The organism is Paenirhodobacter populi, assembly GCF_004022215.1.
Lineage (GTDB): Bacteria > Pseudomonadota > Alphaproteobacteria > Rhodobacterales > Rhodobacteraceae > Rhodobacter > Rhodobacter populi.
This window is the reverse complement of record NZ_SAUZ01000008.1, coordinates 55729-111581: the sequence shown is the minus strand read 5'-3', so window position 1 is coordinate 111581 and position 55853 is coordinate 55729. Positions and strand designations below refer to the sequence as shown.

Annotated in this window: 56 protein-coding genes (1 of these 56 running past the window's edge); 43 read left to right on the top strand and 13 right to left on the bottom strand. The window is 66.4% G+C overall.

Annotated elements, in window-relative coordinates:
* The first annotated feature begins 128 nt into the window (after positions 1-128).
* From D2T30_RS08420 to D2T30_RS08395, 6 genes are all read left to right on the top strand, one after another.
* Entirely contained in the window at positions 129-1430 is a 1302-nt protein-coding gene (locus tag D2T30_RS08420; protein WP_128208498.1) for a hypothetical protein, read from the top strand.
* Between the two features lie 96 nt (positions 1431-1526).
* Entirely contained in the window at positions 1527-2645 is a 1119-nt protein-coding gene (locus D2T30_RS08415) for a polysaccharide biosynthesis/export family protein (RefSeq protein ID WP_128208497.1), read from the top strand.
* A 23-nt stretch (positions 2646-2668) separates the two neighbouring features.
* Positions 2669-4078 carry a hypothetical protein gene (locus tag D2T30_RS23040; RefSeq protein ID WP_164884255.1) on the top strand — a complete coding sequence of 470 codons (1410 nt, stop codon included), beginning with the start codon at positions 2669-2671 and terminating at the stop codon, positions 4076-4078.
* Between the two features lie 23 nt (positions 4079-4101).
* Positions 4102-4761, top strand: coding sequence for an ABC transporter ATP-binding protein (locus D2T30_RS08405; protein ID WP_128208496.1), 660 nt, complete (start codon positions 4102-4104; stop codon positions 4759-4761).
* Entirely contained in the window at positions 4761-5798 is a 1038-nt protein-coding gene (locus D2T30_RS08400) for a glycosyltransferase family protein (protein WP_128208495.1), read from the top strand. Before D2T30_RS08405 ends, D2T30_RS08400 begins: the two co-directional genes overlap by 1 nt.
* 80 nt (positions 5799-5878) lie before the next feature.
* Positions 5879-6604 (top strand): ABC transporter permease, encoded by a 726-nt coding sequence (locus D2T30_RS08395; protein WP_277749553.1) that lies wholly within the window; start codon positions 5879-5881, stop codon positions 6602-6604.
* On the opposite strand, the gene D2T30_RS08390 is transcribed toward D2T30_RS08395, so the two are convergent.
* Positions 6577-7812: a capsule biosynthesis protein gene (locus D2T30_RS08390; protein ID WP_164884253.1), complete on the bottom strand. Its 1236-nt coding sequence runs from the start codon at positions 7810-7812 to the stop codon at positions 6577-6579. The two genes, D2T30_RS08395 and D2T30_RS08390, sit on opposite strands and share 28 nt — an antisense overlap.
* 357 nt (positions 7813-8169) lie before the next feature.
* Between D2T30_RS08390 and D2T30_RS08385 the strand changes: the two genes are divergently transcribed.
* The 10 genes from D2T30_RS08385 to murD all read left to right on the top strand — a co-directional run bounded on the left by D2T30_RS08385 (position 8170) and on the right by murD (position 20330).
* The gene (locus tag D2T30_RS08385) at positions 8170-9156 is read left to right on the top strand and encodes a capsular polysaccharide export protein, LipB/KpsS family (protein ID WP_164884252.1); all 987 of its coding nucleotides are present in this window, start codon (positions 8170-8172) and stop codon (positions 9154-9156) included.
* A 15-nt stretch (positions 9157-9171) separates the two neighbouring features.
* Positions 9172-10014 carry an SDR family NAD(P)-dependent oxidoreductase gene (locus tag D2T30_RS08380; RefSeq protein WP_128208492.1) on the top strand — a complete coding sequence of 281 codons (843 nt, stop codon included), beginning with the start codon at positions 9172-9174 and terminating at the stop codon, positions 10012-10014.
* 923 nt (positions 10015-10937) lie between these two features.
* Positions 10938-11408 (top strand): division/cell wall cluster transcriptional repressor MraZ, encoded by a 471-nt coding sequence (locus D2T30_RS08375; RefSeq protein ID WP_338325325.1) that lies wholly within the window; start codon positions 10938-10940, stop codon positions 11406-11408.
* Complete coding sequence (gene rsmH, locus D2T30_RS08370) at positions 11405-12403, top strand: 16S rRNA (cytosine(1402)-N(4))-methyltransferase RsmH (protein WP_128208491.1); 999 nt, start codon at positions 11405-11407, stop codon at positions 12401-12403. Before D2T30_RS08375 ends, rsmH begins: the two co-directional genes overlap by 4 nt.
* On the top strand, positions 12400-12792 hold the full coding sequence (gene ftsL, locus D2T30_RS08365) for a cell division protein FtsL (RefSeq protein ID WP_128181505.1): 393 nt from the start codon (positions 12400-12402) through the stop codon (positions 12790-12792). Before rsmH ends, ftsL begins: the two co-directional genes overlap by 4 nt.
* On the top strand, positions 12789-14582 hold the full coding sequence (locus D2T30_RS08360) for a peptidoglycan D,D-transpeptidase FtsI family protein (RefSeq protein ID WP_128181503.1): 1794 nt from the start codon (positions 12789-12791) through the stop codon (positions 14580-14582). The genes ftsL and D2T30_RS08360 overlap by 4 nt, the downstream gene beginning before the upstream one ends.
* A 98-nt stretch (positions 14583-14680) precedes the next feature.
* Entirely contained in the window at positions 14681-16183 is a 1503-nt protein-coding gene (locus D2T30_RS08355) for a UDP-N-acetylmuramoyl-L-alanyl-D-glutamate--2,6-diaminopimelate ligase (RefSeq protein ID WP_128208490.1), read from the top strand.
* Between the two features lie 10 nt (positions 16184-16193).
* Positions 16194-17636 carry a UDP-N-acetylmuramoyl-tripeptide--D-alanyl-D-alanine ligase gene (locus D2T30_RS08350; RefSeq protein WP_128208489.1) on the top strand — a complete coding sequence of 481 codons (1443 nt, stop codon included), beginning with the start codon at positions 16194-16196 and terminating at the stop codon, positions 17634-17636.
* A gap of 5 nt (positions 17637-17641) precedes the next feature.
* Positions 17642-18724 carry a phospho-N-acetylmuramoyl-pentapeptide-transferase gene (gene mraY / locus D2T30_RS08345; RefSeq protein WP_128181497.1) on the top strand — a complete coding sequence of 361 codons (1083 nt, stop codon included), beginning with the start codon at positions 17642-17644 and terminating at the stop codon, positions 18722-18724.
* Between the two features lie 205 nt (positions 18725-18929).
* Complete coding sequence (gene murD, locus D2T30_RS08340) at positions 18930-20330, top strand: UDP-N-acetylmuramoyl-L-alanine--D-glutamate ligase (RefSeq protein ID WP_128208519.1); 1401 nt, start codon at positions 18930-18932, stop codon at positions 20328-20330.
* A 1-nt stretch (position 20331) separates the two neighbouring features.
* On the opposite strand, the gene D2T30_RS08335 is transcribed toward murD, so the two are convergent.
* A complete protein-coding gene (locus tag D2T30_RS08335; protein ID WP_128208488.1) occupies positions 20332-21261 on the bottom strand; it encodes an L-lactate dehydrogenase in 930 nt (309 codons plus the stop codon).
* A 239-nt stretch (positions 21262-21500) separates the two neighbouring features.
* Here D2T30_RS08335 and D2T30_RS08330 point away from each other — a divergent pair, with 239 nt between their 5' ends.
* The 5 genes from D2T30_RS08330 (at position 21501) to D2T30_RS08310 (ending at position 26985) form a co-directional block, all read left to right on the top strand.
* Positions 21501-22670: a peptidoglycan glycosyltransferase FtsW gene (locus D2T30_RS08330; RefSeq protein WP_128181493.1), complete on the top strand. Its 1170-nt coding sequence runs from the start codon at positions 21501-21503 to the stop codon at positions 22668-22670.
* 15 nt (positions 22671-22685) lie between these two features.
* Entirely contained in the window at positions 22686-23789 is a 1104-nt protein-coding gene (locus D2T30_RS08325) for a UDP-N-acetylglucosamine--N-acetylmuramyl-(pentapeptide) pyrophosphoryl-undecaprenol N-acetylglucosamine transferase (RefSeq protein ID WP_128208487.1), read from the top strand.
* On the top strand, positions 23786-25210 hold the full coding sequence (murC, locus tag D2T30_RS08320) for a UDP-N-acetylmuramate--L-alanine ligase (protein ID WP_128208486.1): 1425 nt from the start codon (positions 23786-23788) through the stop codon (positions 25208-25210). The genes D2T30_RS08325 and murC overlap by 4 nt, the downstream gene beginning before the upstream one ends.
* A 60-nt stretch (positions 25211-25270) precedes the next feature.
* Positions 25271-25510 carry a DUF2484 family protein gene (locus tag D2T30_RS08315; protein WP_128181487.1) on the top strand — a complete coding sequence of 80 codons (240 nt, stop codon included), beginning with the start codon at positions 25271-25273 and terminating at the stop codon, positions 25508-25510.
* A 443-nt stretch (positions 25511-25953) separates the two neighbouring features.
* The gene (locus D2T30_RS08310) at positions 25954-26985 is read left to right on the top strand and encodes a LacI family DNA-binding transcriptional regulator (RefSeq protein WP_128208485.1); all 1032 of its coding nucleotides are present in this window, start codon (positions 25954-25956) and stop codon (positions 26983-26985) included.
* A 4-nt stretch (positions 26986-26989) separates the two neighbouring features.
* Here D2T30_RS08310 and D2T30_RS08305 read toward each other — a convergent pair whose 3' ends face one another.
* On the bottom strand, positions 26990-27811 hold the full coding sequence (locus D2T30_RS08305) for an ABC transporter permease (RefSeq protein ID WP_128208484.1): 822 nt from the start codon (positions 27809-27811) through the stop codon (positions 26990-26992).
* 117 nt (positions 27812-27928) lie between these two features.
* Between D2T30_RS08305 and cysQ the strand changes: the two genes are divergently transcribed.
* From cysQ to D2T30_RS08265, 8 genes are all read left to right on the top strand, one after another.
* The gene (gene cysQ, locus D2T30_RS08300) at positions 27929-28726 is read left to right on the top strand and encodes a 3'(2'),5'-bisphosphate nucleotidase CysQ (protein WP_128208483.1); all 798 of its coding nucleotides are present in this window, start codon (positions 27929-27931) and stop codon (positions 28724-28726) included.
* Positions 28726-29526, top strand: a complete 801-nt coding sequence (locus tag D2T30_RS08295) for a 3-deoxy-manno-octulosonate cytidylyltransferase (protein WP_128208482.1) — start codon at positions 28726-28728, stop codon at positions 29524-29526. Before cysQ ends, D2T30_RS08295 begins: the two co-directional genes overlap by 1 nt.
* 160 nt (positions 29527-29686) lie before the next feature.
* Entirely contained in the window at positions 29687-30580 is an 894-nt protein-coding gene (gene galU, locus D2T30_RS08290; RefSeq protein WP_128181477.1) for a UTP--glucose-1-phosphate uridylyltransferase GalU, read from the top strand.
* A 5-nt stretch (positions 30581-30585) separates the two neighbouring features.
* On the top strand, positions 30586-31572 hold the full coding sequence (gene galE / locus D2T30_RS08285; RefSeq protein WP_128208481.1) for a UDP-glucose 4-epimerase GalE: 987 nt from the start codon (positions 30586-30588) through the stop codon (positions 31570-31572).
* A 17-nt stretch (positions 31573-31589) separates the two neighbouring features.
* Entirely contained in the window at positions 31590-32651 is a 1062-nt protein-coding gene (locus D2T30_RS08280) for a glycosyltransferase family 2 protein (protein ID WP_128208480.1), read from the top strand.
* 152 nt (positions 32652-32803) lie between these two features.
* Positions 32804-33784, top strand: a complete 981-nt coding sequence (locus D2T30_RS08275; protein WP_128208518.1) for a glycosyltransferase family 2 protein — start codon at positions 32804-32806, stop codon at positions 33782-33784.
* Complete coding sequence (locus D2T30_RS08270) at positions 33781-35472, top strand: DUF5927 domain-containing protein (protein ID WP_128208479.1); 1692 nt, start codon at positions 33781-33783, stop codon at positions 35470-35472. Before D2T30_RS08275 ends, D2T30_RS08270 begins: the two co-directional genes overlap by 4 nt.
* 14 nt (positions 35473-35486) lie before the next feature.
* On the top strand, positions 35487-36893 hold the full coding sequence (locus tag D2T30_RS08265) for a nodulation protein NodH (RefSeq protein ID WP_128208478.1): 1407 nt from the start codon (positions 35487-35489) through the stop codon (positions 36891-36893).
* A gap of 184 nt (positions 36894-37077) precedes the next feature.
* Here D2T30_RS08265 and D2T30_RS08260 read toward each other — a convergent pair whose 3' ends face one another.
* The 7 genes from D2T30_RS08260 to D2T30_RS08230 all read right to left on the bottom strand — a co-directional run bounded on the left by D2T30_RS08260 (position 37078) and on the right by D2T30_RS08230 (position 41959).
* The gene (locus tag D2T30_RS08260) at positions 37078-37545 is read right to left on the bottom strand and encodes a PTS sugar transporter subunit IIA (protein ID WP_128181467.1); all 468 of its coding nucleotides are present in this window, start codon (positions 37543-37545) and stop codon (positions 37078-37080) included.
* Positions 37546-37579: 34 nt separating this feature from the next.
* Positions 37580-38155 (bottom strand): ribosome hibernation-promoting factor, HPF/YfiA family, encoded by a 576-nt coding sequence (hpf, locus tag D2T30_RS08255; RefSeq protein ID WP_128181465.1) that lies wholly within the window; start codon positions 38153-38155, stop codon positions 37580-37582.
* 303 nt (positions 38156-38458) lie between these two features.
* Positions 38459-39238: an LPS export ABC transporter ATP-binding protein gene (gene lptB / locus D2T30_RS08250; RefSeq protein WP_128181463.1), complete on the bottom strand. Its 780-nt coding sequence runs from the start codon at positions 39236-39238 to the stop codon at positions 38459-38461.
* Complete coding sequence (lptA, locus tag D2T30_RS08245) at positions 39235-39780, bottom strand: lipopolysaccharide transport periplasmic protein LptA (RefSeq protein WP_128208477.1); 546 nt, start codon at positions 39778-39780, stop codon at positions 39235-39237. Before lptA ends, lptB begins: the two co-directional genes overlap by 4 nt.
* Before the next feature lie 7 nt (positions 39781-39787).
* The gene (locus D2T30_RS08240; protein ID WP_128208476.1) at positions 39788-40390 is read right to left on the bottom strand and encodes a hypothetical protein; all 603 of its coding nucleotides are present in this window, start codon (positions 40388-40390) and stop codon (positions 39788-39790) included.
* Positions 40390-41349 carry a KpsF/GutQ family sugar-phosphate isomerase gene (locus tag D2T30_RS08235; protein WP_128181457.1) on the bottom strand — a complete coding sequence of 320 codons (960 nt, stop codon included), beginning with the start codon at positions 41347-41349 and terminating at the stop codon, positions 40390-40392. The genes D2T30_RS08240 and D2T30_RS08235 overlap by 1 nt, the downstream gene beginning before the upstream one ends.
* Positions 41330-41959 carry a ribonuclease D gene (locus tag D2T30_RS08230; RefSeq protein ID WP_128208475.1) on the bottom strand — a complete coding sequence of 210 codons (630 nt, stop codon included), beginning with the start codon at positions 41957-41959 and terminating at the stop codon, positions 41330-41332. Before D2T30_RS08230 ends, D2T30_RS08235 begins: the two co-directional genes overlap by 20 nt.
* Positions 41960-42277: 318 nt before the next feature.
* On the opposite strand from D2T30_RS08230, the gene msrB reads away from it, so the two are divergent.
* The 8 genes from msrB to trpB all read left to right on the top strand — a co-directional run bounded on the left by msrB (position 42278) and on the right by trpB (position 48911).
* Positions 42278-42730: a peptide-methionine (R)-S-oxide reductase MsrB gene (gene msrB, locus D2T30_RS08225; RefSeq protein ID WP_128181453.1), complete on the top strand. Its 453-nt coding sequence runs from the start codon at positions 42278-42280 to the stop codon at positions 42728-42730.
* A complete protein-coding gene (msrA, locus tag D2T30_RS08220) occupies positions 42727-43227 on the top strand; it encodes a peptide-methionine (S)-S-oxide reductase MsrA (RefSeq protein ID WP_128181451.1) in 501 nt (166 codons plus the stop codon). Before msrB ends, msrA begins: the two co-directional genes overlap by 4 nt.
* Before the next feature lie 4 nt (positions 43228-43231).
* Positions 43232-43966 (top strand): hypothetical protein, encoded by a 735-nt coding sequence (locus tag D2T30_RS08215; protein ID WP_128208474.1) that lies wholly within the window; start codon positions 43232-43234, stop codon positions 43964-43966.
* Positions 43967-44139: 173 nt separating this feature from the next.
* Positions 44140-45819: a 30S ribosomal protein S1 gene (gene rpsA / locus D2T30_RS08210; protein WP_128181447.1), complete on the top strand. Its 1680-nt coding sequence runs from the start codon at positions 44140-44142 to the stop codon at positions 45817-45819.
* Positions 45820-46138: 319 nt separating this feature from the next.
* Positions 46139-46426, top strand: coding sequence for an integration host factor subunit beta (gene ihfB / locus D2T30_RS08205; RefSeq protein ID WP_128181445.1), 288 nt, complete (start codon positions 46139-46141; stop codon positions 46424-46426).
* Between the two features lie 3 nt (positions 46427-46429).
* Complete coding sequence (locus tag D2T30_RS08200; protein WP_338325322.1) at positions 46430-46795, top strand: lipopolysaccharide assembly protein LapA domain-containing protein; 366 nt, start codon at positions 46430-46432, stop codon at positions 46793-46795.
* 9 nt (positions 46796-46804) lie between these two features.
* Entirely contained in the window at positions 46805-47491 is a 687-nt protein-coding gene (locus tag D2T30_RS08195; RefSeq protein ID WP_128208473.1) for a phosphoribosylanthranilate isomerase, read from the top strand.
* 187 nt (positions 47492-47678) lie between these two features.
* Positions 47679-48911 carry a tryptophan synthase subunit beta gene (gene trpB / locus D2T30_RS08190; RefSeq protein WP_128208472.1) on the top strand — a complete coding sequence of 411 codons (1233 nt, stop codon included), beginning with the start codon at positions 47679-47681 and terminating at the stop codon, positions 48909-48911.
* A gap of 36 nt (positions 48912-48947) precedes the next feature.
* On the opposite strand, the gene D2T30_RS08185 is transcribed toward trpB, so the two are convergent.
* Positions 48948-49901 carry a zinc ABC transporter substrate-binding protein gene (locus D2T30_RS08185; RefSeq protein ID WP_128208471.1) on the bottom strand — a complete coding sequence of 318 codons (954 nt, stop codon included), beginning with the start codon at positions 49899-49901 and terminating at the stop codon, positions 48948-48950.
* 87 nt (positions 49902-49988) lie between these two features.
* Here D2T30_RS08185 and D2T30_RS08180 point away from each other — a divergent pair, with 87 nt between their 5' ends.
* The 6 genes from D2T30_RS08180 (at position 49989) to D2T30_RS08155 (ending at position 55189) form a co-directional block, all read left to right on the top strand.
* The gene (locus D2T30_RS08180) at positions 49989-50480 is read left to right on the top strand and encodes a Fur family transcriptional regulator (protein WP_128208470.1); all 492 of its coding nucleotides are present in this window, start codon (positions 49989-49991) and stop codon (positions 50478-50480) included.
* A complete protein-coding gene (locus tag D2T30_RS08175; protein WP_128208469.1) occupies positions 50477-51265 on the top strand; it encodes an ATP-binding cassette domain-containing protein in 789 nt (262 codons plus the stop codon). Before D2T30_RS08180 ends, D2T30_RS08175 begins: the two co-directional genes overlap by 4 nt.
* A complete protein-coding gene (locus tag D2T30_RS08170) occupies positions 51258-52043 on the top strand; it encodes a metal ABC transporter permease (protein WP_128208468.1) in 786 nt (261 codons plus the stop codon). The genes D2T30_RS08175 and D2T30_RS08170 overlap by 8 nt, the downstream gene beginning before the upstream one ends.
* 167 nt (positions 52044-52210) lie before the next feature.
* On the top strand, positions 52211-52396 hold the full coding sequence (locus tag D2T30_RS08165) for a hypothetical protein (protein ID WP_206612707.1): 186 nt from the start codon (positions 52211-52213) through the stop codon (positions 52394-52396).
* 142 nt (positions 52397-52538) lie between these two features.
* Entirely contained in the window at positions 52539-54719 is a 2181-nt protein-coding gene (gene uvrB / locus D2T30_RS08160) for an excinuclease ABC subunit UvrB (protein ID WP_128181431.1), read from the top strand.
* An 11-nt stretch (positions 54720-54730) separates the two neighbouring features.
* Complete coding sequence (locus tag D2T30_RS08155) at positions 54731-55189, top strand: GNAT family N-acetyltransferase (protein WP_128208467.1); 459 nt, start codon at positions 54731-54733, stop codon at positions 55187-55189.
* Here the strand turns inward: D2T30_RS08155 and D2T30_RS08150 are convergent, their stop codons facing one another.
* Together D2T30_RS08150 and D2T30_RS08145 are read right to left on the bottom strand one after the other, a co-directional pair.
* A complete protein-coding gene (locus D2T30_RS08150; protein WP_128181427.1) occupies positions 55190-55381 on the bottom strand; it encodes a YqaE/Pmp3 family membrane protein in 192 nt (63 codons plus the stop codon).
* Positions 55382-55607: 226 nt separating this feature from the next.
* A protein-coding gene (locus tag D2T30_RS08145; RefSeq protein WP_128208466.1) for a M20/M25/M40 family metallo-hydrolase crosses the window boundary here: on the bottom strand, positions 55608-55853 show its end. 1131 nt of this gene lie beyond the right edge of the window; 246 of the gene's 1377 nt are visible here — the last part of the coding sequence; the start codon falls outside the window, past its right edge; the stop codon is at positions 55608-55610.

The following is a 55853-nucleotide window of genomic DNA, read 5'->3' as shown; positions in this document are numbered from 1 at the left end:
AGACATGGGCATCTACCCGCAAGCAAGTGCATCAGATGACTGGCCAGCCTGACCAAAAAGACCCCACCCGCCCATCGACACATCCGGCCACGGGGGGATCGTTGCAGGCTGCCGGGGCGAGCTTTCCGATGAGCGGGTCCAAGGACCTCGCGGGCCACCGGATCCACTGGTCCATGCGCGTCGGCTGGCGGTCGCAGGCGGATGGGACGCGGCAGTTCGACCTCAACCTGTGGATGCTCGACCCGGAAACCGGCGAGGTGCCCGATGCGCTCGTGCTGACGATGGCGGAGGGACAGGTGATCCGGTTGGTTCCCTCGGTCCCGCGGGTCGATGCGCTGCGCGCCCGCAAGCTGCCCGAGGCGCTGTGGCCCAAGGCGCGGCTTTGCGGCTTCAAGGGGATCGTGGAAACCGGGGCCGCGGCCTTTGCCGTTCAGATCGAGATCGCGGGCACGGCGCATGACCTCGGCACGATCAAGGTGGGGTCGGTGACGGTTCTGGAGGGGCGCAACGGCTGGCTCTTTCTGGCGGGGGACACGAACGACAGCCCCGCGCAATACAGCCGGAATTACCACCCCGAGGCGGATTGGCTGGCCGGCTGGCGCAGTTATTTCGACGGGATGGAGACGCTGGCCAAGACGCAGCCGGGGATCAGGTCGCTGGCCTTTCTGGTGGCGCCGTCGAAGGAAACGGTGCTCGGGGATGTCTATCCGCTGACCCCGGCGAAATATCCGCTGATCGACGTGTTCGTGTCCGAATTCGGCAACCGGCCGGGATTTTTCTGGCCGGCGCCGGTTCTGGCGCCGCATCGCGACTATGCCTTCGACAAGGCCGAGACGCATTGGACGGATTTCGGTGCGCGCCTGACCTGCGAGGCGCTGCTGAAACGATGGACCCTGACCCCGGCGCAGCCCCCGGCGCGGTATCGGCTGGAAGAGGGGCGCGGCGATCTGGGGGACAAGATGCTGCCCGCCATCCGCGCCCTGCGCCCCTCCGCCGACTGGCCCAATCCGGCAAAGCTCGTCTTCGACAATTTCGCCCTGCATCACGGCAACATAAAGATCTGGCAGAACCCGACCCCCGCGATCGACGAAACGCTGATGATCTTTGGCGGATCCTCGGCGGATTACATGGTCCGCTACCTGTCGGCGATCTTCGCCCGCGTCGTCTCGGTCTATACCGCCGGGGTGCCGGATCCGGCGCTGGTCGCGCTGGAGCGTCCGGCGCGCGTCATCCTGCAGACCAGTCAGCGATTCCTGACCCAGCCGGCCGCGCGCCAGACCGATGTCTTCGCCACCGCCAGATCGAAGATCGAGAAAAACCTGCTGACCATCCGCGGCAGTCACGCCAAGGAAATGGAGCGCTGGCATCCGGCCGCCGGGCCCGCCCCCGGAATCGAGACATATTTGCAGAAAACACCAGTTGTCGCATAATCCATCTACCGCTAGGACAAGTCCAAAGCACTGCCCACCTTTCCGAGGCCCGGGGCGTGAAGGCATATCCGTTCGCAGAGCAGCAGAGGCGGGAACTTGAGTATCAGGATTTTCATCGCTCTGGTCGGAGTCGGTGCCATGTCAATGTCGGGCTGTTCCCTGCCGCAAGGCGCCGCGCGCTCCTCTCAGGTGCTGAGCGGCGCGGCCACCACGCCCGAAGAGGCGCGCGAACTGGGAATCGCGGTGGTGCAGGTGTCGCGGAACAACGTCACGCCGATCAACAAATGGGCCTCGTCCGACCCCGATGAGCTGCGCCGGCCCTGGCCCGGCTCGGTCGGGTCGGCGGGGGCGATCACGCTTGCCCCCGGCGATCAGCTTGGCATCCGGGTCTGGGACAACGATCCGAATGCGCTGATGAACGGGGCGAACCAGCGTTCCACGGAACTGAACGGGCTGAAGGTCGCGGCCGACGGAAGCGTGACGCTGCCCTATGCCGGGAAGGTGCGCATCTCGGGGATGAGCACGGATGCCGCCCTGGATCGCATCCGCGAGGAAATCCGCAAGAGCCAGCCCACCGCCGAGGTGCAGCTTGCCGCGCAGCCGGGACGGATGAATTCCGTCTCCGCCGTCAGCGGCCTGCTGAACCCCGGCAGCTATCCGCTGCCGGAAGGGGGGCTGCCGATCCTGTCGATGATCGCGCTCGCCGGTGGCATTCAGCCGTCGCTGCAAAATCCGGTCGTGCGGCTGATGCGCGGCGGGACGATCTACGAAGCCCGCGCGACCGATCTGTTGCAGGGCCGGTCCCCCGATGTGATGCTGCGTGGCGGCGACCGGATCGCGGTGGTCGAGGATCAGCGTCGTTTCACCATTCTGGGGGCGACGGGATCGGAACAGCTCATGGCCTTCGACCGCGACCGGATCACCGCGTTGCAGGCGCTGGCGAAATCCGGCGGTCTGGCCAGCAACCGTGCCGATCTGAAGGGCGTTCTGGTGCTGCGCGATTATGCGCCGGATCATGTCCAGAGCGGTGGGCCCGCGGCGCCTTCGGTGATCTACGCGCTTGATCTGACCACGGCGGACGGGCTGTTCGCCGCGCGGAATTTCGACATTCACCCGGGGGATACTATTCTTGCGACCGAATCGCCGGTTGTCTCGGCGCGGACGGTGCTCGGCCTGATCGGCTCGACCTTCGGCGTCAGCAACCAGTTGCAATAGGGCAAGATGAACAGGGGGACGCCATGACGATCAGCCAGCCGCCCGCAGCGCCCGTGCAAAAGGTCGGAACCGGGGCCGAAGCCAAGGCGGCTCCGGCTGCGGCCGAGACCAAGGCGGCTCCGGCCGTTGCCAAGACGACACCGGCCGAGGCCAAGGCGCCAGCAGCCGCTGCCAAGGCGGCACCAACCCCGGCCGAGGCCAAGGCTCCCCCGGCGGTCGCCAAGGCCACGCCGTCCCCCGCCGTTGCCAAGGCGCCTCCGGCCCCTGCGCCGACCACCGCCAAGGCCGCGCCGGCGGCTTCCGCTGCGCCGCTGACGCCGCTCGAACCGCCCAAACTGCGGCTGCGGCACCGGCTGATGCTGCTGAGCTTCGTGCTGGTCGTGCTGCTGCCCGGCATCGTCGGGATGTCCTATCTGTTCCTGCGCGCGGCGGATCAGTATCATTCGCGCGCGGCCTTTTCGGTCCGGTCGGAAAGCTTTTCCGGCGCGCTGACGACGCTGGCCGCCTTCACTCAGATCGGTCAGACCTCGGCCCCCGAAAGCGCGGTGCTGTATGACTACATCCGCTCGCAGGAGCTGATGCAACAGGTGGACGCCCGGCTCGACCTGCGCCACATCTTCAACCTGCACCCGCGCGATGTGGTCTTTTCCCTCGGCGACGACGCGACGACCGAGGACATGCTGGACTACTGGCAACGCATGGTGCGGGTGACGCTCGACAGCAATACCAACATCCTGAACCTTGAGGTCCACGCCTTCCGGCCCGAGGATGCGGTGGCGATTTCGCAGGCGGTGATCGACAATTCCGCCGATCTCGTCAATCAGCTCAGCGCCATCGCCCGCGACGACACGATGCGCGCCGCGAGCGAGGATCTGACCGAGGCGCAGGACAGGATGCGCGACCTCAGCAGCCAGATCCGCGCGTTCCGCGATCAGAACAGCATCATCGATCCCGCGCAGGGCGTGCAGGGGCAGATGGGGGTGCTGGGCGCATTGCAGGGCCAGCTTGCCAGCGCGCTGATCGAAAAGGAAACCCTGCTGCCGCAGGCCTCGGGGCAAAACGATCCGCGCCTGACGGTGGTCGACCGCAAGATCGCCGCGATCCGCAACCAGATCGCCGAGGAACGCGCCCGCGTGCGCGAACCCGATGGCGACGAACAGTCGATGTCCACCGTGATCGGGCAATACGAAGGCCTGCTGGTCGATCTGGAATTCGCGCGCACCGCCTATACCGCGGCGATGGCGGCGATGGAGCAGGCCCGGGCCGAGGCGCGCCGCCAAAGCCGCTATGTCGCCGTCCACATCAATCCGACGCTGGCGCAGGAAAGCCTTTACCCGCGGCGCTGGATCCTGTCGGGTCTGCTGTTCCTTGGCCTGTTCGCCGGCTGGGCGGTCATGGCGCTGGCCTATTACAACATGCGCGACCGGGGCTGAGGCCGCGCCTTTGGAGCCGGAGCGTGATCGACTTTCATAACGTCTCGAAGTCCTACCGGCTGCGCAACGGTCAGGTGCGCCAGATCATGCGCGGGCTGACGCTTTCGCTGCCGCGGGACCGCAACGTGGCGCTGGTCGGGCGCAACGGCGCGGGCAAGTCGACGACGCTGAAGCTGATCTCCGGCAATCTCATGCCCGATCGCGGCACCATCATCCGGCACGGGCGGGTGAGCTGGCCGATGGGCTTTTCGGGCGGCATGCATCCGGCGCTGACGGGGCGGCAGAACGCCCGGTTCATCGCCCGCATCTATGGCGCCGATACCGACGAGATGGCGGATTTCGTCGCGGATTTCTCCGAACTGGGCGCGTTTCTGGACATGCCGGTGCAGACCTATTCCTCGGGGATGCGGGCGCGTCTGGCCTTTGGCATCAGCCTCGCGGCGGAATTCGACACCTATCTGATCGATGAGATCACCGAGGTGGGCGACGCCGCCTTTCGCAAGAAATGCCGCGATGCGTTCCGCGCCCGGATGCAGACGGCGCAGGTGATCGTCGCCGCCCATTCCGAGGCGACGCTGCGCTCCATGTGCGATTCCGTGCTGTTGCTGGACAATGGTGTGGTGCGCTGGTTCGACGATCTGGAAGAGGGGCTGCGCGAATACCGCAAGCTGATCGGCGTCTGATGCTGCGGGCCGATCCGTTGCCGTTCATCGCGCGGCGGCTGGGGCGCAAGCCTTCGGCCACCGCGGATCTTTACCTTGGCTTCTGCTGCGCCGATCTGATCGCGGACGGGCGGATCGAGCAATTCGCCCCCACCGTCTTTCGCGCCGGGCGCACGTTGATCGTGCTGCGCCACGATGCGGGGCTGGTGCCGCTGCCCGCGCATGAGCGGCTGATCTGGCTGATCGACGACGATGTGCCTGCGGGGATCGGCGATGCCGAACTGCCGCTGTGGTATCGGCTGCGGCTGGCCGTGCTGGAAGCCCGTGCGGCAAGGCGTCTCGCGCGCGCGGCGGACAGGATCGTAGTGCCCGGGCCGTCGCTGGCGGCGGTGCTGGCGGCGCGGGGGATCGCGCGGGACCGGATGACGATTTTGCCGCCCGCATGGCCCGCCTCGGCCGCACCCTTGCCCGATCCGGTGCAACCGCCGCGCCGGATCGCATGGCTCGGCGCGGCAAGCCATGCGCGCGACACGCAACGGGCGGCGGCGATCCTGCGCCTTGTCCTGCAGGATTTTCCGGAAACCGCGGTGATCTGGTCGGCGAACAATCCCGCCCCGCCGGATCTGGCGCACCATCCGGGGTTCGAGCGGGTGCCCCCGCTCGACTGGCACAGCTACCGCAAGTGGTTGGGCGCGGCGCGGTTCGACATCGGCCTCTATCCGATCGGGGGGCAGGGGTTCAATCGCGGGCGTTCGGCCAATAAGCTTGGCGAATACGATCAGGCCGGGGCGGCGGTTCTGGCCTCGACGGCATGGCGCGACGCCGAAGCGGCGGCCGCGGCCGGTGCCTGCCTGCTGCTGCCGCCCGAGCCCGCCGCGTGGCGCGACGCGATCCGGGCACTGCATTCCGATCCCGCGCGCCTGCATGCGCTTGCGGCCGCCAACCGTCTCTGGCAGGCTGAGCACGGCTTTGGCCATCAGCGCCGCATCTGGTCCGATCTGCTGCCGGGGACAGATTTCTCCGCTTCCCGATCCGCTTCTGCAAGGTCCGTCCCGTGAACACCCCCGCCCCCCAGACACCCCCCGTTAAAAAGGCCCATCGCGTGCGGTTTCGCACGCCCCGGGTGCTGCTGGCCCTGATGATTCGGGAAATGATCACCCGCTACGGCCGCTCGTGGGGGGGATATGTCTGGGCGGTGCTGGAGCCGGCTGGCATCGTGACGGTGCTGGCCTTCGCGCTTGGCTCGTTTCTGGCCAAGCCGCCGCTTGGCGACAGCTTCGCGCTGTTCTACGCGACGGGCTACCTCGTCTTCTATTTCTTCAATCAGGTCGCGGGGCAGAGCGGCACGGCCATCGCGGTGAACCGCGAACTGATGCAATTGCCGATGGTGCGCCCGCTGGATGCGGTCGTCGCCCGCTTCGCGCTGACCTTCCTGACGCTGATCTGCGTCTGCCTGCTGATCTTCGGCACGCTGGTGGCACTCAACGACGTGCGGGTCGATATCGTCCGCGCGTTGCGGGCACTGGCCACGGTTTCCGTGCTCGGGCTCGGGGTGGGGACGGTGAATGCGGTCGCCTTCACCTTCGTGCCGGTCTGGCGGCAGATCTGGACGATGCTGAGCGCGCCGCTGATGATCATCTCGGGCACGTTCTTCCTGTTCACCAGCATGCCCGCCTGGATTCAGGACATCCTGATCTGGAACCCGCTGATCCATGTCACCGGCGAAATGCGTGCGGCCTTCTATCCGGGGTATCGGGACGATTACGTGTCGCTGACCTATGCCGGGGGCATCGGGATCGCGCTGGTGGTGGTGGGCATGGCGCTGGTCCTGCGCAATCACACCGCGCTGATCGAAACACGCTGAGGCGGCACATCCGCCCAGTCGGGCAGATCCGCCTCGCCGCTGTCGAGCCGCCTGCAGATTTCCGCGATGGCGACGCGCCGTCCCTCGGGGTTGAAGAAGGATCCCTTCACCTGAATGCGCGACAGGGCCCGGCGGAAGGTCTTGAACCAGTCGGGATCGACCGGCTCGGGCGCGGTCCAGAAGCTGTCGAGCCCCGCCATATGCGTCAGCCCCGGCAGCCGGTAGACGGCATCGCCCGTGGCGCAGACCGGGCAGCCGTTGCGCAGCCCGTGCAGCCCGACCGTCGAATTGACCACGACCAGCCCCTTGGTGTGCTGCAGCATCACCGTCAGATCGCCGCCGCGTATCACATGCACGCGGTCCGAAATGCCCAGCCGGCGCGCATAGCGGGCGACGCGCTGGAACCACATATGCAGCCCGTTGTCGAGCGGATGGATCTTCACCACGATATGGCGATCCTTCGGCGCATGCCGGGCGAAAGAGCTCAGCGTTTCCGAAAGGAATTCCTTCAGATCGTTATAGGGTGAATTGTCGCGGATCTGGTAATCCGTATTGATCTGCAAGGCGATCAGGTTGAAGGGAACCTTCTTGTCGATCAGCCATGTCTCGATCTCTTTCGCCTGCCGCAGGCGGCGCTTTTCGGTCGCAAGGACGGGCAGCCAGCTCAGATATTCGATGGCGGGCCAATAGGGCCTGTCTGCGTTGTAGCGCAGATACAGCGGCCGCCCGAGCGACAGCAGCAGATTGTAGCTGACCTCGAAAACCGCCTCGGTCGAGAAGATATGGGTATAGCGCGGCACCATCGCCGGTTCGGGCGTGATGTCGGCCAGACGCCGGATGACGTCGGGATCCTTCGGGAAGTGGGAAAACCGGCCCATGCCGTTGCGCTCGAACGTCAGCCAGTCCGGGCGCAGATAGCCGAATTCCAGCGCCCGGCAGGAAATGCCCAGCAGCCGCCCCACATTCTGCGCGCCGACGTGATAGGGCATCCGGTCGGCGAAATAGAGGATTTCGGAAACATTCTCGCGCACACAATAGGCGCGCAGCCAGCTTTCCCAGTCGCGGAACCGGCCGCGATAGGTGATGGCCTCGCGCCGCCCCCACATCAGGCGATCCGCCAGACAGAAATGAACCTTCAGCACACGCCAGCCCCGGCGGCCCAGTTCATCGGCCAGTTCCCCCCAGAACCAGGAGGGGTGACCTTGCAAAAGCAATATCGTGCGTTTTACGCCAGCCGCCTGATCCGTTTCACCGGACAGGCGAAGCGATCGCTGGACAGATCCGTCCGCAAGCATCAAATGGGTCTCTGAAACAAGGTAATGCGCATGACCCTAACTGACCGGAAGGTGATTTTTCTGCAAGGACCCTCGTCACTTTTTTTCGCACATGTGGCGCGGAGTTGCAGAAAGCGTGGGGCGGAAACATTAAGGATCGGTTTCGCGCCGGGGGATCACCTGTATTGGCCGCGGTCCGCCGGGCGGTATCTGGCGTGGCGGGGAACGCCCGCGGACTATCCCGCGGACCTGCGCAGGCTGCTGGAGCGGGAGCGGCCGACCGATCTGGTCATGCTGGGCGATGGCCGCCCGTATCACCGGATGACGCTGGACCTGTTGCGGGGGCTGGGGACGCAGGCCCCGACACCCTGGATCGTCGAGCATGGCTATCTGCGCCCCGGTCTGATCCTTGTCGAGACATGGGGCATGGGCGGCATGTCGCAGATCCCGGCGGCGTTCCGGGCCAGTGGCGCGCCTGCGGCGGGGCAGGGGGCGCCGGGCGCGGCTTTTCCGGGCTCTTTCGCGCGCTACGCGGCGCTCGACGTCGGTTATCATCTGGCCAATCTCTGCGCGGGGCGGCTGCTCTATCCGCATTACCGCCCTTATGCCGAGGATGGCCCGATCCGCGAATATGCCGGGTGGATCGGCAAGGGGCTGGCCCTGCCGCGCCGCCGTGCCGCCGCCGCGCGCGCGGCCGCGCGGATCGCGGCGCATCGCGGGCCGGTTTTCCTGTTTCCGCTGCAGCTTGCCGGGGATTACCAGATCCGGAATTACGGCACCGGCGAGCCTCTGTCGGTGATCCTGCGCCGGGTGATGGACAGTTTCGCCGCCCATGCGCCCTCCGATGCCCTGCTGGTGGTGCGGCAGCATCCGCTCGACAACGGCCTCGCCCATTGGGGGCGGCAGGTGGAACAGGCGGGCCTCGGCGACAGGGTGGTCTTTCAGGATGGCGGCAGTTCCGCGCCGGTGATGGCGCGGGCGGCGGGTGTCGTCACCGTCAACAGCACGATGGGGCTGGAGGCGATCCTGAAGGGCCTGCCGTGCCACGTGCTGGGCCGGGCGATCTATGCGCTGCCCGGGCTGGTTTCGGAAGGGGCGCTGGAAGCCTTCTGGTCCGCGCCCCGCGCTCCGGATTCGGACCGCGTCAAGGCGTTCGAGGCCTTCCTGCGCCGCGACTACCATGTGCCGGGCAGCTTCGACGGGCCGGGCGCGTTGGTGGGCGCCGAGAATCTGGCCGACCGTCTTGCGCTGCCGCCGCCCCCCCGTTTTCCCGCATGATGAGATGGAACGAGAATGCCTGCCTTCCTGACCCTGCGCCGCCCCGCGCCGCCGCGCGCGATGATCCTGACCGGGGCGACCGGCGGGCTGGGGCTTGCGCTGACCGGGGCCTTCGCCGCACCCGGGCTGCACATGCTGCTGGCGGGGCGCGATCCCGACCGGCTGGCCGAGGCGGAGCGCATCGCCCGCGCGGGCGGCGCCATCCCCGAGCTTCTGACCGTGCCGCTGACCGATCCACGCGCCTTCGCCGCCGCGATCGCGGATTACGACCGCCGCCATCCGGTCGACCTGCTGCTGCTGAACGCCGGGGTGAAGACCGGGAACGATCAGGGCGAGGAACCGCTTGACCAGACCGAGCGCGTGATCGCCGTCAACCTGACCTCGGCCTTTCATGCGGTGCAGGCGGTGCTGCCGGGGATGCGGCAGCGGGGCCGGGGGCAGATCGCGCTGACAAGCTCGATGGCCGCGCTGTCGCCGCATGCCGATCTGCTCAGCTACACGGCGACCAAGGCGGCGCTACGCGGCTATGGCGCGGCGCTGCGGCGGAACCTGCGGGGCAGTGGGGTGCGGGTTTCTGTCATCACGCCGGGCTTCATCGACACGCCGATGACCGATCGCCAGATCGGCCCTGCGCCGATGATGATCCCGCCCGACCGCGCGGCGCGGATCATCCGCAACGGGCTGGCGCGGGGCAGGGCGAACATCACCTTTCCGCTGCTGCTGTGCCTGCTGATCCGGCTGGAAAACCTGCTGCCGAAGCCCCTAGCCGATCTGATCGACCGCCACTATCGCGGCACGATCATCCCCGATCCGGATGAGAAGAAGGCGAGGGCCGGGGGCGAGCCCTTCGCCAGATAGCCTTCGGCCAGACCTGTCGCGCATGATCCCGCCCGCGCGCCGGGGGCGTTTCGGCATGGATTAGGCCGAATCGCGCGGATCTGCCTGGACGCCGGGCCCGCACCACCTTGCCGCGATCCGGGCAGGGGGGGTCCGAAATCAGCAGGCCGGGCGGCGCATCCGCGGCGATTCCCGGACGGGCAGAGCCAAGGCATCGGTCCTTTGATCGTGCGTCGCGGTGGGCGGCCTTTCGGGTCCGGGCGCCTGAAGGGAGTCAATCGCGGCTTCGACGCGCCGCATCGGCATGGGAATTCATGGAATCCGGCGCGCCGATTCCCCGATTCCCGGCGGTTCCCTCGAATCACGCCTTGGTGAGCGGCCGTGATTCGAGGGAATCCGTGCTTGCCCTGTGGATTCCTTGCCACGCATCCGCAGGAAAATGGGAATGGATGGGAAAACCCGGCCGGTTTCCGCGGCGCAACATATGGTGGTCCGTTGCGCCTCTCTGCCCTATTTCTACCTCTTATCCCCAAGGTTATCCACAATACCTTGAGATATTAACGTTTGTGACACCAAATGTGCGGTGCCGTTTTCCATCTTGTCCCTCTTTTTCCCTTGATTTCCCATGTGCGCCCGTGGCATCAATTCCCCATCGAGAAGACGGGAACGGGGCAGCAAGACCCCACGGCGAGAAGAGCAGTTTCATACAGGCACCCGCTTCACGAAAACGAGATCCGGCGCGCGAGCGAGCAGCATCCCCAAGGTGGCGCGCGCAGCTGGACACCCAGTGATGGGACGAGGGCGGCGGATCGGGCAGTGGCAGCAGCCCGATCCGCCGTTTTCCTTAAAGGGCCCCGGCACCCCAAGACGCCGGATCACCAGGGGAACGGGACAGGGGAGCGCCAGGCTTGGCACGGCGGTTCAGAGGGTCGGAAACATTCAAGGTGGACGCGAAAGGTCGCGTTTCCATCCCGGCCTCCTTCCGCCGCGTGATCGAGGCGGGCGACCCCGACTGGCAGACCGGCAGCCGTCCCAACATCCTCATCGTCTATGGCGGACCCGAGCGGAAATACCTCGAGGTTTTCACCATGGAAGCGGTCTATGAAATCGACGATCAGATCGACGCGATGCAGCGCGGCACCGCCGAGCGCGCCGAGATCGAGGAACTGATGTATGCGCAGTCGCACCAGACCGACATCGACGGCGACGGGCGTCTGGTCCTGCCGCAGAAGCTGCGCGAGAAGATCGGCCTGAAGGGCGAGGCCTATTTCGCCTCGGCCGGGACCTCGTTCAAGATCTGGGATCCGGAAACCTACGCCGACGAACAGGCGGCCATCGCCGCCGCGCGCGCCGAAACCCGGCCCGAGGGATATGACCCGCTGATCCACCTGCCGCCGAAGGGGGCGGGGGCATGAGCGGGGCGCCGCACATTCCGGTTTTGCTGCGGCCGCTCCTCAAGGCGGTCGCACCTGTCTCGGGGGTCTGGCTGGACGGGACCTTCGGCGCGGGCGGCTATGCGCGCGGCCTGCTGGCGGCGGGGGCGGAAAAGGTCATCGGTGTCGACCGCGATCCGCTGGTCTTCGACATGGCCGCGGGCTGGCGGGGCGACTACGGCGACCGGCTGGAACTGGTCGAGGGGACGTTTTCGGAACTTGACGATTATGCGCGCGAGATCGCGCCCGACGGGCTTGACGGCGTCGTGCTGGACCTTGGCGTATCGTCGATGCAGCTCGATCAGGCGGAGCGCGGCTTTTCCTTCATGAAGGACGGGCCGCTCGACATGCGCATGTCGCAAGACGGGCCGTCGGCCGCCGACATCGTCAACCATGCGTCCGAGGGCGAGATCGCCGACATCCTCTATCATTACGGCGAGGAACGCGCCTCCCGCCGGATCGCGCGTGCCATCGTCGCGGCCCGCGCCATCGCGCCGTTTGAAACGACGCGCCAGCTGGTGCAGGTGGTCGAACGTTGCCTGCCGCGCCCGAAACCGGGGCAGAGCCATCCGGCGACGCGCAGCTTTCAGGCGTTGCGGATCGCGGTGAACGACGAATTCGGCCAGCTCATCGCCGGGCTGGAGGCCGCCGAGCGCGCGCTGAAGCCGGGCGGCAAGCTGGCGGTCGTGACCTTCCATTCGCTCGAAGACCGGGTGGTGAAGAGGTTCTTTCAGGAACGCTCGGGCCGCGCCGCTTCCGGGTCGCGCTATGCGCCCGAACAGGCGCATGTCGCCCCGGCCTTCGATCTGCTGACCCGCAAGCCGACCGGCCCCGACGATGACGAACTGGCGGAAAACCCCCGCGCGCGGTCCGCGCTGCTGCGGGTGGCGATCCGCACCGACGCCCCCGCGGGCCGCGCCGACCGCGCGACGCTCGGCCTGCCTGCCCTTGTTAGTGACACCGGACGAAGCCGATGAAAACGATCCTGTATCTTGCAACCGCCTTGTGCGTGATGGGGCTGGCCTTCTGGGCCTATCACGTGAACTACGCCACGCAGGACCGGCAATCGGAAATGCGCCGGATGAAGAACGAGATCGCCTCGCTTCAGGAGGGCCTTGGCGTGCTGCGCGCCGAATGGGCCTATCTGAACCGGCCCGACCGGCTGCGCGAGCTGGTGAACCTGAATTTCGCCTCGCTCGGCCTGCTGCCGCTGGCGCCCGAGCAGTTCGGATCCGCCGCGCAGGTGGCCTATCCCGCGCCGCCGATGCCGGATGAACCGCTGGTCGGCGGGCTTGACGTGCCCGTCCATACCGGCCGCGCCAAGACGATTGCCGTATCCCATGAAGTGGTGGAGGACCTGCCATGATCCGCACCCCGCTGCGCCCGCTGGCGCGTATCCTTTCGGCCCGCGAGAAGGGCGAGAACCCCGACGCGATCGAGCGCGAGAACATCCGCCTGCGCGGCGAGGCGATGCGCGAAACCGCGCGCTCGACCGCCGAGGGGCGGCTGTTCCTGATGGGGCTGGTGTTCCTTGCCGCCTTCGTCACCGTCTGCCTGCGGATGGGGACGCTCGCCGCCACCCCGGCGCAGGAACCGCAGGGCAACGGGCTTGGCCCGGCGATCCTCGCGCAGCGCGCCGATATCGTGGACCGCGAAGACCGGGTGCTGGCCACCAACCTCGTCACCCATGCGCTTTACGCGCAGCCGCCGATGATGATCGACCCGAAGGGCGTGGCCGACAAGCTGGTGAAGATCTTTCCCGATCTGAACCACGAGCGGCTCATCAAGGATTTCACCGGCGGGCGCAAATTCGTCTGGATCAAGAAGAAGATCAGCCCCGAGCAGATGCAGATGGTGCATGACATCGGTGATCCGGGCCTGCTGTTCGGCCCGCGCGAGATGCGGCTTTATCCGAACGGGGCGATCGCCTCGCATGTGCTGGGCGGCGCGCGCTTCGGGCAGGAGGGCGTGAATTCGGCCGAGGTGATCGGCACCGCGGGGGTGGAAAAGGCCTTCGACGGCTGGCTGCGCGATCCGGCCAACAACGGCGCGCCGCTGAAGCTGTCGATCGACCTGACCATCCAGTCGGCGGTCGAGGAGATCCTGTCCGGCGGCATGAGCCTGATGAACGCCAAGGGCGCCACGGCGATCATCATGGATGTGCATACGGGCGAGATCATCGCCATGGCCTCGCTGCCCGATTTCGATCCGAACGACCGGCCGCAGCCGCTGACCAAGGGCGATCCCTCGGACAGCCCGCTGTTCAACCGCGCGGTGCAGGGGGTGTATGAGCTTGGCTCGACCTTCAAGATCTTCGCGGTGGCCGAGGCGCTGGAACTTGGCCTCGTCTCGCCCACGACGATGATCCCGACGCAATCGCCGATGACCTGGGGCCGCTTCAAGATCCGCGATTTCCACAATTACGGCGCGCAGCTGTCGGTGACGGACATCATCGTGCAATCCTCGAACATCGGCACGGCGCGGATCGTGCAGATGATCGGGCCGCAGCGGCAGAAGGAATTCCTGGGCAAGATGGGCTTCCTCGCGCCGACTGCGGTCGAACTGGCCGAGGCGCCGACGGGCCGCCCGATCCTGCCGGCGAAATGGTCCGAGATCTCGTCCATGACCATCGGCTACGGGCACGGGCTGTCGGCCTCGCCGCTGCATCTGGCGGCGGCCTATGCGACGATCGCCAATGGCGGGCGCAAGGTCACGCCGACGCTGGTGCATGATCCGAAGCACGAGCCGGGCGAACAGGTGCTGTCGCCCGCGGTGGCAAAACGCGCGCTGGCGATGATGCGGGCGGTGGTGTCGCGGGGCACGGCCTCCTTCGCCGATGTGAAGGGCTATCAGGTCGCGGGCAAGACGGGTTCCGCCGACAAGGTGAAGCCGACCGGCGGCTACTACAAGGACAAGGTGATGGCGACCTTCGCCGGCACCTTCCCGGTCACCGATCCGAAATACGTGCTGGTCCTCAGCCTTGACGAAGGGTCCACCTTCGTCGCCGGTGAGGATCGCCGCACCGCCGGCTGGACCGCCGTGCCCGTCGCCGCCGAGGTGATCCGCCGCGTCGCGCCGCTTCTGGGGCTGCGGCCGGATCCGACGAAGCTGGAATCGCTCGACGGGATCCAGCTTGTCGCGGCGAAAAAGAACTAGGGGCGCGGCAGGGCGCCGATCGCCGGGGGCGGGCCAGACTTGCGTTGACCTGCCCTCCGACATTCCCGTAAATGCGGGCGGAATTCAGGGGGCACGAGATGGGCGACACGGGGACGAAAACGCTCGGCGAGCTGGGGCTGACCGCGCAATACGGGGCCGATGTGCCGCTGACGGGCCTTGCGGTCGACTCGCGCCGGGTCGCGCAGGGCTACCTGTTCGCCGCATTGCCGGGGGTCAAGGCGCATGGCGCGGAATTCGTCGGCGCGGCGCTGGAACAAGGGGCGGCGGCGATCCTGACCGACCGCGCGGGGGCCGAGATCGCGCAGCCCCTGCTGGCCTCGGCCACCGGCCCGGCCGGACGCGCCGTTCTGGTGGTGACGGAAGATCCGCGCCAGACGCTGGCCTATACCGCGGCGCTGTGGTTCGGCATGCAGCCGAAGACGATGGTGGCGGTGACCGGCACCAACGGCAAGACCTCGGTCGCGACCTTCACCCGGCAGATCTGGCAGCTTCTGGGCTATGAGGCGGCGAATATCGGCACCACGGGGGTCGAGGGCAGCTTCACCGCGCCCTCCGCCCATACCACGCCCGAACCGATCACCCTGCACCGCCTGCTGGCCGAGATGGCGAAGGCCGGGGTCGACCATGCGGCGATGGAGGCGTCCTCCCACGGGCTGGCGCAGCGGCGTCTGGACGGGGTGCAGCTTGCGGCGGCGGCCTTCACCAATTTCACGCAGGACCACCTCGATTACCACGCGACCTTCGAGGAATATTTCGCCGCCAAGGCGGGGCTGTTCACCCGCGTCCTGCCCGACGACGGCACGGCGGTCATCAATGTCGATGATCCCAAGGGGCAGGAACTGGTCAAATACGTCGAGGCGCGCGGCCAGCGGGCGATCCGCATCGGCCATGATCCGGATACCGAAATGCGCCTTCAGGGGCAGCGGTTCGACGCCTCGGGGCAGGATGTGCGGTTCCTGTGGCGCGGGCAGGCCCATATGGTGCGGCTGCCGCTGATCGGCGGCTTTCAGGCGATGAACGTGCTGACGGCGGCGGCGCTGGTGATCGCCTGCGGGGCCGAGGCGGAGCAGGTCTTTCGCGTTCTGCACCGGCTGACGACGGTGCGCGGCCGGATGCAGCTGGCCGCGACGCGCGAAAACGGCGCGACGGTGTTCGTCGATTACGCCCATACGCCGGATGCCGTGAAAACCGCGCTGACCGCGCTGCGCCCGCATGTTCTGGGCCGGATCGTCGCCATCGTCGGCGCAGGCGGCGACCGCGACCGCAGCAAGCGCCCGCTGATGGGGCGCGCGGCGGCGGAGCACGCCGATCTGGTCATCGTCACCGACGACAACCCCCGCACCGAGGACCCCGCCGCGATCCGCGCCGCCGTTCTGGAAGGCGCCGGCCCCGAGGCGCAGGAGGTCGGCGACCGCGCCGAGGCGATCCTGCGCGGTGTCGATGCGCTGGCGCCCGGCGACGCGCTGCTGATCATGGGCAAGGGACATGAAAAGGGGCAGGTCATCGGCACCGACGTCTTCCCTTTCGACGATGCCGAACAGGCGTCGATCGCGGTGGCCGCGCTCGACGGCAAGATCTGAGGGAAACACCATGACGCTCTGGACCTCCGACGACGCGGCCCTTGCCACTTCGGGCCGCGTGACCCGCCCGTTCCGGGTGGAGGGGATCTCGATCGACACGCGCTCGATCCGTCCGGGCGATCTGTTCGTGGCGCTGAAGGATGTGCGCGACGGCCATGATTTCGTGGCCGAGGCGCTGCGCAAGGGCGCCGCCGCGGCGCTGGTCAGCCGCATCCCCGAGGGCTGTTCCGAGGATGACCCGCTGCTGATCGTGCCCGACGTGCTGGCGGCGCTGACGGATCTGGGCCGGGCCGGGCGGGCGCGGACCAAGGCGCGGGTGATCGCGGTGACGGGATCGGTCGGCAAGACCTCGACCAAGGAAATGCTGCGCGCCGTCCTGTCGCATCAGGGCAGGGTCCATGCGGCTGAGGCGAGCTTCAACAACCACTGGGGCGTGCCGATCACGCTGGCGCGGATGCCGGTCGATACCGATTTCGCGGTGATCGAGATCGGCATGAACCACCCCGGAGAGATCGACCCCCTGACCCGGCTGACCCGGCCCCATGCGGCGATGATCACCACCGTCGCCGCCGCGCATCTGGAGGCTTTCGTCGACATCCGCGGCATCGCGCGGGAAAAGGCGGCGATCTTCAACGGGCTGGAACCCGGCGGGATCGCGGTCGTGCCGCAGGGGCTGGAGGTCAGCCGCATCCTTCTGTATGCCGCGCGCCGTCACGCGGGCCGGGTGGTGACCTTCGGGCCGGGGCGCGGCGCCGATTACCGGTTGACCAAGGTCCAGATCGAGGGCGATGCCACCATCGTGCAGGCCCGCCACGGGGGAAAACCCTTCATCTACAAGGTGATGACGCCGGGACGGCATTTCGCGATGAACGGCCTTGGGGTGATCGCGCTGGTCGAGGCGCTTGGCGTCGATCCCGCCGTCGCGGTGATGGATCTGGCGAACTGGTCGCCGCCGCGGGGGCGCGGCTCGCGCGAGCGGATCTTCATGGACATTCTGGACGAGGGGCAGAGCTTCGATCTGTTCGACGATGCGTTCAACGCCAATCCGGCCTCGCTTGGCGCGGCGCTCGACGTGCTGGCGGGGGCGAAGCCGCGCGACGGCGTGGGGCGGGTGATGCGTGGGCGCCGGGTGGCGTTTCTGGGCGACATGCTGGAACTCGGCCCCGAGGAACATGCGCTTCATGCGCAGATCGCGGCGCATCCGGCGATGCGGGTGATCGATGTCGTGCATTGCGCCGGGCCGCTGATGCGCGACCTGTGGGAGGCATTGCCGCAGGAAAAGCGGGGCGACTGGTATCCGACCGCGCAGGAACTGGCGGCCCGCGCCCCCCATCTGATCGACGCGGGGGATGTGGTGCTGGTCAAGGGATCCAAAAGCTCAAAGGTGAGCCTTGTGGTTGACGCCTTGCGCAAACTGCGCCAACCCGGCGCCGCCGAGATTTTCAGGGGATAAGAGTAATGCTGTACTGGCTGGCCAACCTGTCGAGCGGGGGTGACCTGTTCAACCTGTTCCGCTACATCACCTTCCGCGCCGGGGCGGCCTTCTTCACCGCGCTGATCTTTGGCTTCCTGTTCGGGCGGCCGCTGATCGACATGCTGCGCAGGAAGCAGGGCAAGGGCCAGCCGATCCGCTCGGACGGGCCGCAGACGCATCTGTCGAAGGTCGGCACGCCGACGATGGGGGGGCTGCTGATCCTCTCGGCGCTCTTGGTGTCGACGCTGCTGTGGGCGCGGCTCGACAATCCCTATATCTGGATCGTGATGGGCGTTACCTATGGCTATGCGCTGATCGGTTTCGCCGACGACTATGCCAAGGTGACCAAGCAGAACGTCAAGGGCGTCAGCTCGCGCACGCGGCTGATCCTCGGGCTGGTTCTTGCGGCGCTGGCGGCGGCGGCGGCGGCCTGGGTGCATCCGGCGGACCTGCGGTTCCAGCTGGCGCTGCCGGTGTTCAAGGACGCGCTGATCAATCTGGGCATCGTGTTCATCCCCTTCGCCATGCTGGTGATCGTGGGGGCGGCGAATGCGGTCAACCTGACCGACGGGCTTGACGGGTTGGCGATCATGCCGGTGATGATCGCGGCGGCGACGCTGGGGGCGATCGCCTATGTTGTGGGGCGCGCCGACTTCACCCAATATCTGGGCGTGCATTTCGTGCCCGGCACCGGGGAACTGCTGGTCTTCTGTTCGGCGCTGATCGGCGGGGGGCTGGGCTTCCTGTGGTACAACGCGCCGCCGGCGGCGGTGTTCATGGGCGATACCGGGTCGCTCGCGCTTGGCGGCGCGATCGGGGCGATCGCCGTCTGCACCAAGCACGAACTGGTGCTGGCGATCGTCGGCGGCCTTTTCGTGGTCGAGGCCCTGTCGGTCATCATCCAGGTCGCCTATTTCAAGAAGACCGGCAAGCGCGTTTTCCTGATGGCGCCGATCCACCACCATTTCGAGAAGAAGGGCTGGGGCGAGGCGCAGATCGTGATCCGGTTCTGGATCATCTCCCTCGTGCTGGCGCTGATCGGTCTGGCGACGCTGAAGATCCGCTGAGAATTTGCGCCGCTTTCGCGGCGCCGTAGCAGGGGGGCCTTCTGCCCCCCTCTTTCGTTCGTGCCGAACGAAATTCACCCCCCGAGGATATTTCTGGAAAGATGAAAGCAGGAAGGGGGCGGAATTCCCTTTTCCCTTCATTCTTCCTGAAATATCCCACGGGGGTGCGGGGGTGTGAAACCCCTGCCTGCGACGTGGGGGCATGATGATTCCGGTTCAGGGATACAAGGGCCACAAGGTGGCTGTTCTGGGGCTTGGCCGGTCGGGGCTGGCGACGGCTGCGGCATTGCGGGCCGGCGGGGCGGAGCCGCTTTTGTGGGACGACAGCCCGGAGGCGCGCGCGCGGGCCGAGGCGGCGGGCTGGACCTGCCACGACCTGACGCGCGAGGGGGCCTTTCACGGGGTGGCGGCGCTGATCACCTCGCCGGGGATTCCGCATCTTTATCCGCAGCCGAACCGTGTCATTGCCGCCGCGATGGAGCAGGGGATCCCGGTCGACAACGACATCGGGCTGTTCTTCCGGTCCTGGGCGACGGCGGGCTGGGACGATTTCACCACCACGCCGCGCACCGTCTGCGTCACCGGATCGAACGGCAAGTCCACGACCACGGCGCTGATCCATCACATCCTCGACCATGCCGGGCGGCCGACGCAGATGGCGGGCAACATCGGGCGCGGCGTTCTGGACATCGAGCCCGCGCAGGATGGCGAGGTCGTCGTGCTGGAACTGTCGAGCTACCAGACCGACCTTGCCCGGGCGCTGACGCCGGATATCGCCGTTTTCACCAACCTCTCGCCCGATCATTTCGACCGGCATGCGGGGCTGGGGGGCTATTTCGCGGCGAAGCGGCGGCTGTTCGTCGAGGGCGGGCCGGATCGTGCGGTGATCGGCGTCGACGAAAAGGAAGGCGTCTTTCTGGCGAACCAGATCGCCACCTCGCGCGAGGATGACCGGGTGATCCGCATTTCTTCGGCAAAGAAGCTGGGCGATTTCGGCTGGTCGGTCTTTGCGCGCAAGGGCTTTCTGGCGGAATGGCGCAAGGGGCGGCAGGTGGGCTCGATCGACCTGCGCGACATCGCCGGGCTGCCGGGCGCGCACAATCACCAGAACGCCTGCGCGGCTTATGCGGCGTGCCGCAGTCTGGGCATCGCGCCGAAGGTGATCGAGGAGGCGTTCCACAGCTTCAAGGGGCTGCCGCACCGTTCGCAGACCATCGCTGTCAAGCGCGGTGTGCGTTACGTCAACGATTCCAAGGCCACCAATGTCGACAGCGCGGAAAAGGCGCTGGAGGCGTTTTCCAACATCCGCTGGATCGCCGGGGGGCTGGGCAAGGAAGGCGGGGTCAAGTCGCTTCAGCCGCATCTGGGCCATGTGCGCAAGGCCTATTTCATCGGCCATTCGGGGCGGGATTTCGCGCTGGAACTCGACGGGCTGGACCATGAGATCTGCGAGACGATGGAGCGCGCGGTGCGGCGCGCGGCCGAGGACGCCGAGCCGGGCGATACCGTCCTGCTGGCCCCCGCGGCGGCGAGTTTCGACCAGTACAAGAGCTTCGAGAAGCGCGGCGATCATTTCGCCGAACTGGTCGTGGCGCTGCCGGACTGAGCTAGAAGAGCTTGGCCGAGGTTTCCTTGAGCACCTCGGCCGAGCGGCGCAGCCCGGCCGCCTCATCGGGCGACAGATCGGGGGCGAGCGTGCCGATCACGCCTTTCGATCCCACCACCCGCGGCAGGCTGAGCGCGACGTCCTGCACGCCCTCGACCTCGGGCGTGACGATGGAACAGGACAGGACCGAGGATTGGTCGTTCCGCACCGCCTGCACGATCCGCGCGAGACCGGCGCCGATGCCATACCATGTGGCCCCCTTGCCCTCAATGATCCGATAGGCGGCCTGGCGCACGCCCGCGTCGATCCGGTCGCGCACCTCGTCGGTGATCGCGGCGCCAAGCTGTGCGCCGAAGCGCGCCACCGTTTCCGTGCCGACGCGGGCCGAGGACCACACAAGCACCTCGCTGTCGCCATGTTCGCCCAGCACATAGGCATGGACCGATCCCGCCGCGATGCCCAGATGCGCGCCAAGCAGCGTGCGGAACCGCGCGGTGTCGAGAATCGTGCCCGAGCCGATCACCCGTTCGGGCGGCAGGCCGGAGGCGCGCAGCGCCACCTCGGTCATGATGTCGACGGGATTCGAGGCGACCAGCAGCAGCGCATCGGGCGCGGCCTTGATAACGCGCGCGACGACCTCGGAAAACACCTCGGCGTTGCGGCTGAGCAGGCTGAGGCGGCTCTCGCCCGGTTTCTGCGGCACGCCGGCGGCCAGAATCACCACCGTCGCCCCGGCAAGATTGTCGTAATCCCCCGCCAGAACCCGGCAGGGATGGGCGAAGGGCACCGCATGGGCGATATCCTCGGCCTGCGCCACGGCGAGCGCGGGCTTGTAATCGACAAGGACGATCTCGCTTGCCCCGCCGGTCAGCGCGATCGCATAGCCCGCGGCCGAGCCGACCATTCCGGCCCCGACGATTCCGACTTTCATGCCCGCCTCCCTGTGATGCCCGGTGAAGGGTCGCATGTTCGGGGCGCCGCGTCACCCGCCAAGGGGGCCGGGGCGGCGGCCGCGCGGGAAACCGCATTCGCCTTGGGCGGAAATCGGGGAAAGCGCCTTCGGACGCGCCGATTCCGCCTTGTTCCCCTGTTCAGGCAAAATGCTTTGCGCTAGAATAAACGTCAGACCCGGAAAAACGGGCGTATTCGAGGCAGCATCGGCGGTAAGCCATGACAGAAATGGTGTTCGGCACCGCGCCTGTAAAGGCGGGTGAACCGGTCCTCCCCCGTTGGTGGCGGACGATCGACAAATGGGCGCTTTCGGCGATTCTGATCCTGTTCGGGGTCGGGATGCTGCTGGGGCTTGCGGCCTCGGTGCCGCTGGCGGAAAAGAACAACCTCGAACCCTTCTACTACGTCAAGCGGCAGGCCTTCTTCGGGGTCACCGCGCTGATCGTGATGCTGGGCCTGTCGATGCTGAGCCCGGTCAAGGTGCGGCGCATCGGGGTGATCGGCTTCTTCTTCGCCTTCGCCGCGCTGCTGGCCCTGCCGGTCTTCGGCACGGATTTCGGCAAGGGCGCGGTGCGGTGGTTCTCGCTCGGTTTCGCGTCGTTCCAGCCGTCGGAGTTCCTGAAACCCGGCTTCGTCATCATCGCCGCATGGTTCATCGCCGCGGCGCATGAGGTGGCGGGGCCGCCCGGGCGGCTCTATTCCTTCATCCTCGCGGGGATCATCGTCACGCTGCTGGCGATGCAGCCGGACTTCGGTCAGGCCTCGCTGGTGCTGTTTTCCTGGATGGTGATGTATTTCATCGGCGGTGCGCCGATCTTCCTGCTGGCCTGCGTGGCGGGGATCACCGCGGCCGGCGGCTTCTTTGCCTACAACACCTCGGACCACTTTGCCCGCCGGATCAATGGCTTCCTGTCGTCGGAAATCGATCCGCGCACGCAGATCGGCTACGCGACGAACGCCATTCAGGAGGGCGGCTTCTTTGGCGTCGGCGTGGGTGAGGGGACGGTGAAATGGTCGCTGCCCGACGCGCATACCGACTTCATCATCGCCGTGGCGGCCGAGGAATACGGCCTTTTGCTGGTGATGGCGATCATCGCGCTTTACGCCCTGATCGTGACGCGCTCGCTGTTGCGGCTGATGCGCGAACGCGACCCGTTCACCCGGCTGGCGGGGGCGGGGCTGGCCTGCACCTTCGGCGTGCAGGCGCTGATCAACATGGGCGTGGCGGTGCGTCTGCTGCCGGCCAAGGGGATGACGCTGCCCTTCGTCAGCTATGGCGGATCGTCGGTCATCGCCTCGGGCATCACGCTGGGATTCCTGCTGGCGCTGACACGATCGCGGCCGCAGGGCGAGATATCCGACATTCTCGCGCGGCGCGCCCAGCAATAACGGCAGGAGGCCGAGATGTCAGACAGTCAACTGCCCCTCCTACTCATCGCGGCGGGCGGCACCGGGGGGCATATGTTCCCGGCGCAGGCTCTGGCCGAGGCGATGGTGCGGCGGGGCTGGCGGGTGAAGCTGTCGACCGACGCGCGCGGGGCGCGCTACGCGGGCGGCTTTCCCCATGTGGTCGAGGTGGAGGAGGTGTCCTCCGCCACCTTCTCGCGGGGGGGGGCGCTGTCGCGTCTGACGGTGCCGTTCCGTATTCTGGGCGGGATCTTTTCCGCGACGATGCGCAACATCTCGGACCGGCCGAATGTGGTGGTGGGATTCGGCGGCTATCCGACGATCCCGGCGCTGAGTTCGGCCTGGGTTCTGCGGGTGCCGCGGGCGATCCATGAACAGAATGGCGTGATGGGCAAGGTGAACCGGATCTTTGCCAAACATGTCAGCGCCTTTGCCTGCGGCACATGGCCCACCGATCTGCCGCCGGGCGTCGAGGGGGTGCATATCGGCAACCCCGTGCGCGGCGCGGTGCTGGAACGGCATGGCGCGCCCTATATCCCGCCGGGCGATTATCCGATGTCGATTCTGGTGATCGGCGGCTCGCAAGGCGCCCGGGTCCTGTCCGAGGTCGTGCCCGAGGCGCTGTCGCTGCTGCCCGACCGCGTCCGCGGGCTGCTGCGCGTCTCGCATCAGGCCCGGCCCGAGGATCTGGAACGTGTCGTCGCCACCTATGCCGAAGCGGGGATCGAGGCGGACGTCCAGCCCTTCTTCCGCGACGTGCCGCGCCGGCTGGCGGATTGCCAGCTGGTGATCTCGCGCTCCGGGGCGTCTTCGGTCGCGGATATTTCGGTGGTCGGGCGGCCCTCGATCCTGATTCCCTATGCCGCGGCGACGGGCGATCACCAGACGGCGAATGCCCGCGGTCTGGTGGATGCGGGGGCGGCGATCCTTGTGCCGGAATCGGCCGCGACGCCGGAATCGCTGGCCGAACAGGTCGCGCTGGTGCTGGACAATCCGGGCGGCGCGCTGCACATGGCGCAGTCGGCGCTTGGCTATGGCATCCCGGATGCGACCGAGCGCCTTGTCGCCATCGTTGAAGAACTCGCAGGATATACATCATGACCGCCGCCGCCACCAAGCTGCCCGGGGAACTCGGGCCCATCCATTTCATCGGGATCGGCGGGATCGGCATGTCGGGCATCGCCGAAGTGCTGATGACGCTGGGTTACCGGGTGCAGGGGTCGGATGCGAAAGCGTCGAAGATCACCGACCGGCTGGTGACGCTTGGCGCCACCTTCTTTGAGGGGCAGCGGTCCGACAATATCACCGACGAGGTCGGGGTCGTGGTGATTTCCTCCGCGATCAAGCCGGGCAATCCGGAGCTGGAAGAGGCCCGCCGCCGTCATCTGCCCGTCGTGCGCCGCGCCGAGATGCTGGCCGAGTTGATGCGGCTGAAGTCGAACATCGCCATCGCCGGGACGCATGGCAAGACGACGACGACGACCCTTGTGGCGACGCTGCTGGACAAGGGCGGCTTCGATCCGACCGTCATCAACGGCGGGATCATCCATGCCTATGGCTCGAACGCGCGGGCGGGTGCGGGCGAATGGATGGTGGTCGAGGCGGATGAATCGGACGGCTCCTTCAACCGGCTGCCCGCGACCATCGCCATCGTCACCAACATCGACCCGGAACATATGGAGCACTGGGGCTCGATCGAGAACCTGCGCAAGGGCTTTTACGATTTTGTCACCAATATCCCGTTCTACGGGCTGGCGGTCTGCTGCACCGACCACCCCGAGGTGCAGGCGCTGGTCGGCCGCGTCACCGACCGCCGCGTCACCACCTTCGGCTTCAACGCGCAAGCGGATGTGCGGGCGGTGAACCTGAGCTATCACGACGGCAGCGCGCATTTCGACGTGCTCTTGCAGCACGAGGGCAAGGATGTGGCGATCGAGGGCTGCACCCTGCCGATGCCCGGCGATCACAACGTCTCCAACGCGCTGGCGGCCGTGGCGGTGGCGCGGTATCTGGGCATGAAGCGCGAAGAGATCCGCGAGGCGCTGGCCGCCTTCGGCGGCGTCAACCGGCGCTTCACCAAGGTCGGCGAGGTTCTGGGCGGCGTCACCGTCATCGACGACTACGGCCACCACCCGGTCGAGATCGCCGCCGTGCTGAAGGCCGCGCGGCAATATGTGTCGGGCACGCCCGGCGCCCGCGTGATCGCGGCGCATCAGCCGCACCGCTATTCCCGCCTGCACAATCTGTTCGACGATTTCTGCACCTGCTTCAACGAAGCCGATGTGGTCGCCATCGCCGAGGTCTATGCCGCGGGCGAGGAGCCGATCCCCGGCGCGACGCGCGACGATCTGGTCGCCGGGCTGATCCGCCACGGTCACCGCCACGCCCGCGCCCTGCTGAACGAGGACGATCTGGCCCGGCTGGTCAAGGAACAGGCGCGGCCCGGCGATATCGTCGTCTGCCTTGGCGCGGGGACGATCTCGGCTTGGGCGAATGCGCTGCCCGCGAAACTGGGAAACTGAGATGAGCCCTGCGCGCCGCGACCGCTGTGCGGGTCCGGCGCAGGGGACGGAAACCGAAAGATGATCCTGTCGATCGCGTTCACCTGCCTCTGGGCGGCCTGCACGGGGCTGATCCAGGTCGGTCCCTACCGCTATCACTGGCCGGTCGCCTGGGGGCTGATCTGCATCGGCGTGCCGCTGCTGGGGTGGGTCACCTTCCAGAACGGGCCGGTCATCGGCCTGCTGGCGCTGCTTGGCGGCGTCTCGGTCCTGCGCCTGCCGGTGCGCAGCCTGATGCAGCCCGCGCAGGGGCGCGGCTGAGGGACGAGAGTTCCCGAAAGATTGTCCTGTGGCTTGCGGGTGTCAGGGCCGTGCCCCCTGCGCCTGTGGATGGCGGGGAGGGGGCCAGCCCCCTCGGCGCAAGCGCCTCACCCCCGGGATATTTATGGAAACACGAAGGGAGAAGATCGCGTTGGGTGGTTCCGAACGCGCGCCTGAATCATTTCGTCCATTAGGCGGATAGGACGCGGGAAAGGGCAGCGATATTGGGGGGAAAGAAAAAGGGGGAGCGTATGGGCCCACGCCTCCCCCTTCTGGTCTTTCAGGTCGTGATCGGAGTCTACACACGACGCTCAAGGATGACGGCCGCGAATTTTTCGGAGTCTGGTTCGCTGCCGTTACCGCTAACATAAGCGAATCGTCGCGCTTGCGCAAGGGAAATGTTTGGCGATAGGAAGGAAGACGTCCCACAGAAAGGTTTCCGGTTGGCCCGTTCTCCTGTCGATTCCCGCCGCCCCCTGACCCTGCGCGATGTCTCCGAAGCGTCCGGCGTTTCCGAGATGACGGTCAGCCGTGTGCTGCGCAATCGCGGCGATGTGTCGGACAGCACACGCGAAAAGGTGCTCGAGGCGGCGCGGATGCTGGGCTATGTGCCGAACAAGATCGCGGGGGCGCTGGCTTCGCAGCGGGTGAATCTGGTGGGGGTGGTGATTCCGTCGCTGTCCAACCTCGTCTTCCCCGAGGTGCTGGGCGGCATTTCGGCCGAACTCGACGACACCGGGTTGCAGCCTGTCGTTGGCGTCACCGCCTATCTGCCGGAAAAGGAAGAGACGGTCCTGTATGAAATGCTGTCGTGGCGCCCTTCGGGGATGATCGTCGCGGGGCTGGAGCATTCGGAAACCGCGCGGGCGATGCTGCGCAATTCCGGCGTGCCGGTGGTCGAGATCATGGATACCGACGGCGAGGGGGTCGATTCGGTCGTCGGCATCTCGCATCGCCGTGCCGGGCGGCAGATGGCGGCGGCGATCGTTGCCGCGGGCTATCGCCGGATCGGGTTTCTGGGCACCAAGATGCCGCTCGACCATCGGGCGCGCAAGCGGCTTGAAGGGTTTCAGGAAGGGCTGGCCGAGGCGGGCCTGCAGCTTGCCGATACCGAGTTCTATTCCGGTGGCTCGGCCCTGAAAAAGGGGCGGGAGATGACGCAGGCCATCCTGTCGCGCACGCCGGATCTGGATTTCCTGTATTATTCCAATGACATGATCGGCGCCGGCGGGCTTTTGTGGTGCCTTGAGAACGGCTATGATGTGCCCCGCCAACTGGGGCTGGCCGGGTTCAACGGGGTGGACCTGCTGGAGGGGCTGCCGCGGCGTCTGGCGACGATGGATTCGTGCCGGCGCGAGATCGGCGCCAAGGCCGCGCAGATCATCGCCGGGCGGCCGCATTCGGGCGTCATCGGCGGCGAGGTGATCGAACTGACCCCGGTGATCCAGCCCGGCGACACGATCCGGCGCGCCTGAGCCGTCAGTGCCGCGCCTGCCAGCTCGCCGAAGCGCGCTGACGGGTGTAGAATTCCCCCATCAGCCCGATCATCATCAGCGCCAGCCCGACATACAGCGGATACTGCCAGTTCGAGAAATGCGGGTTGTAATTGATGAAGGTGAAGCCCCGCGCCTGATCGATGGTGTGGAACAGCGGGTTCCAACTGAACATCATCAGGATCTTGTGCGGCAGCGTATTGGCGAGGAAGAACTTGCCCGAGGCGATCATGTTCACCCGCGTATAGATCTGCATGGCGATTCCGGCGGCATCCGGCGCCCAGGGTTTGAGCGCCAGGAAGATGACCCCGACCGCGACGCCGCTGAACCACGCCAGCAGCAGCATGGCGAAGGCCCCGACCCAGTTGTAGATGGTGATCTGCACGAAGGCGGCGTGGTAGATGAACAGGATCGTCATCGCCGACAGGACCTGCAGGTAAAGCGTGCCGAGCGCCGCCGAGGCAATGGCGATCGCGGGCGTCATCGGCGCGTGTTTCATCATCGCCGAGGCGGGCCCTTCGGAGGCGAAGACCGCCCCCACCGCCTTCACATGGGTCATGTAAAGGAAGATCCCGGTCATGATATACAGGATGAAATCGCCGCGCAGCGCCACCGTCTGCATGCCCAGAAGCGTCATCATCAGATAGAACGAGCCGACCAGCACAACCGTCTGGAAGATGTTCTTCAAAAGCCCGATGAAGGCATTGCCATGCGCCTGCCGGACATTGCGCACCGTCGCGTGATAGATCAGCTCCAGCGTGCTGAACGCCGATGCAAGGCCGCCTCTGCGTCGCTTCACCCTGAACATGCCTGATCCTTGCCGGCTGGAACGTTGTCGTGACTGTATCTTGCCGATCCGGCCGTGGCAGATCATAACTTCGGGACCAATTCATGGCAATCACCGGGGTTCCGGCGGGAGTGAACGATGGATCTTGAACGTCTTGCCTTTGTCCTGCGGCGTCTTGCGCTGGATGCGGGGGACCGGATCATGGAGGTCTACCATTCGTCGGAATTCGAGGTGCGGCAGAAATCCGATGCCTCGCCGGTGACCGAGGCGGACGAGGCGGCCGACCGGCTGATCTCGGAAGGGCTGGCCGAGGCCTTTCCGCAGATGCCGCTGGTGACCGAGGAACAGGCCGCAAGCCATCTGCAATCGGTCAGCACCTTCCTGATCGTCGATCCCTTGGACGGGACCAAGGAATTCGTGCAGCGGCGCGGCGATTTCACCGTCAACATCGCCTATGTCGAAAACGGCGTGCCGGTGCGCGGCGTGGTCTATGCCCCGGCGAAGGGGCGGCTGTTCTACACGCTCGCCGATGGCCGTTCGGTCGAGGAGATCGGCCCCGGTTTCCACAAGGATGTGGTGGGCGAACAGCGGCCGCTGATGGTGTCCGTGCCCGACAATCGGGCGTTGCGCGTGGTCGCGTCGAAATCCCACCGCGATCCGGCGACGGATGCCTATATCGCGCAATATGCGGTGCAGGAGATGACCTCGGCCGGGTCGTCGCTGAAATTCTGCCTTGTCGCGGCGGGGGAGGCGGACCTGTATCCCCGCCTTGGCCGCACGATGGAATGGGACACGGCGGCGGGCGATGCGGTGCTGCGCGGGGCAGGGGGCAAGATGGTCCGGCTTGAGGATCACGCGCCCTTCACCTATGGCAAACCCGGCTTCGAGAATCCCTTCTTCATCGCCTATGCTCCCGGCGTCCTTCTGGTGAAATAATGTCCGTCCTGATCGTCATTCCCGCCCGCTATGCCTCGACCCGCTATCCGGCAAAGCCGCTTGTGCCGCTGACCGGGGCGGACGGGGTTCCGAAAACGCTGATCCGCCGCAGCTGGGAGGCGGCGCTGTCGGTTTCCGGGGCGGACCGGGTTGTGGTCGCCACCGACGACGACCGCATCCGCGCCGAGGCCGAGGGATTCGGCGCCGAGGTGGTGATGACCTCCCCCGACTGCGCCAACGGCACCGAACGCTGCGCCGAGGCGCTGGACCGGATCGGCGGCGATTACGAGATGGTCGTGAACCTGCAGGGCGATGCGCCGCTGACCCCCGCCTGGTTCATCGAGGATCTGGTCGCGGGCCTGCGCGCCCACCCCTGGGCCGAGCTGGCGACGCCGGTGCTGCGCTGCGAGGGGGCGATGCTGGCCTCGCTGCGCGAGGACCGCGCACAGGGGCGCGTGGGCGGCACGACGGCGGTCTTCGGGGCGCTGAACCGGGGGATCTACTTCTCGAAAGAGGTGATTCCCTTCACCGCCGGAACCTATGCCCCGCATGATCCCACCCCGGTCTTTCACCATGTCGGCGTCTACGCCTACCGGCCGGACATCCTGCGCGCCTATCCGAACTGGCCGGTCGGTCCGCTGGAAGGGCTGGAGGGGCTGGAACAGCTCCGCTTCCTCGAAAACGCCCGCGCGGTGCTCTGCGTCGAGGTCGAGGCGCGGGGTCGACAATTCTGGGAACTGAACAATCCCTCGGACGTTCCCAAGATTGAGCGAATGATGGCCGAGATGGGCATTTCCTGACATCACGTCATATTTGTGACGCCATTTCGTGCGCATCTCGGCGAAAAGGCGCGAAAGGTAAATGGTTTCTTACTGCCGCCGCTTGAGATGCTTCGTTTTTCGGCGGATGATACCGCCGCCAATTCACGGATCATGAACGGTCCACAACTATAGGTGCTATATGAAACGCAAGGTCACGAAAGCGATTTTCCCCGTCGCCGGCCTCGGGACCCGCTTCCTGCCCGCGACGAAGGCGATCCCGAAAGAGATCCTGACGCTGGTGGACCGTCCGTTGATCCAATATGCGATCGATGAAGCGCGCGCCGCGGGCATCACCGATTTCATCTTCGTGACGTCGCGGGGCAAATCCGCGCTGGAAGACTATTTCGACGATGCGCCCGAACTGGAAGCCGCGCTGAACAAGCCGAGCAAGGCGCATCTGCTGAAACTGCTCGAAGCGACGAAGATGCATTCGGGCGAAATCGCCTATGTGCGGCAGAACCGGCCGCTCGGCCTTGGCCATGCCGTCTGGTGCGCCAAGAAGCTGGTGGGCGACGAGCCCTTTGCCGTGCTGCTGACCGACGACGTGATCGCCGCCGAAAAGCCCTGCCTCGCGCAGATGATGGAAGCCTATGAGGAAACCGGCGGCAACATCGTCGCCGCGATGGAAGTGCCGCGCGACCGCACCTCGTCCTACGGCATTCTGGACGTCAAGCAGGACATGGGCTCGCTGGTCTCGGTCAAGGGCATGGTCGAGAAGCCGCAGGCCGAGGATGCGCCCTCGAACCTCGCGGTGATCGGGCGCTATATCCTGAACAACAGCGTCATGGAAAACCTGAACAAGCTGAAGACCGGCACGGGCGGCGAAGTGCAGCTGACCGATGCGATCGCCGACGAACTGACCAAGGGCAATCCGGTCTACGGCTGCCGCTTCCGCGGGCAGCGCTACGACTGTGGCTCCAAGGCGGGCTTCCTGCAGGCGACCGTGGCCTTCGGCCTCGCGCGGGAGGATCTGCGCGAAGAGTTCGAGCATTTCCTCGGTGATGTCATGGCGATGCGCGCGGCCGCGGAATAAGGGCGATGACCAAGCATGTTCTGGTGACGGGGGGTGCGGGCTATATCGGCTCGCACGCCTGCAAGGCCCTGCGGAACGCGGGCTATGTGCCGGTGACCTTCGATTCCCTGCTGACGGGATGGGAAGGCGCGGTGAAGTTCGGCCCGTTCGAACAGGGCGATCTGGCCGACCGTGCGCGGCTGGACGAGGTTTTCGCGAAGTGGAAACCCGTCGCCGTCATGCATTTCGCCGCGCTCAGCCTTGTCGGCGAATCGATGAAGGATCCGGGCAAATACTGGCGCACCAATGTGTTGTGCGCGCTGAACCTGATCGAGGCGGCGGTGGTGGCGAACTGCAGGCAGTTCGTCTTTTCCTCGACCTGCGCGACCTATGGCGATCAGGACGGCGTGCTGCTGGATGAAAACGCCCGGCAGTTGCCGATCAACGCCTATGGCGGATCGAAGCGCGCGATCGAGGACATGCTGCGCGATTTCGGCGCCAGCGACGGGCTGCGCTCGGTCATCTTCCGCTACTTCAACGTTGCGGGCTGCGATCCGGAGGCCGAGATCGGCGAGAATCACGAACCCGAGACCCATCTGATCCCGCTGATGCTGGATGCGATCGACGGGCGGCGCCCGGCGCTGACGGTGTTCGGATCGGATTATCCGACGCCGGATGGCACCTGCATCCGCGATTATGTGCATGTGTCCGATCTGGTGGATGCGCATGTCCTTGGCCTGAAATGGCTGGAGGATGGCAAGCCTTCGGATGTGTTCTGCCTCGGCTCCGGCACCGGCTTTTCGGTGCGCGAGGTGATCGCCAAATCCCGTGCGGTCACCAACCGCGACGTGCCGATCATCGAGGGGGAACGCCGTCCGGGCGATGCCGCCTCGCTGGTCTGCGGTTCGACCAAGGCGGTGAAGGAACTGGGTTGGCAACCCAAGCGCAGCGATCTGGAAACCATGATCGCCGACGCCTGGCGCTGGCATCAAAGCCCGCGGTTCGGGGCCTGATCCCGAACCGGAGGCGGATGGATCTGCTGTCCGATATCATCCGCCGCTATCGGCTGCGCGTGAAGCGGCGCAAGCTGCTGTGGCGCGCGATCAAGGCCCGCCGCCGGTTGCAGCCGGTCTGCGACCGGACGGCGGGGATCGCGCCGGGGGATATCCTGCTGTTCGCCTGCCTGCGGAACGAAGCCGCGCGCCTGCCGTTCTTACTGCGCCATTACCGCGACCTCGGGGTCAGCCATTTCCTGATCGTGGACAATGCCAGCACCGACGCCACCGCCGCGCTGTTGCGGGCGGAGCCTGGCGTTTCGCTGTGGCGCGCCGAGGGCAGCTACCGCGCCGCGCGCTTCGGGATGGACTGGATCAACGGGCTGCTGATGCGCCACGGCAACGGGCACTGGTGCCTGACGGTCGATGCGGATGAGATCCTGATCCTGCCGACCGACCGCACCCCCGCCCTGCCGGCGCTGACCGCGTGGCTCGACGCGCAGGGGGCGGATTGCATGGCGGCGCTGATGCTGGATCTGTATCCGCGCGGGCCGTTGTCGTCTGCCCGGTGCGCGCCGGGGGCGGATCCCGCCACGGTGCTGGATCACTACGATCCCTGCGGATACGACTGGGAATACCAGCCCCGCTATCGCAATATCTCGATCCGCGGGGGGCCGCGACAGCGCGTCCTGTTTGCCGACAACCCCGAGCGCGCGCCCCATCTGCACAAGACGCCGCTGATCCGCTGGCACTGGCGCTATGCCTATGTCAGCTCGACCCATATCGCGCTGCCGCCACGGCTGAACGCCGGGTTCGACGCGCGGCGCGGCCTGCCGACGGGGGTGCTTTTGCACAACAAGTTCCTCGATCAGGTCATTCCGCGGTCGCGCGATGAAAAGCTGCGCGGCGAACATTTCACCCATGCCGCGCTTTATGACGATTATTACGACAGGCTGATCGCCGATCCGGTCCTGTGGCATCCCGGGGCCGCGACCTGGCGCGGCTGGCGCGCGCTTGAGGCCGAGGGCCTGATCTCGCGCGGTGGCTGGACCCCCGATCCGGCCCAGGATGTTGACAAGACAACAGCAACAAACTAACGCGGAAGTCATCTTGTGCCATGGCCTCGCGCCATTCCAAGGGCATCGACCGAAGACTGGCCCGACAGTCGCCGACTTGTGTTGTGTGACGTTCCATATGCCCGGCGAGTGGAAGACAATCCGTGAATCTGAAGACGCTATACCGCCTGAGGATGATGCGCCGCCGCCACCAGCTGCGGGGATTGCTGCACCGGCACGAACTGAAGCCGGTTTCCGACCGCACGGCCGGGATCGACCCCTCGGATATTCTGGTTTTCACGACGCTGCGCAACGAACGCATCCGGCTGCCGTGGTTCCTGAACTATTACCGCGACATGGGGGTCGGGCATTTTCTGATGATCGACAACGGCTCGGATGACGGGTCGGCCGACTATCTGCACGATCAGCCGGACGTGTCCCTGTGGTCCACGCGCGCCAGCTACCGCGCCGCGAATTTCGGGGTCAGCTGGATCAACCACCTGCTGCGCCGTCACGGCACCGGCCATTGGGTGCTGGTGGTCGATCCGGACGAATTGTTCGTTTATCCCTATTGCGATGTGCGCCCGCTCCGCGCGCTGACGGACTGGCTGGACGGGCAGGGGCTTCCCTCCTTTTCCGCGATGCTGCTGGATCTGTATCCGAAGGGGCCGATCGGCGCCGTTCCCTATCAGGAGGGGCAGGATCCGCTTGAGATCGCCTGCTGGTTCGACAGCGGCAATTACATGATGCGGCGCAATGCAAAGTTGCATGACCTGTGGATTCAGGGCGGGCCGCGGTCGCGGGCCTTTTTCTCCGATGATCCGGCCTCGGCCCCGGCGTTGAACAAGATTCCGCTGGTGCGCTGGCAACGCGGCTATGTTTATGTATCATCGACCCATGCGCTGCTGCCGCGGCGGTTGAACCATGTATATGAGGAGCGGGGCGGGGAAATGGCCTCGGGCTGCCTGCTGCATACGAAATTCCTGCCCGTCCTGACACAGAAGGTCGCCGAGGAGATGCGGCGGCGCGAACATTACGCCGGGTCTGCCGAATATGCCGCCTATCGGCAGGGGCTGGCCGGGGGGCTCGACCTCTGGACGGAACAGTCGGAACGGTATCTGAACTGGCGCCAGCTCGATACGCTCGGCCTGATCTCGCGGGGGAACTGGCTGTGAGCTTCGGCGTGGTGATGATCTGCCACACCGCGCTCGACCGGGTGGCGCAGGTGGCGCGGTTCTGGGCGGCGGGCGGCGTGCCGGTGGCGATCCATCTGGATGCGGCCGTGCCCGACGCGGCGTTTGATACACTGCGCCGCAGTTTGGCCGATGTCGATGCCGTCGGGTTCACCCGGCGCTATCGCTGTGCCTGGGGAACGTGGTCGCTGGTCGCCGCCGCGCAGGCCGGGGCGGAGATGATCCTGTCCCGTGCGCCGCATGTCGGGCATGTCTACCTGACCTCGGGCGCCTGCCTGCCCTTGCGCCCGGTTGCCGATCTTGCGGATTATCTGGCCGCCTGTCCCGACACCGATTTCATCGAAAGCGCCACCACCGCCGACACGGAATGGACGATCGGCGGGCTGGATATCGAGCGGTTCACCCTGCGCTTCCCCTTTGGATGGAAGACGCAGCGCCGGCTGTTCGACGCCTATGTGGACCTGCAACGCCGGCTGGGCTTCCGGCGCCGGATTCCGCCGGGCCTCACCCCGCATCTGGGCAGCCAGTGGTGGTGCCTGTCGCGCAAGACGCTTTCGGCGATCCTGACGGATCCGGACCGGGCCCGTTACGACCGCTATTTCCGCCGCGTCTGGATTCCGGACGAAAGCTATTTCCAGACACTGGCGCGGCGCCATTCCGACCGGATCGAAAGCCGCTCGCTGACGCTGGCGCGGTTCGATGCGCTCGGCAAGCCCTATGTCTTTTACGACGATCACCAGAAGGTGCTGCGCCGCTCGGGCTTTTTCGTCGCGCGCAAGATCTGGCCGGGGGCCGAGGGGCTCTATCGCGGCTTCCTGTCGCCGGATCTGGAGCGCAGCCGGGCCGAGCCCGATCCGATGCCGCTGGAACGGCTGTTCCGCGCTGCGACCGAACGGCGCCTGCGCGGGCGGCCGGGGCTGTATATGCAAAGCCGCCTGCCACGGCGGGACCGCGAACAGGGTAAGACCGCCGCGCCCTATTCGGTCTTTCAGGGATTCGGCGAGCTGTTCGAGGATTTCGGCGGCTGGCTGGCGCAGCAGATCCCGGGGGATGTGCATGGCCATCTCTTCGCGCCCGGACGCGCCGAATTCGCGGGCGGGCAGCGCGGTTTCCGCGGCGGCCTGTCCGACAGCGCGCGCTTGCGCGACTATGACCCGCGCGCCTTCCTGACCAGCCTGATCTGGAACAGCCGGGGCACGCGCCAGTGTTTCCTGTTCGGCCCGCGCGACGCGCAGGAGATCAACTGGTTCATCGCCACCGATCCGCAGGCGCAGATCTCGGTCATCAGCGGGGCGTGGGTGGTGCCGCTGTTCCGCGCGGGCGGCGATTTCGCCGCGATCCGGCAGGAGGCGACACGGCTCCACCGGATCGAGACCCGGCATCTGGAGATCCTGCGATCCGTCCATACGCAGGCGCGGCTGCGGATCTGGACGCTGGCGGATTTCCTTGACGATCCGGCGACGCCACTGCAGGCGATCATCGATGAAATCAGCCCCCGCCGGCAGCAGCCGCTGACCACGCTGCCGCGGATGGTTGACCTGACGGGCTTTGGCGGGTTCTTGCAAAAGCTGCGCAATCAGGGCCTGCAGCCCCGCCTGATCGGGAATTTCCCGGTCGGCCACGAAGCCATGCTGCGCGGCCCCGTCCAGCCGGCCGCCCGCAACACATGAAGGCGGAACAGACCATGCCGAAATTCGACAGTTTCGTGATTCTCGCGGAAATGCGCACCGGGTCGAACCTGCTCGAGGCCGCGCTCAACATGCTGGCGGATGTCACCTGCCACGGCGAGGCGTTCAACCCCGCGCTGATCGGCTATCCCGACCGGGCGGAGCTTCTGGGCATCAGCCGCGCGGCGCGGGACCGCGATCCGATGGCACTGTGGGATCGTATCCGCAACGCCCCGGGGCTGAACGGCTGCCGGTATTTCCACGACCACGACCCGCGCGTGCTGGATGCGATGCTGGACGACCCGAGCTGCGCCAAGATCGTCCTGACCCGCAATCCGGTCGAAAGCTATGTCAGCCTGAAGATCGCCCGCGCCACCGGACAGTGGAAGCTGGGCGATGCGCGCAACCGCAAATCGGCGCAGGCCGTGTTCGACGCGAGTGAGTTCGAGGCGCATCTGGCCGAATTGCAGGATTTCCAGATCCTGCTGATGCGGGCCTTGCAGACCTCGGGCCAGACGGCCTTCTACGTGGATTATGACGATCTGCGCGATCTTGACGTGCTGAACGGTCTGGCCGCCTGGCTGGGCGTTCCCGCGCGGCTGGCGGCGCTGCCCTCGAACCTCGTGGTGCAGAACCCCGGGGCGATCGGCGACAAGGTGGCGAATTTCCCGGAACTTGAGGCCGCGCTTGCCCGGCTCGACCGCTTCAACCTGTCGCGCACCCCGAATTTCGAGCCGCGCCGGGGGCCGGCGGTGCCGCGCTTCGTCGCAAGTGACCGGGGGCTGGTCTACATGCCGCTGCCCTCGCCCTTCGACACGGTGCTGCGCAACTGGTTTCACGAACTGGGCGCGGTCGAGGAGAATTTCACCCAAGGCAGCCTACGCCAGTGGAAGGACCGCCACCCCGGCCATCGCGGCTTCACCGTGCTGCGCCATCCGCTGGAACGCGCGCATCTGGCGCTGGCGGCGCTGCTCAGGCGGCGCGACATGGCCGATATCCGCGAGGCGCTGCGCCGGGTCTACAAGCTGCCCATACCGGCCGAAGGCACGCGCACCGGGCCAAGGGACTGGGATCCGAAGGATTGGGCGGGACTGCTCGAACAGTTCATGGGCTGGCTGAAGGCGAACCTGAACAACCAGACCAACGTGCGGGTCGCGCTGATCTGGGCAAGCCAGTCGGCGATGATCGAGGGGTTTTCGCGCTTTGCCGCGCCCGATGTGATCATGCGCCACGACCGGCTGGACGATGATCTGGCCTGGCTGTGCTGGACCGTGGGGATCGAGCCGCCGCACCTGCCGCCCGAAGAGGCGATCGCCCCAGTGGCGCTGTCGGAAATCTGGTCGCCCCGGCTGGAGGAAATCGCGCGCGATCTCTATGCGCGCGACTACAATCAGTTCGGTTTCAAGGACTGGGGCGTGGCCTAGGAAGACGGGGCGGAATCACGCAGGAAACAGCCTTCTTCCCATCGTGTTTCCATAAATATTCCGGGATGAGGCGGATCAGACATCCTTCCAGTGGAAGGATGTCCCGCCGAATGCGCAGGACACGCGCGAGGGGGCTGGCCCCCTTGCACCTCAACCACCCGCGCCCCCCGCAGGGAGCGCGCGCTCAGGCCGCCTGCACGCCGCCCGCCGCTGCCGTCAGCACCGCATGCAGCGCCGCCGGATCGGTGTTCGCCCGCAGCTTGGTGCAGACCTCGGCGTTGCGCATCGTGCGCGACACCAGCGCCAGCGCCTTGAGGTGATCGACCCCCGAATCCTTCGGCGCGAACAGCGCGAAGATCAGGTCCACCGGCAGCCGGTCCACCGCGTCGAAGTCGAGCGGCTTTTCCAGCCGCAGGAACACCCCCACGACCCGGTCGAGCCCGTGCAGCCGCGCATGCGGCAGCGCGACCCCGTGGCCGACGCCGGTGGGGCCAAGAGCCTCGCGTTCCTGGAGCGCGTCGACCGTCTGGATCGCATCCAGCCCGTAGGCTGAATGCGCGATGTCACCGAGGTCCTGAAACAGACGCTTCTTGCTCGTGACCGTGGCCAGAACCTTTACGGCATCCGGCTTGAGCAGGTTGGATAGATCCATCTGTCCTTTTTCCGCGTCCGCCATGTTCAGACGCTCACTTGCTGTTGCGCGGGTCGATCCAGCCGACATGACCGTCGTCACGGCTGTAGACCACATTCACCCCGCCGTGTTTCTCGTTACGGAAGACGAGCAGTGGCTTGCCGGCCAGTTCCATCTGCAACACCGCCTCGCCGACCGAGCAGGTGGGAACCTGCATCTCCATCTCGGCGACGATGACGGGTGCGAGGCTGTCGCCGTCGGCTTCGGTTTCGTCTTCATCCGCGGCGAGCACATACATGTCCGCGGCGGCGAATTCAACCGGCTGCGAACGTTCGCGCGAATGGTCCTTCAGCCGGCGCTTGTGGCGGCGCAGCTGCTTGTCCATCTTTTCGCGGCAGGCCTCGAAGGCGGCATAGATCTCGGTCGCCTTGCCCGAGGCGGTGGCGGTCAGCCCCGTGGACAGGTGCAGGCTGGCTTCGCAGCTGTATTCATGGGCATTTTTCGAGAAGACAATCGTCGCATCGGTGGGGCGCTGCATATATTTGTCGACCGTGGCGTCCAGCCCGGTCTTCACATGGCTTTGCAGAGCCTCGCCGATATCGAGCTGCTTTCCGCTGATCTGATAACGCATGGCTTCTCCTTCACGTCAGGGACCCGCGCCGGACAGGGTCCGGACCGCCGGGCCGGTTGAAATCCTTTGAGGGGATTCGCTGCGTGGCACCGCGATCCGGTCCCCGGCCCAAGACGGGGCGGCCCCTGAAATGCCCGAGCACCGCCGGAAACACGGGCGGCGACGTCGCGCGGAAAGGGGGCGGTGGTCACGCATCTGGGTAGTGTGGGAAAGGAACGGCCCTTCTGTCAACGGGTTGCTCACGCCGCGGCGCGGCACATCGCCGATCGGGGGCGGCAAGCGCCCGGGATCGGCGGTTCCGGATCACGAAATGCGGAAATTCTCGCCCAGATAGACGCGGCGCACATCGTCGTTGCGCACCACCTCGTCGGCGGTGCCGGACATCAGCACCTGCCCGTCGTGCAGGATATAGGCGCGCTCGACGATATCGAGCGTCTCGCGCACGTTGTGATCGGTGATGAGCACGCCGATGCCGCGTTCCTTGAGGTGGGACACAAGGGTGCGGATCTCGTTCACCGCGATCGGATCGACGCCGGCGAAGGGTTCATCGAGCAGCAGGTATTTCGGCGAGGCCGCCAGACAGCGCGCGATTTCCACCCGCCGCCGTTCGCCCCCCGACAGCGCCAGCGCCGGCGACTTCTGCAGATGCGCGATGGAGAAGTCGCCCAGCAGTTCCTCCAGCCGCTCGCGGCGGCGGTGGGCGTCGGGCTCCGAGATTTCAAGGATCGCCATGATGTTCTGTTCGACCGTCAGCCCGCGGAAGATCGAAGCCTCCTGCGGCAGGTAGCCGATTCCCATCCGCGCGCGGCGATACATCGGCAGGCCGGTGACATCGTGGCCGTCGATCAGCACCTGTCCGGCATCGGGCTGCACGAGCCCGGCGATCGCATAGAAACAGGTGGTCTTGCCCGAGCCGTTCGGGCCGAGCAGCGCCACCACCTCGCCCCGTTCGAGCCGGAGCGAGACGTCGCGCAGCACCACGCGCTTCTTGTAGCTCTTGCGCAGGTTGGAAACGACCAGCCCGCCATCCGTGTGATCCCCGGCGGAGGCGGCGGGCCGGGTCGTCGAAAGGCTGTCGTTCATGGCGTCGAACCCTGCGCGCCGGGTTGCAGCACGGTGCGCACGCGCCCGCCTCCGCCCTCCATCCGCCCGGTGCCGGAGCGCAGATCGACGGTCAGCTTCGGCCCGGACATGATGTTCGGCCCCTGCGTCAGCAGCACGTCGCCGGTCATCACCACGGTGCCTCCGGGCACGTCGTAGACGGCGTGGTTGCCCTGCGCCGCCTCGGTCGGCGAGACCATGACGACATTGCCGTCGGCGGTCATGGTGCTGATCTGCGTCCGGTCGCCCTGCACGTAATCGACGGTGACCTTGTCGGCGTTCAGCCGCAGCCCTTCCTGCACGACGATGACATTGCCGGTGAAGATGGCGATGCCGGTGCCCTGATCCACCGAAAGCTCGTCCGAGGTGACGGTGACCGGCGCATCGGGGCTAGAGCGAACGCTCTGGAACGCGACATCCTGCGCCTGTACGGCACCGGTGCCACCGATCGCCAGGAGGATCAGCGCAAGCACCCCGGCGACAGCGGGGCGGAGGGCAGGGACGGTAGCTGGGCGCAGGCGCATGGGGACCTCATTCCTTGGGCTGATATACCAGCTTAACGTTGCCTTTGAAGACCATATTGTAGGGCGCATCGGGGGCGGGGCGGGACAATTCCATCCAGTCGGCCTCGATCGGACCGATGGGGGTTTCGCCGTCGACATGGGTCGGCGCGGTGATCACCCCGTAGTCCGAGGTCATGTCCACCACCGCGCTGCGCATCCGGTAGCCGGTCGAGGTCTGCATCGCCACCCCGTCGAACAGATGGATGGGGCCGCCCGCCGGATCGATCCGGCCGCTTTTCGAGATAAGGTCGGTGACCAGCCCGTCGGTGCTGTCGAGTTTGGCCACGATATCCTGCGCGCGGGTGCCGGAACGGTCGTCGGTGCCGGGCCATGCGGTCGTCGCGCGCACCATCAGGGTCGATCCGTCCTGCGTCACCGCCGCATATTGCGGCGCGCCGACCCGCGCCTGCCGGGCCAGATCCTCGACATCCACATCGGCGTAAAGCGAGGCGGTCGTCGGATCCACCCGGTCCGAGATCAGGAACATCACCGACAGAAGCGACAGCGCCGCCAGCGGCAGAATGACCTTGGCATAGGTCACCAGACGCGAATGGCGGTCGCCGAAGCGCATCAGACCACTCCGGCGCGGAGGAAGTCGTGGATATGGATGATGCCGACGGGGCGGCCGTCCTGCACCACGAAGAGGCTGGTGATCTTGAATTCGTTCATCACGGCGACGGCGGCCTCGGCCAGCGCGTCGGGGCCGATGGTGCGCGGATTGGCGGTCATCACCTCGGCGGCGGTATGGGCAAGCAGGCCCTCCATATGGCGCCGAAGGTCGCCGTCGGTGATGATCCCGGCCAGATGGCCCGCCGCATCGGTGACGCCGACGACGCCGAATCCCTTCTGCGTCATGGTCAGCAGCGCCTCGGACATCGGCATGTCCGGGCCGACCAGCGGCACGTCCCTGTGCATCAGATCGCCGACCTTCGACAGCCGCGCGCCCAGCTTGCCGCCCGGATGGAAGGTGCGGAACTGTTCGGGCGTGAACTGCCGGTGCTTCATCAGCGCGATCGCCAGCGCATCGCCAAGCGCCAGGGTCATCGTCGTCGAGGTGGTGGGCACCAGCCCGGTGCTGTCCGCCTCGGGCGCCTTCGGCAGCACCAGCGCCACATCGGACTGCCGCAGCAGCGTCGAGTCGGGGCGCGAGGCGACGCCGATCAGTGGGATCCGGAACCGCCGGGTATGGGCGATCAGATCGGCCAGCTCGGGCGTCTCGCCGGAATTGGACAGCATCAGCACCACATCGTCGCGCGTCACCATGCCAAGGTCGCCGTGGCTCGCCTCCGCCGGATGGACGAATTGCGCCGGCGTCCCGGTCGAGGCCAGCGTCGCCGCGATCTTGCGCGCGATATGGCCCGATTTCCCCATGCCCGAGACGATCACCCGCCCGCGGGCGCGCAGGATCGTCTCGACCGCCTCGGCGAAAGTGCCGTTCAGCCCCTCGGCCAGCAGGCGCAGGCCGGTTTCCTCATCGGCGATCACCCGCCGCGCGGTGGCCAGATAATCGTCAGTGGTGGAAGATGTCATTCGGTTCTTCCCATCCCAGAAGGTCAAGACGCGCCCGTGTGGGCAGGAAATCGAAACAGGCCCGCGCCAGATCGGTGCGATCCTCGCGCGCCAGCCGTTCGACCAGAACCGCGCGCGCGCGATGCAGGTAAAGCACGTCCGAGGCGGCATAATCGAGCTGCGCCTGCGTCAGCTCCGCCGCGCCCCAGTCCGAGGTCTGCTGCTGCTTCGACACATCGACGCCCACCAGTTCCGCCAGCAGGTATTTCAGCCCGTGGCGGTCGGTGAAGGTGCGCACCAGCTTCGAGGCGATCTTGGTGCAGAACACCGGCGCCGTGACGACGCCGAAGGCATTGTAGAGCGCGGCGATGTCGAAGCGGCCGTAGTGAAACAGCTTCTCCACCCCCGGATCGGCCAGCAGGCGGCACAGGTTCGGCGCCGCGCTCTGGTCTCCGGTGGTCTGGCCTTTGGCGATCTGCACCAGATGGGCGTTCCCGTCCCCGGCCGAAAGCTGCACGAGGCACAGCCGGTCGCGGCGCGGATCGAGGCCCATGGTCTCGGTGTCGATCGCGACGATCGGCCCGAAATCAAGCCCTTCCGGCAGGTCGTTGCGATGCAGATGGATGGCCACGCCGTTCCCTTTCCCTGAATCTGCGCCCGATATAGGTCCTTTGCCCGGCTTTGACCACGGGGGCAAGCGCCGCGCCCCGCGGCATCGGCAGGAATTCGGCTGCCTTCCGGCGCCGCCCGAACCGCCTCTTTGCCATTCATCTTTCCATAAATATCCCGGGGGTGAGCGCGGAACGCGCGAGGGGGCTGGCCCCCTGCCGCCCCATCCGTCTGCTCCACGCTCCGAAATCCGGCCACAAACCGCGCCACCCAAACTCCGATGTGGATTTTTCCGCGAATCTCCCCATCTGTAGGGGCAGACATTGCAAGGAGTCGTTCCATGGCGAAAACCTACGAGAAAACCCCCGAGGCCCTGGCCCGGCTGACCCCGGAGCAATTCCACGTGACCCAGGAAAGCGGCACCGAGCGGCCCTTCACCGGGGAATACACCGACAATCACGAACCGGGGCTTTATGTGGACATCGTCTCGGGCGAGCCGCTGTTCACCTCGGCCGACAAGTTCGACAGCCATTGCGGCTGGCCGTCCTTCACCAAGCCCGTCACGCGCGAGATGGTCACCGCGCATCGCGACCTGACCCACGGCATGGTGCGCATCGAGGTGCGCTCGAAACATGCCGACAGCCATCTGGGCCATGTCTTCCCCGACGGGCCGCAGGACCGGGGCGGGCTGCGCTATTGCATCAACTCGGCCAGTCTGCGCTTCATCCCGAAGGACAGGATGGCGGCCGAGGGCTATGGCGAATTCCTGCCGCTTCTGGAGGATGAGAAATGAGCGAAAAGGCGATACTGGCGGGCGGCTGCTTCTGGGGCATGCAGGATCTGATCCGCAAGGTGCCGGGGGTGATCTCGACCCGCGTGGGCTATACCGGGGGCGACGTGCCGAACGCCACCTACCGCCATCACGGCACCCATGCCGAGGCGATCGAGATCGTCTTCGACCCGGCGAAGATCAGCTACCGGCGGATTCTGGAGTTCTTCTTCCAGATCCACGACCCGACGACGAAGAACCGGCAGGGCAACGACATCGGCCTGTCCTACCGCTCGGCGATCTTCTACCTCGACGAGGATCAGCACCGCACCGCGCTCGACACGATCCGCGACGTGGATGCCTCGGGGCTGTGGCCGGGCAAGGTGGTGACCGAGGTTGCCCCCGCCGGCCCGTTCTGGGAAGCGGAGCCCGAGCATCAGGATTATCTGGAACGGCTGCCGCATGGCTATACCTGCCACCGGATCCGCCCGGACTGGGTGCTGCCGAAGCAGACGGCCTGATGGGATGCGCGGCCTGCTGCTGATCCTCGCGCTTTTCTGCGCGGTTCCGGCGGCGGCCGATCCCCGGCCCGAGGGGCTGATGTGGAGCCGCAGCGGCAAGCCGCTGACCCTGCCGCTGCAGATCCTCAGCGATCCGGGCGAGGATCTTTACGTGACGCTGGACGCCGGGCAGGGGCCGGTGCTGGCCGCATATATCCGCGGCGGCAAGCCGTTCCGCCTGCTGGTGCCGCCGGGCCGTTTCGCGGTGGCGATCGCCGCCGGACGCGACTGGCAGGGCGAGGCCGGGCTTTTCGGCCCCGCGACCCGGCATGTGGCCCTGCCCGGGGCGCTGGACTTCGGCATCGAGGGGGTGGGGCGCCGCTCGGGCCATCTGGTCGATCTGCGCGGCGGCGCGGTCGCGGTGCGGGATTTCGGCCTGTGCCGGGGCCCTGATCTGTCCTCGCCGCGCGCGGATGCGAAACCGCCGCGCGTGGCGCCTCCGGTCAGGATGCCGCCCGAGCCGAAGACGCTTGCCGAACCGCGCCGGGTGGAGCGGCGGCTTTCGCCCCCGGATCAGGCGCTCCCCAATCAACCGCTCGTTCCGGGCGTCGACCCGCAGACCCGCCCCTTTGCCCGGCCGTTCCCCGAACCGTCGCGCATCCCGATCCCGCGCGTCGCCATCCCCGACCGTCCCGCGCCGCCGGTGCGCGCCCGGCCCTCCGCCGCGCAGGCGGGCGCGCACTGGACCGTGTGCGGTTGATCCCCCGGAAAGGCTTGCTCCATTGGGATTTTGCCCGTATATGAGCGCCAACCCATCAGGTCAGGCATCGCGTCCCGGCCCGGTCGGGCGCATCCGACATCGGGTGGAGTGTATAAAGACCGGCGGAGCCAACCGCATGGCCAGTGAAACACACGTAAAGGAAACTGAACCGCATGTGCGCTAAAGCGACTATGGAAGAATTCGAGGCCCTTCTGAACGAGAGCCTCGAGATCGATACCCCGCAAGAGGGATCGGTCGTCAAGGGCAAGGTCATCGCCATCGAGGCGGGCCAGGCCATCATCGACGTCGGCTACAAGATGGAAGGCCGCGTCGATCTGAAAGAATTCGCCAACCCGGGCGAGAACCCCTCGATCGCCGTCGGCGACGAAGTGGAAGTCTATCTCGACCGCGTTGAGAACGCCCGTGGCGAGGCCGTCATCTCGCGCGAGAAGGCTCGCCGCGAAGAAGCCTGGGATCGCCTGGAAAAAGCCTACGCTTCGGAAGAGCGCGTCGAAGGCGCCATCTTCGGCCGCGTCAAGGGTGGCTTCACGGTCGACCTCGGCGGCGCCGTGGCGTTCCTGCCCGGCTCGCAGGTCGATGTCCGTCCGGTGCGCGATGCCGGCCCGCTGATGGGTCTGAAGCAGCCGTTCCAGATCCTCAAGATGGACCGTCGCCGCGGCAACATCGTCGTCTCGCGCCGCGCGATCCTCGAAGAATCGCGTGCCGAACAGCGCGCCGAGGTCATCGGCAGCCTGCACGAAGGTCAGGTCGTGGATGGCGTGGTCAAGAACATCACCGAATACGGTGCGTTCGTTGATCTGGGCGGCGTCGACGGTCTGCTGCACGTCACCGACATGGCATGGCGCCGCGTGAACCATCCTTCGGAAATCCTGTCGATCGGCGAAACCGTCAAGGTTCAGGTCGTCAAGATCAACAAGGAAACCCACCGCATCAGCCTGGGCATGAAGCAGCTCCAGTCCGATCCGTGGGATACGGTCGAAGAGAAGTTCCCGATCGGTTCGGTCCACAAGGGCCGCGTGACCAACATCACCGACTACGGCGCGTTCGTCGAGCTGGAAGCCGGTGTCGAAGGTCTGGTCCACGTTTCGGAAATGTCCTGGACCAAGAAGAACGTGCACCCCGGCAAGATCGTCTCGACCTCGCAGGAAGTGGACGTCATGGTGCTGGAGATCGACACCGCGAAGCGTCGCGTGTCGCTCGGCCTCAAGCAGTGCATGCGCAACCCGTGGGAAGTCTTCGCGGAAACCCATCCGGTCGGCTCGGTCATCGAAGGCGAAGTCAAGAACATCACCGAATTCGGTCTGTTCGTCGGCCTCGACAACGATATCGACGGCATGGTGCACCTGTCCGACCTGTCCTGGGACAAGCGCGGCGAGGAAGCCATCCAGGAATTCCGCAAGGGCGACGTGGTCAAGGCCGCGGTCACCGAAGTGGATATCGAGAAGGAGCGTATCTCGCTCTCGATCAAGGCTCTGGACGCCGACACCTTCTCGGACGCCGTTGACGGCGTGAAGCGTGGCTCGATCATCACCGTGACGGTCACCGCGATCGAGGATGGCGGCATCGAGGTCGAATACAACGGCATGAAGTCCTTCATCCGTCGTTCCGATCTGGCCCGCGACCGTGCCGACCAGCGCCCCGAGCGCTTCCAGGTTGGCGACAAGGTCGATGTCCGCGTCGTCAACGTCGACAGCAAGACCCGCAAGCTCGGCGTCTCGATCAAGGCGCGCGAGATCGCCGAAGAGAAGGAAGCCGTGGAACAATACGGTTCCTCCGATTCGGGCGCTTCGCTCGGCGACATCCTGGGCGCTGCGCTCAAGAGCCGCGAATAATCGCCTTCAGGTTTCGGCCTGAACGGCCCCGCCCGGAAACGGGCGGGGCTTTTTGCTGCGCGGACGGGGCGTTCGATTCGGGCGCGCGCGGCGCGGCCGCTGGCCGACTCATGTCGGTTTTCGTGGCGAAGCGACGGAAACGGCGCTTTCCGGGCTTCGCCGGGGGAGCCGCTTGGCACGATCTTGCACATCCGGCCCTCTGGCGGGCAAAATCATTGCCTTTCCAATCGTTTGAGGTTTGAGCGGCGGAAATTTCTCCGTATAGTCTGGCAAAACTGCCGCCGCCGGCTGCCACCGGCGGGCTCTTGGGGGAATGAACATGATCCGATCCGAGCTGATCGCGAAGATATCCGAGGAAAACCCACATCTCTTTCAGCGTGATGTCGAAAAGATCGTCAACACGATCTTTGAAGAGATCATCGAGGCGATGGCGCGCGGCGACCGGGTCGAACTGCGGGGCTTCGGGGCCTTTTCGGTGAAGAAGCGCGACGCCCGCACCGGGCGCAATCCGCGCACCGGCGATTCCGTCGACGTGGATGAAAAGCACGTGCCGTTCTTCAAGACCGGGAAGCTGTTGCGCGACCGGCTGAACGGCGTGACGGAGTAAGGTATGCTGCGGCTTTTGCGTCTTCTTGCCCTTGCGCTGGTCGCCATCGCGCTGATCGTCGTGTCGATCGCGAACCGCGAGACGGTGACCCTGCATGCGCTGCCGCTCGAGGCGGGGTCGTTCCTCGGCTACAGCTGGTCGGTGCAACTGCCGCTGTTTCTGGTGATCCTTGGCGGGATCCTCGTGGGGTTGCTTCTGGGCTTCGTCTGGGAATGGGCGCGCGAACGACGCATCCGCGTCACCGCCGTCAAGGCGAAGCGCGAGGTCGCATGGCTGGAAGGCGAGGTCGACCGGCTGAAATCGAAGACCGAGGAAAAGCCGAAGGACGAGGTTCTGGCGCTGCTCGACAAGCCCGCCGGACGGGGCTGAGAGGCGGTCATGGTGACGCTTGCGGTGAACCGGGGCCATCCTGACGGGATGCGGCCCGGTGGGGTGCGGGTCAAGATCTGCGGTCTGACGCAGCCGGAACATGTCGACGCGGCGGTCGGCGCGGGCGCGGCCTATCTGGGCTTTGTCTTCTTTCCGAAAAGCCCGCGTCATGTGTCGGTCGCGGCGGCGCGCGCGCTGGCGCTGGAGGCGCCGGTCGGCGTGGCGAAGGTCGGCCTGCTGGTCGATGCGACGGATGACGAGATTGCCGCTGTGCTGGCGCAGGTGCCGCTCGACATGCTGCAACTGCATGGCCATGAAAGCCCCGAGCGTGTGGCGGAGGTGCGGACCCGCTTCGGCCTGCCGGTGATGAAGGCGGTGGGCGTTGCGGTCGAGGCGGATCTGGAACGGCTGCCCGCCTATGAGGCGGTGGCGGACCAGATTCTGGTCGATGCCAAGGCGCCGAAGGATGCGGTCCTGCCGGGCGGCAATGGGCTGGCCTTCGACTGGCGGCTGATCGCCGGGCGGAACTGGGCGAAGCCCTGGATGCTGGCGGGCGGGCTGACACCCGGGAACGTGGCCGAGGCGGTGCGCCTGACCGGCGCGCGGCAGGTGGATGTCTCCTCGGGTGTCGAAAGCGCGCCCGGCGTGAAGGATGGCGCGAAGATCCGGGCCTTCGTGACTGCGGCGCGGGCGTAGGGGGCTGTCTGCCCCCTCCGGGCCTGCGGCCCGTTCACCCCCGAGGATATTTTTGGAAAGATGAAATCCAGGGGCCGTTTCGGGCGGTTCCGGGGGCACCCATGGGACGCCGGGGAAGCGCAGGCGGCGCTTTACCCGCTGCGGCATTCGCGTTAAGCCGCTGGTGATGATCTGCGCGAGGTGAGACATGGCCGAGGACCTTCCCAACAGCTACAAGACCGGCCCCGATGAGGCCGGACGTTTCGGCATTTTCGGGGGGCGCTTCGTTTCGGAAACGCTGATGCCGCTGATCCTCGCGCTGGAAGAGGAATACGAGCGCGCCCGGCACGATCCGGAGTTTCAGGCCGAGATGGAGTATCTGGGCAAATATTACGTCGGCCGTCCCTCGCCGCTGTATTGCGCGCCGCGGCTGACCGAGCATCTGGGCGGGGCGAAGATCTACCTGAAGCGCGAGGAGCTGAACCACACCGGCTCGCACAAGATCAACAACGTTCTGGGCCAGATCCTGCTGGCGCGGCGGATGGGCAAGACGCGGATCATCGCGGAGACCGGCGCCGGGCAGCACGGCGTGGCGACGGCGACGGTCTGCGCCCGCTTCGGGTTGAAATGCGTGGTCTACATGGGCGCCACGGATGTGGAACGGCAGGCGCCGAATGTGTTCCGCATGCGTCTGCTGGGGGCCGAAGTCGTCTCGGTCGCCTCGGGCAAGGGCACGCTGAAGGATGCGATGAACGATGCTCTGCGCGACTGGGTGACCAATGTGCGCGACACCTATTACTGCATCGGCACGGCGGCGGGACCGCATCCCTATCCGGCGATGGTGCGCGATTTCCAGTCGATCATCGGCAAGGAGACCCGCTGGCAGCTTGAGGAGCAGGAAGGCAAGGGCCGCCTGCCCGATACCGTGATCGCGGCGATCGGCGGTGGGTCGAACGCGATCGGGCTGTTCTATCCGTTCCTCGATGACAAGTCGGTGCGGATCATCGGGGTTGAGGCCGGCGGCCACGGCGTCGATGACCGGATGGAGCATTGCGCCAGCCTGACCGGCGGGCGTCCGGGCGTTCTGCACGGCAACCGCACCTATCTGTTGCAGGATGCGGACGGGCAGATCCTTGACGGGCATTCGATCTCGGCCGGGCTCGATTATCCGGGCATCGGGCCGGAGCATGCCTGGCTGCATGATACCGGGCGGGCGGAATATGTCTCGATCACCGATACCGAGGCGCTGGAGGCCTTTCAGTTGCTCTGCGCGACCGAGGGGATCATTCCCGCGCTCGAACCCAGCCATGCGCTGGCCTATGTGACGAAGCTGGCGCCGACCCTGCCGAAGGATCACATCATCGTGGTCAATCTGTCGGGGCGCGGGGACAAGGACATCTTCACCGTGGCGAAGCACCTCGGTGTCGAGATGGCGGTCTGAGGGGGCTCCGGCCGCGCGCGCGGCCGGAAATTTCGTTTACTGGCCGAGGCAACCGGACAGGTTGCCGCCGATCGTGCGCATCAGCGTGTCATAGAGATCCGGGCCGGGGGTGATCTGCGTGCCCTCGGGATCGAGCGGCTGGCCGAGGCGTACCTCCGTCCCTTCGATCAGGCGCTGCATGGGGCGCGGGTCGTGCGAGGCCTCGGGGAAGGCGCAGACGACGCCCTTGGCCTTCAGATCGGCCCGCAGGGCGGAGAGATGCGCGGCACCCGGATCGGTCGCATCGCCGAAGGCGACGGAACCCTCGTCCTGCAAATCGTAATGCGCGGCGAAATAGCCATAGGCGGCGTGATAGACGACGAAGGGGCGGTCCTTCACCGGGGTCAGTTCGGCGCGCAGATCCTTGTCGAGCGTGTCGATCCGTTCCTGTGCGGCTTTGGCGTTGGCCTCGTAGGTGGCGGCGTTTTCGGGATCGGCCTTGGCCAGCGCGGCGGCAATCACCGAGACCCAGTTTCCGGCGTTGTGCGGGTCGAGCCATGCATGGGGGTCGAGCCCTTCGTGGCTGTGGCCGTCCGCATCGGCGTGGTCGTCATGGCCGTGATCGTGGTCGTGGTCATCATCATCGTCGTGATCGTCGTCATCATCATCGACATAGCTCTGTAGGTGCGTGCCGTCGCTGTGCAACAGCGCGATCTGCGGCACCTTGCCGCCCGCCGCATCGATCGCGCGCGACAGCCACGGGGTCATTTCCGGCCCGACCCAGAACAGCAGCCCGGCCTCCTGCAAGGCCCGCGCCTGCGAGGGCTTCATCTGGTAGCTGTGCGGATTGGCGCCCTGTTCCAGCAGCACCACGGGCGTGCCCAGATCGCCCATCACCTGCGCCGTCAACGACTGCACCACCGGCATGTCGGTGACGACCTTCGGCACCTCTGCCATGGCAAGGGCGGGCAGGGCGGAGAGTGCCAGCGACAACAGGACGGTATCGCGCATGAATGACCTCATGGGACTTGTGGAAAGATGCGCGGTTATCTACGTTATACCCTAACACGTCAAGCGAATTGTTATAAGGTAACGCCCATGTCCGATGAGGCACCCCTGGCCTTTGCCCGGCACGATCACAGCCATTGCGCGGCAGATACGCTCGCCCGCGCCGAGGCCGAGGCGGCGCGCCTTGGCCTGCGGCTGACCCCGGTGCGGCGGCGGGTGCTGGAAATCCTGCTGGAAGCGCATCGCGCGATGGGCGCCTATGAGGTGCTCGACCGGTTGGCCGCCGAAGGCTTCGGCAATCAGCCGCCGGTCGCCTATCGGGCGCTGGAATTTCTGGTGGAAAACGGCCTTGCGCACCGGCTGCGGCGGCTGAACGCCTTTGCCGCCTGCATGCACCCGGGCGAGGATCACGCGCCCGTCTTCCTGATCTGCCGCGTCTGCGATGCGGTGGCCGAGGCACCCGGCGCGCCGGTGCGCGCCGCGCTGGACCACGCGGCGGCGGATCTGGGTTTTGCCGTCGAGCGGGTGAATATCGAGGCGGTCGGCCTCTGTCCCGTCTGCGCGAGGGGCGAGGCGGCATGACATCCCTGATCTCGGCGCGCGATCTGAGCGTGCGTCACGGCGAGGCGGCGGTGCTGTCCGGCGTCGATTTCGACATATCGCCCGGCGAAATCGTCACCGTCATCGGGCCGAATGGCTCGGGCAAGACGACGCTGATCCGGGCGCTGATCGGGCTCGAACGGGCGGCGACCGGCCGGGTGAGCCGCGCGCCGGGGCTGGTGATCGGCTACGTACCACAACGGCTGTTCATCGATGCGAGCCTGCCGCTGACGGTGCGCCGGTTCCTGTCGCTGCCGCATCGGGTCTCGGATACCGAGGCCGAGGCCGCGCTGATCCGCACCGGCGTTCCCGGCGTCGGGCCACGGCCGATCACCGGCCTGTCAGGGGGGCAGTTCCAGCGCGTCCTGCTGGCGCGTGCGCTGCTGGTGAAGCCGCAGATCCTGATCCTCGACGAGCCGACGCAGGGGCTGGACCAGCCCGGCACCGCCGCCTTCTACCGGCTGATCGAGCAGGTCCGGCAGGAAACCGGCGCCGCGGTGCTGATGGTCAGCCACGATCTGCATGTGGTGATGGCGGCCTCGGACCGGGTGATCTGCCTGAACGGTCACATCTGCTGCGCGGGCACGCCGCGCGTCGTCTCGGCGGCGCCGGAATATCGGGCGCTGTTCGGGCTGGGGACCGGCGGGGCCTTTGCGCTCTACCGGCACATGCACGACCACGACCACGAACATGACGCGGGGCATGGCCACGATCCGGACCATCCCCATGCGGCCCACCCCCATTCCTGCGCAGGGACCGATGCTTGATGATTTCCTGATCCGCGCGGGGCTCGCGGGTGTCGGCCTGACGCTGGCGACGGGGCCGCTTGGCTCTTTCGTCGTCTGGCGGCGGATGGCCTATTTCGGCGATGCGACGGCGCATGCGGCGATTCTGGGCGTGGCGCTCAGCTTCGGGTTGGGCATGCCGCTTTATGCCGGGACGCTGCTGGTGGCGCTGACGATGGCGGTCGCGGTGACGCGGCTGTCGAACCGGGGACAGTCGATGGACACGGTGCTGGGGGTGATCGCCCATTCCGCGCTGGCCTTCGGGCTGGTCGCGGCTTCGTTCATTCCGGGGCTGCGGGTGGATCTGTCGACCTTCCTGTTCGGCGATATCCTTGCCGTCGGGCGCGGCGATGTGGCGGTGATCTGGGGCGGCTCGGCGCTGGTGCTTGGCCTCCTCCTGTGGCGCTGGCAGAGGCTGCTGACCGCCACGGTGAACGAGGAACTGGCGCAGGCCTCGGGCATCGAGCCGGAGCGGGAACGGCTGGTCCTGACGCTGGCCCTAGCGTTGACCGTGGCCGTGGCCATCAAGATCGTGGGGGCGCTGCTGATCGCCGCTTTGCTGATCGTGCCCGCCGCGGCGGCGCGGCGGCTGGCGCACTCGCCCGAGGGGATGGCGCTGTGGGCGGTGGTGATGGGCAGCCTTTCGGTCCTGCTGGGCCTCTGGGCGTCGCTGACATGGGACACGCCGGGCGGGCCGTCCATCGTCGCGGCCTCCGCCGGGCTGTTCGCGCTGTCTTGCCTTCTTCGGGCAAGGGCTTGAGCCGGGGCGGAAAAAGCGCCGCGGCACGCACCTGTGCTAAACTGCAACAGTTGGCAGGAAGGCGCGGGGAGCCTCTCCGATTCACTCTTTGCATTTGCATGGCACTGTGCGAGTCTCCCGTCGATGCCGCCGTTAGGGGGGCTGTCAAAAGAAATGCGGAGATTATCATGAAAAAACTCGCTATCGTTACGCTGGCCGCTGGTCTGTCGGCTTCGACCGCTTTCGCTGGTGGCTACACCGCCCCGGTCGTCGAAGCTGAACCGGTTGTGGTGAAGGAATCGTCGTCGTCGAACCCGGGCATCCTGATCCCGGCGCTGCTGCTGGTCGGCGTCGCGATCGCTGCGTCGAACTGATTTCGCGCCCCTTTGGGGTCGCACGGCCGGAACGCTCAGGCGTTCCGGCCTTTTCTTTCTGTCACGGTCGCGGCGACGGAAGATCTGCCCCTTGAAAGGGGACAAAAAGGGATCAAATCTGGGGCAACCCCCGGAGGCCCCCATGCCGCACAACAACACCAATCTGCCCACGGAACGCTTCGACGTCCTGACCAAGCCGAAGCTGGAAGGCGGGCGGCGTTTCGTCATGCACACGGAATTCGCCCCGGCGGGCGACCAGCCCGCGGCGATCGCCGAACTGGCGAACGGCGTGCTGGCGGGGGAACACGATCAGGTCCTGCTGGGCGCGACCGGCACCGGCAAGACCTTCACCATGGCGAAGATCATCGAACAGACGCAGCGCCCGGCGATCATCCTTGCGCCGAACAAGACGCTGGCCGCGCAATTGTATGGCGAATTCAAGAGCTTCTTTCCGGAAAACGCGGTCGAGTATTTCGTCAGCTACTACGATTACTACCAGCCCGAGGCCTATGTCCCCCGCACCGACACCTATATCGAGAAGGAATCGATGATCAACGAGCAGATCGACCGCATGCGCCACTCGGCGACGCGGGCGCTTCTGGAACGGGATGACGTGATCATCGTGGCCTCGGTGTCCTGCATCTACGGTATCGGCTCGGTCGAGACCTATTCGGCGATGACGCAGGACATGACGGTCGGGCAGCTTTACGATCAGCGCAAGTTTCTGGCCGAACTGGTGGCGCAGCAATACAAGCGGCTGGATGCGGCGTTCCAGCGCGGATCGTTCCGGGTCAAGGGCGACACGATCGACCTCTGGCCCGCCCACCTCGAAGACCGCGCCTGGCGCTTCAGTTTCTTTGGCGAGGAGCTGGAGGCGATCATCGAATTCGATCCCCTGACCGGGCAGAAGACCGACAGTTTCCAGCAGATCCGCATCTATGCGAACAGCCACTACGTCACCCCGCGCCCGACGCTGCAACAGGCGACGAAGCAGATCCGGGCGGAGCTGCAGCACCGGCTGAAGCAGTTCAACGACGAGGGGAAACTGCTCGAAGCCCAACGGCTGGAACAGCGCACGAATTTCGACCTCGAAATGCTGGAAGCCACCGGCATGTGCGCGGGGATCGAGAATTATTCGCGCTACCTGACCGGGCGCGGCCCCGGTGAGCCGCCGCCGACGCTGTTTGAATTCATTCCCGACAATGCCATCGTCTTCGCCGACGAATCCCACGTCACCGTGCCGCAGATCGGCGGCATGTATCGCGGCGACTTCCGGCGCAAGTTCACGCTGGCGGAACACGGCTTCCGCCTGCCGTCCTGCACCGACAACCGCCCGCTGAAATTCGAGGAATGGGACGCGATGCGGCCGCAATCGGTCTTCGTCTCCGCCACGCCCTCGAAATGGGAACTGGAACAGACGGGCGGCGTCTTTGCCGAACAGGTGATCCGTCCGACGGGCCTCCTGGATCCGGTGATCGAGATCCGCCCGGTGGAAACGCAGGTCGATGACGTGCTGGACGAAATCCGCAAGGTCGCGGCGCAGGGGATGCGGATTCTGGTCACCACGCTGACCAAGCGCATGGCCGAGGACCTGACCGAATATCTGCACGAACAGGGGGTGCGGGTGCGCTACATGCACTCGGACATCGACACGATCGAACGGATCGAGATCCTGCGCGACCTGCGCCTTGGCGCCTTCGACGTGCTGATCGGCATCAACCTGCTGCGCGAGGGGCTGGATATTCCCGAATGCGGGCTGGTGGCGATTCTGGATGCCGACAAGGAAGGGTTCCTGCGTTCCGAAACCTCGCTGATCCAGACGATCGGCCGCGCCGCGCGCAATGCCGAGGGGCGGGTGATCATGTATGCCGACCGGATCACCGGCTCGATGGAACGGGCGATGTCCGAAACCGACCGGCGCCGCGCCAAGCAGATGGCCTATAACGTCGAACACGGCATCACGCCGACGACGGTCAGGAAGAACGTCGAGGATGTGCTGGCGGGCCTCTGGCAGGGCGATACCGACCTTGCCCGCGTCACCGCGCAGATCGAGGCACCGAAGGTCGGCGCGAACCTTGCCGCGCATCTGGACGATCTGCGGACCCGGATGCGCAAGGCGGCGGAGAACCTCGAATTCGAGGAAGCCGCCCGCCTGCGCGACGAGGTCAAGCGGCTGGAAGCGGTGGAGCTTGCCGTGGCCGAGGATCCTCTGGCCCGGCAGACGGTGGTCGAGGAAGCCGCCGAGCAGGCCGTCGCGGCCCGCGGCCGCTCGACCGCCGGACGCGCGGGACAGCGCGGCGGCGTGAAACGCAAGAAACGTTGAGGGAAGATGCGATGATCACGATCACGCTTGAACATCCGGTGCAGGAAGATCTGGCTCTGCTGCATGAACGCCATACGGCGGCGATGCATGCGGATACCCCGCCCGAATCGATCCACATGCTGCCGGTGGATGCACTCGCCGCGCCCGGCATCCTGTTCTATGTGATGCGCGAGGATCGGGCCCCGGTCGGCATGGGCGCGCTGAAGCGCATCGACGCGATCCATGCGGAAATCAAGTCGATGCATGTGCTGGTGGAAATGCGGGGCAGGGGTCTGGCGCGGATGCTGCTCGGCCATCTGGTGACCGAGGCGCGCGAACACGGCTACCACCGGCTCAGCCTCGAAACCGGCACGCAGGCGTCCTTCGGCCCGGCCCGCGCGCTCTACCTGAATGCGGGGTTCGAGGAATGCCCGCCGTTCGAGGGCTACAGCCTCGATCCCAACAGCGTCTACCTGACCATCCGGCTGTGATCAGCGCCCGGTGAGCGCCCGCTCGATCTTCTTGTCGGTCTTGTATTGGCTCAGGGCATAGACCGACCAGATCGCGGCGGGGATCCAGCCGATCAGGGTGATCTGCAGGATCAGGCAGATGATCCCCGCGATCGGCCGCCCGATGGTGAAGAACTGCAGCCAGGGCAGGAATATGGCAAGAAGAAGACGCATGGATTGCCTTTCCGTCTGATATCTGCCCTCAATCTAGGAGCCCGGCGGCCAATTCCAACCCGCCCGCCGATCGCGCCGCCCCATTCACCGAAACGAGCCGCGCCCCTTCCTTCATTCTTCCATAAATATCCCGGGGGGAGAGCGCCTGCGCTCGGGGGGCAGCGCCCCCCTCTCCGCCGCCATCATGCGCCCGGCCGGGGGTGCGCCCCCCCGGCCGGCCACACCATCACTTCGCGATACGGTCGAGGATCCGCGCCCAGCTCCGGATCCCCTTGTGGAAGCTCTTCACGTCATATTTCTCGTTCGGCGAATGGATTGCGTCGTCGTCGTTGGCATAGCCGATCAGCATCGCATCCATGCCGAGGATCGACTTGAAGTAATAGGCGATCGGGATCGAGCCGCCCATGCCGACGATCACCGCCTCGCGGTTCCATTCGTCGGACAGCGCCTGCCGCGCCTGCTCGAATTCCGG

What these genes read in the sequence shown, in the direction of transcription:
- D2T30_RS08420 (WP_128208498.1), top strand. Translation starts at nt 129, where the DNA reads ATGAGCGGGTCCAAGGACCTCGCGGGCCACCGGATCCACTGGTCCATG.
- D2T30_RS23040 (WP_164884255.1), top strand. Translation starts at nt 2,669, where the DNA reads ATGACGATCAGCCAGCCGCCCGCAGCGCCCGTGCAAAAGGTCGGAACC.
- D2T30_RS08400 (WP_128208495.1), top strand. Translation starts at nt 4,761, where the DNA reads ATGCTGCGGGCCGATCCGTTGCCGTTCATCGCGCGGCGGCTGGGGCGC.
- D2T30_RS08395 (WP_277749553.1), top strand. Translation starts at nt 5,879, where the DNA reads ATGATTCGGGAAATGATCACCCGCTACGGCCGCTCGTGGGGGGGATAT.
- D2T30_RS08385 (WP_164884252.1), top strand. Translation starts at nt 8,170, where the DNA reads ATGCTGGGCGATGGCCGCCCGTATCACCGGATGACGCTGGACCTGTTG.
- D2T30_RS08380 (WP_128208492.1), top strand. Translation starts at nt 9,172, where the DNA reads ATGCCTGCCTTCCTGACCCTGCGCCGCCCCGCGCCGCCGCGCGCGATG.
- rsmH (WP_128208491.1), top strand. Translation starts at nt 11,405, where the DNA reads ATGAGCGGGGCGCCGCACATTCCGGTTTTGCTGCGGCCGCTCCTCAAG.
- ftsL (WP_128181505.1), top strand. Translation starts at nt 12,400, where the DNA reads ATGAAAACGATCCTGTATCTTGCAACCGCCTTGTGCGTGATGGGGCTG.
- D2T30_RS08360 (WP_128181503.1), top strand. Translation starts at nt 12,789, where the DNA reads ATGATCCGCACCCCGCTGCGCCCGCTGGCGCGTATCCTTTCGGCCCGC.
- D2T30_RS08355 (WP_128208490.1), top strand. Translation starts at nt 14,681, where the DNA reads ATGGGCGACACGGGGACGAAAACGCTCGGCGAGCTGGGGCTGACCGCG.
- D2T30_RS08350 (WP_128208489.1), top strand. Translation starts at nt 16,194, where the DNA reads ATGACGCTCTGGACCTCCGACGACGCGGCCCTTGCCACTTCGGGCCGC.
- mraY (WP_128181497.1), top strand. Translation starts at nt 17,642, where the DNA reads ATGCTGTACTGGCTGGCCAACCTGTCGAGCGGGGGTGACCTGTTCAAC.
- murD (WP_128208519.1), top strand. Translation starts at nt 18,930, where the DNA reads ATGATTCCGGTTCAGGGATACAAGGGCCACAAGGTGGCTGTTCTGGGG.
- D2T30_RS08335 (WP_128208488.1), bottom strand. Translation starts at nt 21,261, where the DNA reads ATGAAAGTCGGAATCGTCGGGGCCGGAATGGTCGGCTCGGCCGCGGGC.
- D2T30_RS08330 (WP_128181493.1), top strand. Translation starts at nt 21,501, where the DNA reads ATGACAGAAATGGTGTTCGGCACCGCGCCTGTAAAGGCGGGTGAACCG.
- D2T30_RS08325 (WP_128208487.1), top strand. Translation starts at nt 22,686, where the DNA reads ATGTCAGACAGTCAACTGCCCCTCCTACTCATCGCGGCGGGCGGCACC.
- murC (WP_128208486.1), top strand. Translation starts at nt 23,786, where the DNA reads ATGACCGCCGCCGCCACCAAGCTGCCCGGGGAACTCGGGCCCATCCAT.
- D2T30_RS08315 (WP_128181487.1), top strand. Translation starts at nt 25,271, where the DNA reads ATGATCCTGTCGATCGCGTTCACCTGCCTCTGGGCGGCCTGCACGGGG.
- D2T30_RS08305 (WP_128208484.1), bottom strand. Translation starts at nt 27,811, where the DNA reads ATGTTCAGGGTGAAGCGACGCAGAGGCGGCCTTGCATCGGCGTTCAGC.
- cysQ (WP_128208483.1), top strand. Translation starts at nt 27,929, where the DNA reads ATGGATCTTGAACGTCTTGCCTTTGTCCTGCGGCGTCTTGCGCTGGAT.
- D2T30_RS08295 (WP_128208482.1), top strand. Translation starts at nt 28,726, where the DNA reads ATGTCCGTCCTGATCGTCATTCCCGCCCGCTATGCCTCGACCCGCTAT.
- galU (WP_128181477.1), top strand. Translation starts at nt 29,687, where the DNA reads ATGAAACGCAAGGTCACGAAAGCGATTTTCCCCGTCGCCGGCCTCGGG.
- galE (WP_128208481.1), top strand. Translation starts at nt 30,586, where the DNA reads ATGACCAAGCATGTTCTGGTGACGGGGGGTGCGGGCTATATCGGCTCG.
- D2T30_RS08280 (WP_128208480.1), top strand. Translation starts at nt 31,590, where the DNA reads ATGGATCTGCTGTCCGATATCATCCGCCGCTATCGGCTGCGCGTGAAG.
- D2T30_RS08275 (WP_128208518.1), top strand. Translation starts at nt 32,804, where the DNA reads ATGATGCGCCGCCGCCACCAGCTGCGGGGATTGCTGCACCGGCACGAA.
- D2T30_RS08265 (WP_128208478.1), top strand. Translation starts at nt 35,487, where the DNA reads ATGCCGAAATTCGACAGTTTCGTGATTCTCGCGGAAATGCGCACCGGG.
- D2T30_RS08260 (WP_128181467.1), bottom strand. Translation starts at nt 37,545, where the DNA reads ATGGATCTATCCAACCTGCTCAAGCCGGATGCCGTAAAGGTTCTGGCC.
- hpf (WP_128181465.1), bottom strand. Translation starts at nt 38,155, where the DNA reads ATGCGTTATCAGATCAGCGGAAAGCAGCTCGATATCGGCGAGGCTCTG.
- lptB (WP_128181463.1), bottom strand. Translation starts at nt 39,238, where the DNA reads ATGAACGACAGCCTTTCGACGACCCGGCCCGCCGCCTCCGCCGGGGAT.
- lptA (WP_128208477.1), bottom strand. Translation starts at nt 39,780, where the DNA reads ATGCGCCTGCGCCCAGCTACCGTCCCTGCCCTCCGCCCCGCTGTCGCC.
- D2T30_RS08240 (WP_128208476.1), bottom strand. Translation starts at nt 40,390, where the DNA reads ATGCGCTTCGGCGACCGCCATTCGCGTCTGGTGACCTATGCCAAGGTC.
- D2T30_RS08235 (WP_128181457.1), bottom strand. Translation starts at nt 41,349, where the DNA reads ATGACATCTTCCACCACTGACGATTATCTGGCCACCGCGCGGCGGGTG.
- msrB (WP_128181453.1), top strand. Translation starts at nt 42,278, where the DNA reads ATGGCGAAAACCTACGAGAAAACCCCCGAGGCCCTGGCCCGGCTGACC.
- msrA (WP_128181451.1), top strand. Translation starts at nt 42,727, where the DNA reads ATGAGCGAAAAGGCGATACTGGCGGGCGGCTGCTTCTGGGGCATGCAG.
- D2T30_RS08215 (WP_128208474.1), top strand. Translation starts at nt 43,232, where the DNA reads ATGCGCGGCCTGCTGCTGATCCTCGCGCTTTTCTGCGCGGTTCCGGCG.
- rpsA (WP_128181447.1), top strand. Translation starts at nt 44,140, where the DNA reads ATGTGCGCTAAAGCGACTATGGAAGAATTCGAGGCCCTTCTGAACGAG.
- ihfB (WP_128181445.1), top strand. Translation starts at nt 46,139, where the DNA reads ATGATCCGATCCGAGCTGATCGCGAAGATATCCGAGGAAAACCCACAT.
- D2T30_RS08200 (WP_338325322.1), top strand. Translation starts at nt 46,430, where the DNA reads ATGCTGCGGCTTTTGCGTCTTCTTGCCCTTGCGCTGGTCGCCATCGCG.
- D2T30_RS08195 (WP_128208473.1), top strand. Translation starts at nt 46,805, where the DNA reads ATGGTGACGCTTGCGGTGAACCGGGGCCATCCTGACGGGATGCGGCCC.
- trpB (WP_128208472.1), top strand. Translation starts at nt 47,679, where the DNA reads ATGGCCGAGGACCTTCCCAACAGCTACAAGACCGGCCCCGATGAGGCC.
- D2T30_RS08185 (WP_128208471.1), bottom strand. Translation starts at nt 49,901, where the DNA reads ATGCGCGATACCGTCCTGTTGTCGCTGGCACTCTCCGCCCTGCCCGCC.
- D2T30_RS08180 (WP_128208470.1), top strand. Translation starts at nt 49,989, where the DNA reads ATGTCCGATGAGGCACCCCTGGCCTTTGCCCGGCACGATCACAGCCAT.
- D2T30_RS08175 (WP_128208469.1), top strand. Translation starts at nt 50,477, where the DNA reads ATGACATCCCTGATCTCGGCGCGCGATCTGAGCGTGCGTCACGGCGAG.
- D2T30_RS08170 (WP_128208468.1), top strand. Translation starts at nt 51,258, where the DNA reads ATGCTTGATGATTTCCTGATCCGCGCGGGGCTCGCGGGTGTCGGCCTG.
- D2T30_RS08165 (WP_206612707.1), top strand. Translation starts at nt 52,211, where the DNA reads ATGAAAAAACTCGCTATCGTTACGCTGGCCGCTGGTCTGTCGGCTTCG.
- uvrB (WP_128181431.1), top strand. Translation starts at nt 52,539, where the DNA reads ATGCCGCACAACAACACCAATCTGCCCACGGAACGCTTCGACGTCCTG.
- D2T30_RS08155 (WP_128208467.1), top strand. Translation starts at nt 54,731, where the DNA reads ATGATCACGATCACGCTTGAACATCCGGTGCAGGAAGATCTGGCTCTG.
- D2T30_RS08150 (WP_128181427.1), bottom strand. Translation starts at nt 55,381, where the DNA reads ATGCGTCTTCTTCTTGCCATATTCCTGCCCTGGCTGCAGTTCTTCACC.